Consider the following 57,671-nt stretch of genomic DNA (forward strand, 5'->3'; position numbering starts at 1 on the left):
CCACCGACATCCCCGCCGACGACGCCGCCCGGGCGGAGGACGACCTGGCCGCGTTCGCCCGCGAGTACGACCCGGCCACGCTGCAGCGCCTGGCCGATCACCTGCTGCACGTGCTCACCAGCGACAGTCTGGAAGACCGCGACGAACGCGCCCAGCGCAAACGGTCGCTGCGCATCTGTGACCGGGGAGACGGCACCGTGCGCATCACCGGGCTGCTGGGCACCGAGGCCGCGGCGATCGTGCGCAGCGCACTGGACCCGCTCGCCGTGCCCGAACCGGGCGAGGACGGCGAGAAAGACCAGCGCGCCGCGGAGCAGCGCCTGGCCGATGCGTTGACCGAACTCGCCCGCCGTGCCCTGGCCACCGACACCCTGCCCACCCGCCACGGCCACCCCACCCAACTCCTCCTGCTCGCCAACCTGAACACCCTGCTCGACCACACCAGCGACACCGACGGCTGCCCCGACAGCGCCCATGTGGACGGCGCCCACGGCGACGGCAGTGACAACGGCGCTGTCGGGGAGGGTGGGGTGTTCACCGCGGGTGGCTGTACGCACCAGGACACACCCCCGCGGTGGCTCCAGGACACCTGGGCCCGACGCTTCGGTGTCGCCCCGGCCGAGCTCACCCACGGCGGACCGATCTCGTCGGAGGCGCTACGCCGTCTGGCCTGCGACGCCGACATCACCACCGTCCTGGTGGATCAGCACGGCGTCCCCCTGCGCGTCGGACGCGCCGAACGTCTGGTCACTCCCGGCATCTACACCGCCCTCATCGCCCGCGACCGCGGCTGCGCCTTCCCCGGCTGCACCCGACCCCCGGCCTGGACCCAAGCGCATCACATCGTCCATTGGGCCGACGGTGGTCCGACGGACCTGGAGAATCTCGTCCTGGTCTGTACGTACCACCACCGTGTGGTCCACCACGGCGGCTGGGAGGTCCGCCTCGGCACCGACGGGCACCCGGAATTCATCCCGCCCCCGTGGGTGGACCCGGATCGCACCCCCAGACGCAACACCCGACCCCGACACGACCACCAACCCCCACCCCACACCGAAGGTGGCCATCGCAGGTCGTGAGCTCTTCGACAGATGCGCCGTGCAACACAGTCCAACAACCTCAGACGTCGAGCCGGCACCCGGTCCAGGTGAACCCACCTGCACCGGGTACCGGCCGTGCGTCGTTCCCGACCACCGGACTGCACCGCGACACCCGGCGGGACGTACACCTCGGCCCGCCAGTGCCTGCGGGCTTCTGTGGGCAGATGTCCGCCGCAGGCGGTGGTCGGCGGTGAAGTACGGGCTGTGGCGACAACTCGCGTCGTTGATGCACGCTGGGCAGTATGAACGCCTCGATGATCCGCAGACGCGTGGTGGTCCACGGCGCCGTTCAGGGCGTGTTCTTCCGCGATAACTGCCGCCGGGAAGCTCACCGCAACGGAGTCAATGGATGGGTCCGCAACCGGCCGGACGGGGCGGTGGAGGCGGTTTTCGAAGGCACGGTGGACAGCGTCGACACGATGATCTCCTGGGCGCGTCACGGTCCACCGGCGGCGCAAGTGCAACGGGTGGAGGCGCACGAAGAGCCAGTAGAAGGCTTGGCTGAATTCAGCGTCCGGCACGGCTGACACTCTCGTCGCAGGCCCACGGTGACGTGACTCACGTTGACCTTGACACCCATGTGAAGCCCTACCGTGCTGACCATGGCACAGGACATACGAGATCCGGCGCAGGGACGCAGCAGCACCGATTCCAGGCAACCGGAGGAGAGAGCTGCAGCGCACCCACCCCGTCTGCACGCCGTGCTGCCGAACGAGTCCGTCGACATCGGCCCGGAACGTATCGTCGAGCTTGCCCGGCACGCGGAGGATCTGGGGTATGAGGCCGTGTGGCTTCCCGACCACCTTCTGCCACCCGGACCCTACGGCCGCACCTACGGGGGTGTGTACGAGCCACTGGTGATGCTGGCAGCCGTCGCCGCTTCGACCCGTCGCGTCCGATTCGGTACGTCGGTGCTTATCCTGCCGTTGCGGGATCCGTTCCTGTTGGCCAAACAGGTCTCCACGGTCGAGCGGCTGGCTCCAGGACGGATGATCCTCGGCGTGGGCACCGGCTGGGATGCGGCCGAGTTCGCTGCTCTGGGCGCCGAGTTCCGGGGCCGTGGCGCGCGTGCCGACGAGGCGCTGCGACTGATCCGGCACCTGCACGCCGTCGGCAAGGGGCCGTTCGATGGCCCGACGTATGGCTTCGAGATCGGCGTGTTCGCACCTCAGCCGACTGCGCCGGTGCCGATCATGGTGGGCGGCACGTCAGACGTCGCGCTGCGGCGGGCCGCCGCATACGCGGACGTCTGGCAGGGTGTCGGTCTGGACGTGGCCGGGTTCCGCGCTCGTGTCGCCGCGCTGCGTACGCGAACGGATCGGCCGATCGACGTGGGTACGCGGATCAGCATGGATGGCCGGACACGTCCGGAAGACGCGGCGTCGGAGATCGCTGAACTCGGTGAGGCGGGCGCCGGCCATGTGGCGGTGTCGTTCGGTCCGGCCGAAGGGTGCGCCGAACGCATGACCGCGTTGAAACGTCAATGGCGATGAGTGCGCGCCCGCCCGTGGTCACTCCTCGAGCAGGTGTGAAGGCACCTCGGAACCCTCGCGCAACGCCGTCCACAGCTCGCCGGCAGCGGCCTCGTCCCATGCCACCGTGTTGCCCGCGCTCCCGATCGGAACCGTCAGAGTATCGCCCGAGTCGCCGGTGACCTTGGTCATCGACCTGATGAAGGTCAACATGTCCAGCGGCCCTGTGCCCTCGTCCAGCACGAGGGCATTGCCGCCGGACAGCGCGGCGCGGGAGAACTCGATCGGGTTGAGCAGCGTGCCCGGGGACATCGCCTCGTCCGCGATCGCGGACATCAGCTCCCGTTGACGTTCCACCCGGCCCAGGTCGGCGCGCGGGTCGAAGTACCGGGCGCGTGCATAACCCAGGGCGTCGGTGCCGCCGAGTTCCTGACAACCGGCCGGAAGGTCGATGTGCGCCTTCTCGTCCTCGATCGCCTCATCCAGGCACATCTCGACGCCGCCGAGTGCGTCGACGATATCGGCGAAGCCGCCGAAGCCGATCTCGACGTAGTCGTCGACGGCCACGCCCGTGTTGGCTTCCACCGTTTCGACCAGGAGCGCCGGGCCGCCGAACGCATAGGCGGCGTTGATCCGCTGGGAACCTTCACCCGGAATGTCGACGACCGAGTCTCGCGGGATGCTGATGAGCGCGGGCCGGCCGCCGGACGGCACATGCAGCAGCATGATGGTGTCCGCGCGCTGACCCTCTGCGGTGCCGGTACCCAGCTCGCTGCGCTCCTCGTCGCTGAGATCGCTTCGGCTGTCGGACCCGACGACGAGGAAGACACGTCCGTCGGAGACGGCGGAACCGTGGTCATCCGGCACGGCATCCACCTTGTCGATGCGCGACCACGCGTACCAGGCGAGACCGACCAGTGCGATGACGATGATCAGGACCACGGCGAGGAACCACCGCAGGAACCGCCCGAATCCGGACCGGCGCTTCTTCGGGCGTCCACCGCCGCCCCGCGGCGGCCGTGGCTGGGCGGGCGGTGGAGAGCCGCCGGGGCGCTCAGCAGGCATCACGCGAGTTCCGCCGGCCGGCTGCGCGCGCTGGCGGGGGGCAGCGGCCGCGGGTGCCGGTTGCTCCTCGTCCTCGCGCGGACTGTGTGCGTAGCCACCGCGGTAAGACACGCCTGGGACGTTGCCATGCGAGTACGTGCTGACCTTGACCGGCCCCGACTTCGGGTTCCCGCCGGCCTGCGGGTCCTGCTGGTACTGGTCGCTCACAACAGGAACGGTACCTGCTTCCCGCCCAGATGTGGCCCCTTGTGCGTATGTGTCCGCCTTCCACGTTGAACCACGACACGCGGTCACGTTAAGCGTCGCCGCGAAACTGTGACGATATAGTTCTCTGCAAGTCACGGCAACGGTAAGGGTCGTGACGAGTCCGCCGGCTGGCATAAGGTCGTGTGACTGATGTGACAGCAGGTACGCCAGTGCACTCGGCGAGTCGTCCGCATGTGGGCCGTTCGCTGTGGTGATACTGGCCACGTCGGCGCTACGGGGGCGTCGAAGTGACATGGTCATGGGGGACGCGGAATGGCGCCTACGGCACGAGGGAGAGGTCAGTCCCGCCGTCCGCGCCGTCCATCCGCTTCGTCCCGTCCCGCAAGGCCCCAGCGGCGAGTACAGAGTGCCCGTGCGCGTCGCCAGGAGCGAGCCGAGGCCACGCGTTTCCGGCGCTCGCTCACCCTGGTTGGCATCTCCGTGCTGGCTCCCGGCAGCGCACAGCTGATCTGCGGTAACCGTCGTCTCGGCAAGATCGCCCTGTCGACCTGGGGCGTGGTGCTCGTGATCGCCCTGTTGGTGGCGACCACGATGTCGACCAATGACATCGCGAAACTGGCCGTCCAGCCGTGGATCCTCAGCACGGTGCGCATGCTCGCCTTTGCGTTGGCGCTGGCCTGGGTGGTGATCCTCATCGACGCTTGGCGGCTTGGTCACCCACCCGGGCTGAACCGCAGGCACCGCCTGATCATGGTGGGTGCCACCGTGGCACTCGGCGCGATGGTCTCGACCCCGTTCGTCGTCGCCGCGCGCTACGCCGAGGCCGCACACGACCTGGTGGTCCGGATGTTCCCGTCCGGTGAGGTCGCCGCGGCCAGTGACGGCCGGCTCAACATCGCGCTGCTCGGAGCCGATTCCGGTGACGGACGCGACGGCGTACGACCGGACAGCATCCACGTCGTCTCTATCGACGTGCTGACCGGCGAGCCGGCGCTGATCAGCCTGCCGCGCAATCTGGAGAACGCGCGTTTTCCGAGCGGTACGCCGGCGGCCGACCAGTTCCCGCAGGGGTTCAGCGGTGAAGGCGACCGCTCCGACTACCTGCTCAACGCGACCTGGACCTACGGGGAGGAGAACCCGGAGCTGTTCGAGGGTCCCTCGGGTCCGGGGCCCACCGCGGTCAAACAGGCGATCGAAGGCACGCTGGGCATCAAGATCCACTACTACGTGGCGGTCGATCTGATGGGCTTCCGCGACCTCATCGACGCTCTCGGTGGTATCACGGTCGAGGTCAACGAGGAGTTGCCGATCGGGGAGAAGGGCCGGGTGCTGGAGCCGGGTGTGCAGGAGCTCGACGGTTACCATGCGCTCTGGTACGCACGCTCCAGGGAGTCCACATCCGACTATGACCGGATGGAGCGCCAGATGTGTGTCATCGGCGCGCTGTTCAATGAGGCGGACCCGTCGTCGGTGCTGATGAACTTCCTCGATCTCGCCGAGGCGTCGTCGAACATGGTGCAAACGGACATCCCGCGGCAGGATCTCACCAAGCTGGTCGATCTGGCATTCGACGCCAAGGGCCAGGAGCTCATGTCGCTGCAGTTGGTGCCGCCCCTGATCGTCCCGGCCGACCCGGACTTCTCCCGGATCGCCGACGAGACCGCAGCCCTGCTCTCCGGCGCCGGGCGGGACGAGAGCACGCCGCAGACGATGGGTGACGGTACGACTCAGAGCGCCGAGCAGCCGGCGGAGGCGGACGCGGACGCGGATAACGGTGATGGTGGCGCCCCGGCGGACGGTGAAGGGCAGGGCGACGCGGCGGATTCCACCCCCGACGACGGCGGGAACGGCGGAACGGACGACGACGCCGGTGATGGCGGAGGCGATGACACGGACGGCGACCCGGTCGGTGTGTCGTCGGCGTGCTCCTACGGATAGTCGGCCGCACGGGTCCGGCTGCGACATGGTGCGGCCGGCGAGGTAGTGTGCTCGCCGACATGGACACTGCATCTCCGAATCCGTCGACTGAGCCCTCGAGCGCAGCGGGCAGCGCGGACCTGCACCGACCGGACCGAGGCGACCGCGATGTCGCGGACCGATCCGCGGAAGCCGGTACCGCGGAACAGGCGTGGCCGGGCGTGTCGGTGATCATGCCGGTGCGTGACGAGGAGCGGCACCTGGCCGACGCGGTGGCCGGGGTGCTGGCGCAGCGTTACCCGGGTGAGCTGGAAGTGATCCTCGCGGTCGGGCCGTCCGTGGACCGCACTGCCGAGGTCGCCGCGGAACTGGCCGGCGCGGACCCCAGGATCCGGCTGGTCGACAACCCGGCCGGAAAGACTCCAGCCGGGTTGAACGCCGGTCTGGATGCGGCACGCCACGGCATCGTCGTGCGGGTCGACGGGCACGGCATCCTCAGTCCGGGGTACATCCACCGGGCGGTGGAAGTCCTGCGCGAGACGGGTGCCGCCAACGTCGGCGGCATCATGCATGCCGAGGGCACCACGGACTTCGAGCGGGCGGTGGCGCGCGCCTACTGCTCAAAGCTGGGACTCGGCGGCGGGCGGTTCCATGTCGGCGGGCCTGCCGGCCCGGCGGACACCGTCTACCTGGGCGTCTTCCGCAAGGAGGTGCTCGACCGGCTCGGCGGCTTCGATGAGCATTTCGTCCGTGCCCAGGATTGGGAGCTCAATTACCGGATCCGAGGTGCCGGGGAGCGGGTGTGGTTCACTCCAGACCTGAAGGTGACCTATCGGCCGCGCCCGAATCTCAAAACGCTGGCCCGGCAGTTTCTGCGCACCGGACAGTGGCGCCGCGAGGTGGTCCGTACCTACCCGGAGACGGCTAGCCTGCGGTACCTCGCCGCTCCGGCTGTGGTCGTGGCGGTGGTCCTGGGCAGCGCGGCCGGTGTCGCCGCTGCGGCGGGCGCACCGGGCTGGTTGGCGCTGGGGTGGCTGGCGCCCGCTGGATACGGGGCCGGCGTCGTCCTCGGTGGGCTGGCGGTCGGGCGTGGTCTGCCGGCGCGCGCTCAGGCCTGGCTACCGACGGTGCTCGCCACGATCCACATGAGCTGGGGCGTGGGGTTCCTCACGGGCGCTCGCCGGCAGGGGCGCTCGACCTCGCGGTCTGGGCCGGGTTCCGGCCGTTGAGAGTCCGGGCGGCGCGAGGCACGTCGGCGGTGACGGCCGCAGTCGTCTACCCTTGATCCGATGCGCGATTCGGTGGCTCTGCGCTGTGCAGGAGATGGACGTAGTGGAAAGGCAAGTCTGAGATGAATGCCACTCGGCTCGATGAGGAGTTCACCTCGTCGGTGCACATCTATGAGCCGCACCGCAACGGGCTGCCTCGGCTGAGGCCGTACTTCAAGGCGCTCTGGCAGCGCAAGCCGTTCGCCACCGAGATGTCGCGCGCAAGCATCCGAGCCGACAACGTCAACACCTTCTTCGGTCAGATCTGGCAGGTCCTCAACCCGCTCTTCCTGGCGTGTGTCTACTTCCTGCTGGTGATGATCATCCGAGGACGGGGCAACTCGTTCGACGCGAACGTGGAACGGTTCGTCCATCTGTGTGCTGGGCTGTTCGTCTACCACATCTTCTTCGCCGGATGTGTGCGGCAAGGGGCGTCCAGCGTGGTAGGCGGCGGCAAACTGCTGCTGAACATGTCCTTCCCGCGGTTGTTGCTGCCGTTGGCCGAGGTGCGGACGGCCTTCGTCAAGTTCCTGCCCACGCTGGTCGTCTTCTTCGTCATCCTGTTGGGCTTCGGACGGCCGCTGCATTGGGAAGTGATCATCGCCCCGGCCTTCTTCCTCATGCTGGGGATGTTCGCCGCCGGCATGGCGATGATCTTCGCGACCATGCAGGTCTACTTCCGTGATATCGGAAGCTTCCTCCCGTACATGGTGCGGATCTGGCTCTACATGTCGCCGATCCTGTGGTATCCGGATGATCCGATCAATACGCTGAACGATGCTGGGATCCCGGAGTGGGTGCTGCACGCGAACCCGTTGTATTCCATGGTGGGTGGATGGAGCGAGCTGCTCGTCCAGGGCCACATCCCGGAGGCATCATGGTGGATCGCCGCCTCCAGCTGGTCCGTCGTTGCGCTCGTCACGGGGGCGTTGTTCTTCATGTCGAGGGAGCGCGAATTTGCCGTCCGTCTCTGAGGCCAAGACTGTGACCGACACCGACACCGATACCACCACCTCGGACCCGGCGGTCCGGGTCGAGAACCTTTCGGTGATGTACCGGACCACGTTCGAGAAGGTTCCGACGTTCAAGTCCGCGCTGCGCCGCGTCGGCCGGGGGAAACGTGAGGTGCACGAGGTCAAGGCGCTGACCGACGTCTCGTTCGAGGTCGATCACGGCACCAGCATCGGGATCATCGGCTCGAACGGCGCCGGCAAGTCCAGCCTGATGCGTGCGATCGCGGGTATCCTGCCGCCCAGCGAGGGGCGGATCGAAGTGCACGGCCGGGTCAGTACTCTGCTGGCACTGGGTGTCGGCTTCAACCGGAAGCTCTCCGGGCGAGAGAACGTCATCCTGGGCGGGCTGGCGGCGGGGATGACCCACGCCGAGCTGAACGAACGCTATGACGAGATCGCCGAGTTCGCGGAGCTCGGCGAGTTCATCGATATGCCGATGCGGACCTATTCGTCCGGCATGTACAGCCGCCTGGCGTTCTCCGTCGCCGTCCATCTCAACCCCGACATCCTGCTGATCGACGAGGCCCTGTCGACCGGGGACGCGAAGTTCAAGCAGAAGGCCGCCCGCAAGATGCGCGAGGTCGCCGACAACGCGGGCACGATGTTCCTGGTCAGTCACTCCATGCGGAGCATCAAGCGGTTGTGCTCGCAGTGCCTGTGGCTGCACAAGGGTCAGGTCATGATGCAGGGTGAGCCGGAAGAGGTCATCGCCGCATACAGCAAGTTCCTCGAGGTGGGCGAGGACGCGTTCACACTGGACGACATGTAGCGCGATGCCGGCTCGGATGCGGCTGCGCATGCGGTTGCCCGCGGCCTCGGGTTGTCAACCCGCGTGTGACCGAGCCAGCGACGATGTCAACGCTGTGACCTGGGGCTGTCTCAGAGTGTGACCAAAGTGTTCACAATCTGTGATGGTCTTGCGTATTGTCTCGCCCGTGCGCCAAGGTGAGATTGACTACGGCATCGAGATGAGCCCGGAGACCACACGCGTGTACCGTCCGAGGCGGGAATCGAGCAGTCGGTTGGACACTCCGCCGCCGGCGCCGTTGCCTCGGCAGAACGCACGTCGTACGGACGCAAGTGCGAGCGAGGTGAACCGCATGCGCGCTGAGATCGATGAGTTACACACACGTCTGGCGGCGTCGGAGGCCCGGCTGGCTCACGTGGAGGGCCGGCTGCAACGCATACTCGGCAGCCGCTCGTATCGGTTTGCCCGGCGGCTCGCGTCGGCGCGGCGCCGCGTCGCCCGGGTGGTGGGGGTCGGCAGCTCTTCGTGACGGCCCGGGTCGCGGCACCCGACGCGTCGGCGGCAAGATGCCGCGTGCAGCACCTCAAGCGGGTGTGTCGCCGCGACCGGCCAGGCGGAGGAACGGCCCCAACGAGTCCGGGTTGCGGAGTGCCTCGCGGCTGACCGCCTTCTCCGGTGCAGTGCCGGCGAGGATCCGTTTCACCGGGACTTCACACTTCTTGCCGTTGAGCGTGCGAGGGATATCGTCGACGACGACGAAGCGGTCCGGCACGTGCCGCGGCGACAGCTCCTCCCGTAGTGTCCGGCGGAGTTCCGCCGTCACCTCGTCGGCTTCCGCGGACGCGCCCAGCACCAGGAAACACAGCAGTTCGCCGTTGCCGTCGGCGGCATCTCCAGACGTATCGATCACGAGCGAGTCGAGCACGGCGGGATGCCCTTCGACCACGCGGTAGAACTCCGCGGTCCCCATCCGGACCCCGCCGCGGTTCAGGGTGGAGTCACTGCGGCCATGGATGATCGCGGAGCCGCGGTGCGTGATGGTGATCCAGTCCCCATGCCGCCACACACCCGGGTACTGCTCGAAGTACGCCTCGCGTAGCCGGGAGCCGTCGTCGTCGTTCCAGAACGAGACCGGCATCGAAGGCATCGGCTCGGTCAGGACGAGTTCGCCGACCTCGTCGACGACGGGCCGGCCGGACTCGTCGTAGGCGGCGACGGCTGCACCGAGCGACGGACGTGAGAGTTCGCCCAGCCACACCGGGACATCGGGAGCCGGCCCGACGAACCCCGTACACAGGTCGGTGCCGCCGGAGAAGCTGGCGATCTGGACATCCGTGCCGAGGTTGTCCGACAGCCAGCGGAATCCGTCCACGGAGAGCGGGGCACCGGTGGAACCGACGGTGCGCAGCGCTGACAACTCGTACCGGCCGAGCGTCAACCCGTCCTTCATGCAGGCCTGGACGAACGGTGCCGACGTCCCGAACACGGTGACCCGTTCCTCGGCGGCGTACTCCCACAGGCTGTGCATGCCCGGGTAGGCGGGGCTGCCGTCGTAGAGCATCACAGTGGCACCCACAAGCAGTCCGGAGATGACGAAGTTCCACATCATCCAGCCGGTGGTGGTGAACCAGAAGAAGCGGTCGTCCGGGCCGGCGTCGAAATGGAGCGCCATCGCCTTGAGGTGCTCCAGCGTGATGCCGCCGTGGCCGTGCACGATGCCCTTCGGCAGACCCGTCGTCCCGGAGGAGTACAGCACCCAGAGCGGGTGGTCGAACGGCACCGGCTCGTACTCCAGGTGGGCGCCGTCACCCAGAGCGAGAAATCGAGTCCAGCTGAGCCGCCGCAGGTCGGCTGCACCGGGGTCTCGCCCGGATCGCTCGGCGGGCCCGGTCACATCACGGCCGGTCACGTCCGGGCTGGGTACATCCGGGCTGGTCACGTCTGAGCCGGTCACGTCAGAGCTGGTCACGTCAGAGCTGGCCGCATGCGGGCCGGCCGTCTCCGGCTCCGCGTCCGTCAGGTATGACAGGACCACCGTCGCTCGCAGGGTCGGCAGCGCGTCTTCCAGTTGCGCCACCGTGCTGTCGATGCGGTGTTCCCGGCCGTTGTAGAGGTAGCCGTCGATGGTGACCAGCACGACCGGGTCGAGCTGGCGGAAGCGGTCGGCGATGGCACGGAACCCGAAATCCGGCGAGCAGGACGACCAGATCGCGCCTAGGCTCGCCGTGGCGAGGAAGGCGACGAGCGTCTCGGGAGAGTTCGGAACCAGGCCGACGACGCGGTCGCCGCGCCGCACACCGAGCCGGTGCAGTGCCGCCCGCGCGGCGGCCACCTGACGACGGAGCTCACCGTAGGTGAGCGTGCGTCGGCCGTCCTCCCGGCGGAAGACCACGGCCACGTCCGTGTCGGCCTTTCCGGTGCCTGGGCGGAGCGCATGCTCGGCGTAGTTGAGCGTGGCTTCCGGGAACCACCGGGTGCCCGGCATGGTCCGCCGGGGCAGTGTGTCCGTCGGCGGAGTGTGGAAGTCGACGTCGAAGTAGCGGGCCAGCGCGGCCCAGAAGGCGGCCGGTTCGGTGACCGACCATCGCCAGAGACTGTCGTAATCGTCCACGTCGACGACGTGTTCCGAGCGGAGCCATGCACGGAAGCGAGCGATCCGACTCGCCGCGATCTTCTCAGGGGTTGGCGTCCACACGACCTCGGGTTCGGCCATGTCCCAAATCTAGCGTCCGAGCAGCCCGGCGTGGACCCGTCCAGCCCCACATATGCCGTACGTGTGATGTGGCACCGGCACACCACACGCGTCTCCACCGGTGCTCAGCGGCGGGCGGCGGCGCGCTCCAGCGTCTCCACGAACAGACCGGCGTCCGCCTCCCAGCTGTAGTGCTCCGTCACGGCCTTGCGGCCGGCGGCGGCGAGCCGGTCCCGCTCGGCGCGGTCGCTGCTCAGTCTGAGCACGGCGGCCTCCACCGCGTCGACGTCGCCGAACGGCACCACGACCCCGCAGTCATGACCGGACACGAGCTCCGTCGAGGCCGGGTTCGGCGTGGTCACCACCGGCAGACCGTAGGCCATGTACTCCAGGATCTTGGTGGGCCGCGAGTGCGCATAGTTGGGTTGGTCGTGCAGCAGGCTCAGGCCGGCCAAGGCGCCCGGCAGCCGGCCCAGTGCCTGGTCGTTCGGGACGAAGCCGTGCCAGTGCACGTGCCCGGCGTCGTGCGCCTCGCGAACGTGGTCGGCGCAGTCGTCGTCGGCGTTGCCGATCAGGTGAACCTCGATCTCCGGCGCCAGCCGCCGCCCCAGTTCGAGCATTTCCCGTGCTCCGCGTGGCAGCGTGATCCGGCCGAGGTAGACGACGCGGTTGTCCACCGGCACGTCGAGTTCCTCCGGCTCGGCGGCGCTGTTCCGGATGACGGGATGGTCGCCGCGGAACCGGCGCGCGTATCCCTCCTCGGCGAGCAGCAGCGTCGTCCTGCGCTCCGCCCGGCGCTCCAGGTAGCGGATCAGCCCGGTGGCCAGCGGACGTGCCGGCCTGGGCAACCACGGCTTCATCCCGATCGCCGCGGCGGTGTCCTCGTGCACGTCCCAGACCAGGCCCGGGTGGTCCAAGCCGGACGCGGCGAGCAGGAGTTCGGGATCGTGCATGAGCACGACGTCGTAGTCCGCGGCGCGGCGGCGCAGCAGATTCCGCGCGGCGCGGAGCGCTCCGAGGCGGTTCAGCCCGTGCGCCCGCGGAACGTCGATGGAGCGGAAATCGCTCGGCAACGGCCGCGCGTATCCGCTGAACGGCGCCGCCAGGGTGACCGCGTGACCTGCGTCGCGGAGCGCGGCGATCTGCTTGTGCCGGATCCGGGTGTCCTCGGGATCGTGCACCACCGTCAGTACAAGGACGTCCACCCGGCAGACTCTATCTCGCTCCCGCCCCTCACCCCCGCACGCACCCACCTAAATGATCATGTGAAGTGGGTTTCCTCGTGCCGTACCAGGTCTGCAGACATGGTAGTGCTGGAGAAAACCCACTTCACATGATCATTTAGGCCGTGGCGGCGGTTGGGGTTGGGGTTGTGGGTCAGAGGTGTTCGACGGTGTCGGATGCCGGGGTGAAGCCGCGGGTGTCCAGGACGCGCAGCGCGTTCTTGGCGATCATCTCGCCGTCGTACTCCCGGTGGTTCTGCAGTACGACGACGACGTCGGCCGTGGCGAGCGCGGACTCGAGATCCGGCACCCGGTCCAACTCGGCGTCGTCGACCCGCCACCGCGGCACGTAGGGGTCGTGGAACGTGACCTCGGCACCCAGGGCGACGAGCCGTCGCGCGACCGGGACAGCCGGCGACTCTCGCTGGTCGGCGATGTCGCGCTTGTACGTGACGCCCAGCAGCAGCACCGTCGAGCCGTTGACCGCCTTGCGGTCCCGGTTCAGGATGTTCTGCACGCGCTGAGCGACGTACGTGGGCATCGTCGCGTTGATCTCCTGGGCCAGCTCCACGAAGCGGAATGGATAACCCAGGCGGGCCCGGACGTTGTGGCTGAGGTAATTCGGGTCGATCGGGATGCAGTGCCCGCCGACGCCGGGCCCCGGATAGAAGGGCTGGAATCCGAATGGTTTGCTCGACGCCAGCCGGATCACGTCCCACAGGTCGATGTCGAGCTCGTGACAGAACATCGCCATCTCGTTGACCAGCGCGATGTTGACATGGCGGTAGGTGTTCTCCAGCAGCTTCGCCGTCTCCGCCTCGCGCGTGCTCTTCGCCTCTACCACGGTGTCGACGAAACGACGGTAGAACGCGGCTGCCGCGGCGGTGCAGGCCTCCGTGTGCCCGCCGACCACCTTCGGCGTGTTCCGCATGCCGAACGTGGTGTTGCCCGGGTCGATGCGCTCCGGCGAGAAGGCCAGGTGGAAGTCGGTGCCGGCGGTGAGGCCGGTCTGCTCCAGCAGCGGCCGGACGACCTCGTCCGTGGTACCCGGATATGTGGTGGACTCCAGGATCACCAGCATGCCGGGGCGGAGCCGACCGGCGACGGCCTCGCTGGCGGAGATCACCGCGCGCAGGTCCGGGCCGCCTTCGTCGGAGAGCGGCGTGGGCACGCATACGACGATGGCCGCGGCGGAGGTGAGCTCGTCCGGGTCGGTCGTGGCGCGGAACCCGGCGGCGAGCATCTCGGCGATGTCGGCGTCGTCGAGATCGTCCACGTGCGATCGGCCGCTGTTCAACGCATCGACGACGGCGCCGTCGATGTCGAGGCCGAGCACGGTCAACCCCGACCGGGCCGCCTCCTGGGCGAGGGGTAGGCCGACGTAGCCGAGCCCGATCACCGCGAGATCCGCCACCATGTTGCTGCCTCCTTGGAGTCTGTGAGCGCGCGCAGCGCTCGCTCGGTGCCGCCACTATGCACGACGGTTCTGCGCCGGAGGCGACCAGTCTGCCGCACGGCGGTGCCGGCACCACCCTACGTCGGCTGTGCTGTACCGGCGTCAGCCTGGCGGCGGGCAGCGTATCGCGGCCACCCCTTTCAACGACGACGCTCAGCGTGGCAGCGTGTAGTGCTGGCCTGCGAGGAGCTCATCGGCGACCGTCGAATAGATCGGGCCCGTCTCACCCGCCCAGGGGAACGCGAACAGGGCCAGGACGGGGTCGGGGTCGACCCGGTGCACCACCCATGCTGCATCGTCGCCGTTACCGTCTCGGACGCAGGTGACGCTGGCCACCGAACGGTGTCCGATCAACCGGAGCGCTTGGTCGGCCAGCTCGGCCGGCTCGGGATAGGGACAGCCGGAGAAGCCGAAGGTGTCCGGACCCACCTCGGTGAGCGGTGAGCGCGCCAGCCAGACGGCCCTTCCCGCTGCCGGGATGTGGTCGCGATGCAGCTTCTTGCGCTCCAGGTTCTTGTCGGTGAGGACCGATGGCTTGACCGGGAGGTGGCGCAGGTACGGATGCTCCGCCCGGGCGGCCAGCTTCTCCTCGATCAGTGCGCCCAGGGTCTGCCGGCCATCCCCGGTGACACCGAACGGTGTGAGCAGTACGGACGCGCGCACTTGCCCGCCCACCACCAAGACGGTGCAGGCCAGGCCCCGTGGAACCTGCTCCAGGAACACCTCGCGCGTGGTGGACTGTAGCCGTCCCCACACCTCGGCGAGCCGCTCGGCGTCCCGCACGCGGAACCGCCGCCGGATGTGGGATTCGCGAAGCGCGGGTTGCACCTTCCACGGGCCCTGTCCGGTTGCGACGAAGGTCTGCGCGTCGGTGAGATTCTCCCGCGGGAACCGGGCCCACGGGAGAACCGGGAGTCCAGCCGCCGACGCCAGCGCGTACATCGCCGGCACGTTCTCGCCGAGCGCCGCGGCGAACATGGTCATCCCGCTCCGCTCCAGAACGATGTCGTGGCCGTCCCGGACGCCGTGGATCAGCCGTCCCTGAAAGCGGACCTCGTCCAGCCCGGCATCCTGCAGCGCCGGACCGAGATGATGCTGGTCGAGTCGGCGTGGCGTGCGTTCCCCGCCGTCCGTTCTGGGGGTGCCATCGGTTCCAGCGTGGTGGTCGGTTCCGGGCGTCCCGTGGGTTCCGGGCGTCCCGTCGGCGCCGGGGGTGCTGTCGGTTCCGGGCGTGCCTACCGTGGAAGCCGCGGCCGCGGGCGCGGCCAGCGGCATGCCGGCAAGCACCGGGGCGACGCCGCTGAGCGTGCTGCTGAGTGCGGTTCCGTCGGAACGTGTGTCGTCGGAGCGTGTGCCGCCCGGTCCACCGGCGGTAGGAGCGGTGAGATCCAGCCGGTGGGCACCCGCCGCGATGCTCTCCCTGGCCCGGAGGAAGTAGCCCTCGATGGTCTCGTCGCCGGTGTCGACCGGTTCTCCGTACAGCGGGAAGATGTGGATCGGCATCTCATTGTTGAGATTGATCTCGCACAGGATGCAACGCTGCTGGTCAGGCGGCGCGTCGAACCGCTCCAGCAGCACGTCGATCCCGGCGTGGTACGCGCTGGGGATACACGCCGCCGCGCGCTCGGCCAGCCGGAGGATCTCCGGATGCACCACGTCGATCAGCTCGTAACTGTCCCCTCCGGACGAGAGATTCGCCTTGTAATGCAGGAAGACGCGCCGGCCGTCCGCAGGCACGCTGTCCGGCGTCATGCCTCGCAGCGAAAGGTGATGCTCGGTGAACGAGTTGATGAGGATGGGACAGTGGCGCAGGTAGGCGTTGCTGGAGCGCAGCTCGTTCTTCTGATCGATCAGCTCGCGGATGGTGGAGGTGCCGTCGCCGATCACGTTGGCCGGGACTCGCAGCATGGCGGCCACCGCCTTGCCGGCTACGGTCATCACACGCAGGTCGATACCGGCGACCATCTCCTCCACCAGGATCCGGCGGGCGCGGGACAACGCGTCCTCGGCCGCCGCGCGCAACTCGTCGGCGTCCCGGATGTCGACCGTCACCCCCTTGCCGCCGCTGCCGACGATCGGCTTGACCACCACCGGGGGACCGATCTGCTCCATGGCCGCCAGCGCGTCCGCGTACGTGCCGACCACTGCGCCGCGGGCTACCGGCAGCCCGCGGTGGGCAAGGGCACGTTTGGTGAGCAGCTTGTCATTGGTCAGCTGTCGGTCGAGCGCCGTGAGAGGGGAACTCATGTTCTGGTAGAAACCTACGGCGAACCCGCCGTCGCTGATGATCTCGGTCTGCCGGTTGAGTCGCAACACGTCGAGCCCGCGACGTTCGGCCGCCTCGGCGATCATGGCGGCGTCCAGCGCCCGCTTCGCCACCTTGTGCTGGAGTTCATACGAGCGTGGCGGGAGGTGTTTCAGTTGGTTCAGCGCGGCATCGATCAGCGACTCGACGGGCGAGGAGAACGAAGCGGTGTCTGATGCCGGGTGCGCGTCCGGCGTCGCGGACGGGTCGGGCGTGTGCAGCATGTGTACCTGGTGGACTCGGAGGGAACGGCGTCGGCCTGTTTCTTGAATGTGACATTACATTGCCGGAATTGAGATCTGCATGCGGTAGGGGAGGATGGGAGGCATGCAGGCGGAGCGATCGAGACGCACGTTTGGAATGTGCGGACGAGTGGGGCCGGGTGACCGGTCCCGGGTGGATGCCATGTCAGATCAGCTGGGCGGCGTGCGTTCATTGCTGGACACACCCGACGGCGCATTACGCGCGGACGCGGGCGCGGTGCGGTGGTCCCGGCAGCAGGGCGCGGCGATCTCCTGGTCGCCGGTGCCGTTGCCGGAGACGGTCGGCGAGACCGCCGACGAAGCGGCGCTCCGGCACGACGCGTTTACCCTGGTCATCGACGACGGCTCCGGCCACCTGCACAGCGGTGTCTCAGGCGCGGTGCCGATCTACGTGGACGGGGCCGGACCGGCCACCGGCGCCGGCTCCGGCGCGGATACCGCGGTCCATTTCTGCTCCCGCGTGGAACCGCTTGCCCGGACCCGCGCCGGTGGGCTCCGGCCGGACTGGGACGCGTGGGCCCATATCCTCGCCGCCGGCGCCCCGCTGGAAGGACGGACGACGTTCGAAGGCATCCGCCGGCTGCAGCCGTGGAGCCGGGTGACGGCCGACCGTTCGGGTCGTGCCGAGCTCACCGCAGCAGGCTGGCCGTGGCTGGAGGGGCACGAGGTCGGTGCCGCCGGAGCGGGCGGTTCCGGGCTGGAAGCCGTCCGTGCGGCGCTGCTGGCGTCGGTGACCGAGCTCGGTGGCCGGGTCGCCTTGAACCCCCTGCTCAGCGGCGGTTGGGACTCACGCATACTGGCCACGCTCGCGGCGCGGGCGTCGGCGCGGCCGGTCACCGCGTGGACCACGTCCTCGGACACCGGAACCGTCATGGAGGAGTTGGTCGCCGCCAAGGTGGCCGCACAGCTCGGGGCGCGACACGAGCTGGTGCCGCCGCGATGGGACGGATTCGCCGATGACCTGGCGATGTTCGCCCGATCCGTGGACTACCAGACGTCCTTCCACGTCTGGCTGGTCCCGTTGGCCCGCGCGCTGGTGGGCACGTCCGGCGCGGTTCTGGACGGCCTCGGTGGGGGTCTCTTCGTCGGCGGGGCGTTTCCCGACGACGACACGGACCGCCCCGTCCTGGACAAGCGGTTCGACCTGCTGGCGCGGTACCTGAACGGGGCCGAGGCGGTGCTGGATCCGCGGGTGGTCGCGCAGCTCACCGAACGTACCCGAGCCAGTTTCGAGAGCGTGGCGAAGCCGTTGGTGGATCACCCGTTCGGCAGCACCTTCACGGCCTATCTCACCCGCACCCTGCCGGGGATCAGCCTCGCGCCGTACGGGTTGATGGCGTCCTCCGCGCCCGTGGCCACGCCGTTCCTGGACAACGACGTGGTACGGGCGGCCTTGGCGATCCCGCCGGCCGAGCATGCCGACGGACGGCTCTATCCGGAGCTGCTACGCGGTATCGACGCCGAACTGGCACAGTCGCCGACGGCGCTGGACCTCACGCCCCGCCCACGCCGTCACCCCCGGCGGGTGGCGTCGGTGGAGGCCGCCTCGCACGTCCGCGGCCTGCTCACCCGGGAGCCGGTCCGCCGGCTGCTGGCTCCGGGCCTGGCCGAGGCGGATCTCGACGTCTGGCAGGGCCTGTTGAACCAGACCCGGGCCCAGCACCTGATCCGCGGTCTGGCCACGCTCGCGCTCTGGCTGGAGGAGTACGACGACGTCTTGGGTGGCGTCGGCGTGGACGAGCTGCTGGAAGGGACGCGGTGAACATGCGGTACGAGCGAATCGGTGCGCTGCGACCGGGGCACGCGCTGCGGCCCGACCGGCCGGTCGTCGTGCCGGGCAAGAGCGCCGGCGGGCCGGAGCACCTGCAGGGCGACGTCGTCGACGTGCTGATCGAATGCGAGCGCGCCGGCGCCGCCACCGTGCTGCTGGCGAGTGACGTGGACGATCTTCAGACGCCGGTGGCGGCGGTATGCCGGTACGCCGCGGCCGCCCGGCCCGAGGTGGTCGAGGAGGCGGTGCGCCGCTTCGGTGCCGAGCGGGTCTACCCGGTCGAGTCCGTGGAGGCGGCCGATGCAGGTGACTGGCTCGGCCGATTGCCGCAGCCGGATCCGGGCACGTCCCGCTGGCGACGCGGTGTCCGGACCATTCTCGGCCGGATAGCGCCGAACCGGACATGATGTGGAAAGATTCGCTGTCGGACTTGAGGAAGCCCTGAATACCGACAGAAGGTTCGATGACGAGTAGAACGACGACGTTCGACGTTCTGATGGCCACCGACGGGCGTTTCCCCGGTGGGACCACGGCCAGCGTGGTGGAGGAGATCGAGGCGCAGTACCGCGCCGGTTACCGGACGGGCCTGTTGCACCTGCCGTCGCCCGTACTGGGGAGACCACGCCGGTTCGCGCCCAAGCTGCAGCGCATCCTGGAAGAGGGCAAAGCGGAGCTGGTACTGGGCGTGGACCGGGTAGAGGCCGGGTTGCTGCTCGCCCGGCATCCGACCGTCTTCATCGACCTGCCGCATGATCTGCCGCGGCTGGAGGTGGAGCACGTCGTCCTCGCGGTCAACCAGGTCGCCGCCGACGAACGCGGCGTGCTGCCGTATTACGACGTGGCGCACGTCCACCGCCAGATCGAACGGCTGGTGGGGCAGGAGGCGACCTGGGCGCCGATCGGTCCGCGGGTACGCCAGTCGCTGGAGCAACATGCGGGTTCGGTCCCGTTGCTCCCGTGGGACTGGGAGAACGTCATCGATGTGACCAGCTGGGAGGTGCGGCGCGACGGCTTCGTGGCCGACCGGCCGGTGATCGGCCGGCACAGCCGCGGGCATTGGAGCAAGTGGCCGGACACCAAGCGCGACCTGCTGGCCGCGTATCCGGCCGATCCGCGATACCGGGTGCGCATTCTCGGTGGGACGGACGCTCCGCGGGACATCCTGGACGAGATCCCGCCCAACTGGGTGGATCTACCGTTCAACTCGGTGCCGGCGCGAGAGTTCCTCGCCACCATCGACTTCTTCGTCTATTTCCACCACCCGGGCCTGATCGAGGCGTTCGGCCGGGTGGTGCTTGAGGCGTTGTCCGCCGGCGCGGTGGCCATCGGGCCGGACTACCTGAAGCCGCTGTTCGGCGAGGCATGCCTGTACGGAACCCCGGCGGACGTGCGGCGCTACGTGGACCAGCTGTACGGCGACTGGGACGCGTACGCGGAGCGTTCCCGGGCCGGGGTGGAGCTGGCGCGCAAGAGGTTCAGCTACGAGACGCACATCGAACGGATCGCCAAGCTCATCGGCGACCCGTCAGCCAGTGCCGATAGTGGTTCGGTCGGCCGGCGGCCGACCGCGGGCGCGGTGGGAGCGGACGGTCGGGCGGGACAGTCGCGACGGGCCTCGGACGGCGCCTCGGAAGCCGCCCCGATCCGAGCGACCGGTGCGCGCACCCTCGTGGTCGACCTGCGCCGGGACACCGGTGGCGCCGACCTGTTGCCCAGCGTGGTCCAGTCGGCCGGCGCGGCGGCGGCACCGTGCGTGGCCGTGGTCCCGGCCTGGCGCACCTCGGAGGTTCCGGAGCGGGTCACCACGGAGGATCGGCGTCGGGGCCGGAGCAGGAGCTCCCGGACGGCGGACACCGGTGCCGAGGTTCTGGTCGAGACGTTGCCGTGGGTGCTGGCGGAGACCTCCGCGGCGGAACGCCACCGGTACATCCGGTACCGGCTGGATGGTCTGCTCGCCGCGCACCGGCCGGAGCGGATCATCGTGCTCGATAGCGGTGGGCGCGATGCCCGCGTGGTGCCGGACGCGCTGGGCGACGCCGCGGCACGGGTGCTGTTGGTGCACCGGAGCACCCTGTCGCCGCCGGATCCTTCCGGCGGCCGTCCGTCGCGCGTGGTGCAGCCGGCACGCGCGGACGACCCGGAGGCGGAGCATCTGCTGCAGGCGCTGCAGGCGGGCGTGCCGGACGAATGGACGGTCTCCGAATTCGGTGCGCGTCCCCGCGGGAGAGGTCCGCGTCGAGGGCGGGCCGCACGGCTGCGGCGGAAGGCGCCGACCTGGGCCCGGATGTGGGCCCGGCGCACGATGAGTACCGTGCGCCGCGGCCGGGTGCGGCTGCTGGAGAAGGTCGCGCCGACGTCCGGACTGATGCTGTTCGAAGTGGACGAGGCCGAGCTGGGATTGCCGGTGCGTGCCCCGGTCACCCACCCCGCGCCGGACCGGTTGCCGATCGCGCTGCTGGTGGTGGTCGGAGCGGACGTGGACGCCAAGCAGACGCTGCGAGCGCTGACCGAGCGGGCGCAGATGACCACGGCGTTCCGGCCGGTGGTGCTGGCCCCGCCGTCGTGGGTCGACGAGGCGGCGGGCTACGGCGTCACGCTGGAGACGGTGATACCGGCGCCGAGCTGGCGATCGGCTTATGGTGGGGAGTGGAACGAGTACCTGCGTCGGCGGGTAGCCGAGACGTGCCGGGTCATTCAGCCGGACACCGTGGTCTTCACCGAGCACACCGTCCACCCGACGGGCGTGGCTGACCGGGCGGAGGCGGCCCCGGTCCAGGCAGTACTGGACGTCATGGAGACGGCTCAGACCCGACGCCGCGCGTGAGGCTGCCGCGCCGGTCCGACCGGCGTAGCACGGTACTCGCGGCAGAGATGAAAAGGAACACCGAATGGGTAGAGTTTCGACGACGGCGACCTGGGCCCGTGGCCGCGCACGTGTCGCCGCCCGGCGGGTGCAGAAGCTTCCGAAGCGGACCCGTCAGCGGTACCGGGCGGGCCGGCTGCGGATCACCGCCATCCGCAAGCTCATCAAGAAGGAGCGGGAGTGGGACGCGCCGCTGCGGATGCGGCGTCCTCGCTGGTGGCTGAAGGGCTTCTTGTCTCGCAGCGCGATCCTCTACGACCTGGACCACAACGAGCCGGCGCAGTACGTCTCCGATCTGCAGCGCGTCTACCGCACCAAGCGCATGGTGCACGAGCGGCTGCAGGACGTGATCAACAACAAGCTCACCACCCACCTGCTGCTCGGCACGATGGACATCCGCTCGGCCAAGCTGCTCGGGGTGTACTGGCGGCAGGCGGTGCACCGCTTCCCGGAGGAGGAGCGGGTACCGCTGCCGGAGTACCTCGAACGGATCGAGCCGGGCCGGCAGGTCTTCTTCAAGGTGCTCTCCGGCGCCGAGGGAAAGAACATCTTCGCGGTCAAGCGGCTCGACTCCGCCACCTGGGCGGTCAACGGCGAGCCGATGGACGCCGAGCGCACCGCCGATGTGTTCCTGGTCCAGAAACGTCCGCTCATCGTGGAGGAGGGCCTCGAACAGCACCCGAAGCAGAGCGCGCTCTACCCGGACACGGTCAACACCATCCGGGCGTTGACGATGATCGATGTCAACAACGGTCATCGGCCGTTCATCGCGATGGCCGTGCAGCGGATCGGGACGCGTCGCTCGGAGCCGGCCGACAACTGGAGCCGCGGCGGCCTCAGCGCCCGGGTCGACCTGGACACCGGACAGCTGGGCCGGGCCACCCGGTTGCCGGTACGGGACGAGGTGGAATGGTTCGACGCTCATCCGGACACCGGAGCCCCGATCGCCGGTGTCGAGGTGCCGTACTGGCCGCAGATCCGGGACCTGGTCCTGCACTCGGCCCGGGTGCTGTCGTTCATGGAGTACATCGGCTGGGACATCGTCGTGACCCCGGACGGACCGGTGGTGCTGGAGGCCAACATCAACACCGGTATGAATGTGCTGCAGGCCCATCAGCCGTTGTTCACCGATCCGCGGGCGCGTGCCTACTACGCCGAGCGCGGCGTCACCACAGAGCTGCCGTTCGACGAGCCGGCGGTCGCTATCGACGAGCCGATCTAACGCCCGGTCTCCCGGTCGTCCGCGCCAGGAGCCGGGATGACCGGACACTGGTGCCCCGGAAATCACTGCAAACGGTGCAAGCACGACATCACGTCCATGATCAGCGGGTCGATCGTGCGGTAACGTTGACGACCATGATGTCGCCGTTGCTCGGGGTGCTCGGAGGGATGGGCCCCGCCGCCACCGCGGACTTCCTCGCGAAGCTTGCCGCGCATACTCCTGCCGACCGTGATCAGGAGCACATCGCGACCATCGTGTACTCGGATCCGACCACACCGGACCGCTCGGACGCGATCCTGGCCGGCGGTGAAAGTCCGCTACCGGCGATGTTCCGCGGCGTCGCGTTTCTGGACGAGGCCGGTGCCGACCTGATCGCGATCCCGTGCAATACGGCACACGCCTGGTACGACGACCTGGCCGCGGCCACCATGGTGCCCGTCGTGCATATCGTGGATGCCGTCGGGGCGCAGGTGGAGCGGGACGCGCCAGGCGTCACCACGCTGGGGCTGATGGCGACCGACGGCACGGTGCGCTCCGGCATCTACGAGAAGGTGCTGTCCCAATCGGGGCGTCAGGTGATCGACCTGACCGACCTGGGGCCGGACAATCCGGTGATGGCCGGCATCCGGGCGGTCAAGGCCGGGGCCCTGGACGGCGCGCGGGACATCCTGACCAACGCGCTGCGCGAGTTGGTGGGACGCGGAGCGCAAGGCATCATCTACGGGTGCACCGACGTGTCGGCCGTGCTGGACATCCCGCCGGAAGGGAGCGATGTGCCGGCATGGGATGCCAACGACGCACTGGCGATCGCCTGTGTCAACCGGCTACGCGGGTGAGTGCGGGATCGTCCGTCCGGGCACAGACGCCCTGCTCGGTAGCGCACATATAGGGCGGCGCTGTGAACTAGTGGCGGCTTCGCTCTACAATCGCCGCTGGCGCCACGTGTGCGGCCGATGGCTCGCGTCGGCGGCGTCGCGGAGGAACACCACGAGAGGCAGGGCATGGACCACTCAGCGGGAGCGCTCACCGTCACGCGCGCGCACGGGATCGCTTACCGGACGCCCGGCGGCGGCAACGGCAAGTCGAAGCACTCGCCCCGAGGTAATTACCTGGTCAAGCTGGAGGCGACCACGCCGGACGGACGGCCGCTGACCGGAATCGGCGAGTGTCAGCCGCGTGGCGGCGAGACCGGAGACCGGGGCGCAGCATCGTGGGAGTTTCTCCTGGAGTGCCTCTCCGCTCTGGAACGCCGAGAGCTGTCCGCGGCCAACCGGGATGAGGCGCTGGCCGCTGTGCGCGCGCTGATGGACGAGCTCCACGACGCGGCGCTGGCCACGGTCCCGGAGCGCAGCGGGGCGTCGTCGTTGCGGAACACCATGCGCGGATGGGCGCGCCAGCTGGCCGGGAAATCCGGCCGGCGAGACCATCCACGGCCCTTCCGGGGCACCCTGTATGGGATCGAGACGGCTCTGCTCGACCTGGTCGCCAGCGGCTTGGACATCTCCGTGGCCGAACTGCTCGGCGTCCACACCGAGAAGGTCGCGGTGGCCGCTCCGCTGTCCGGCCGGTCGGGGACGGAGAACAACCTGGCGATCTTGCACGAGGCGGCGGAGGGTGACACCGGCAGCATCGACGAACCGCTCTGGATCGACGTGCGTGGCTCGCTCAGTCCGCCGGACGCCGCCGAGCTGGTCAGGACCGTCGTCCGCGACGTTTCGCTGCGAAAGCTTCCCCGTCAGGTGATCATCGAAGAGCCGGTGCGTCCGCGGCATCGGCACCACCTCACCGCTCTGCAGCGCAAGGCCGCTGCCGCCGCGGCCGAGTCGGGGCGTCCGGGGGTGGATGTCCGCATCATGGCCGGCGAATCGGTGTGGAGCCGGCAGGGCCTGGAACGGCTGATCGCCAAGGGCGGAGTGGGAGCGCTCAACATCCGTCCGGCTGCCGTCGGCGGTTTGCTGGCCAGCATCGAGCTGGCCCAGGCGGCGCTCACGGCGGACCCGGATGTCCGCATCCACCTCAGCCAGACCGAGGGTGCCAGTGATGTCGCCGCTGCGGCACTGAACAACCTCGCCGTGGCCTTGCCGCAGGTGCACACGGTGTTCACCGGCGATGACGAGCATCAGGTGACGGTGCCGGCGGGGCCGGGTCTGGGCGTCGGAATGCCGTACGCGTGGATGATCGATCGGATCAACGAGTACGTCACGGTGCCGGCGCAGCCGGAGGTCGCGGAGGCGGGACCGACCCCGAACGTGTACGACGAGGTGCCGTATCTGCAACCACTGGGTCCGAACGGGACCAAGGGACACCTGCTGGAACGTGAGGCACTGGCACTGGGGCTGAGCACGACGCGGTTCTCCAAGGGTGCGTTCGTCGCCACCGACAACGTGCATCCCCCCTTGATGTTCAAGTGGAGCCGGTCGCCGCTGTCCACGGCGGTGTCGCTGGCGCTGTGCACGCACAAGGAGGCCACCCGGATGCGGCTGCGCCGCTCCGGCGTCCCGGTGCCACGCGGACGGACCTTCGCCAACGGCGACTACGGGTCCGCGCGCGCGTTCGCCGAGCGCGTGGGTTATCCGGTTGTGGTGAAGCCCGCGATGGGCGTGCGCGGTATCGGTGTCGTCGCGAACATCCAGAACGAGCAGGAGCTCGACCTGGCGTTCCGGCAGCTGGAGGACAGCAAACTCGGCAACCAGGACTTCATCGTCGAGCAACACGTCACCGGGCGGGACTACCGGATCGTCGTCGTCGGCGACGAGGTGATCGCAGCCATCCTGCGCGAGCCCGCGTCGGTCGTCGGCGACGGTCAGCATTCCATCGCCGAGCTCATGGTCCGCAAGAACCTGGTCCGGCGGTTGAATCCGCACCTATGGGGGCGGCCGATCAAGTACGACGATGCCGCCAAGTACCAGCTGCAGCGGGTCGAGATGACCCTCGAGTCCGTGCCGGAGGCGGGGCAGCGTGTGCTGCTGTCGAACTCGTGCAGCCTCTCCCAGGGCGGCGACTCGATCGACGTGCTGGACGAGATGCATCCGTCCATCAAGGACGCCTGCGTGCGCGCGGTGAAGGCGGTTCCGGGCCTGGCGTTCTGCGGCGTCGACTTCTTGCTGGAAGACCACACCAAGCCGATCGACGAACAGCAGGCGGGCATCTGCGAGCTGAACGCGCACGCGGCGATCGGCAACTGTGAGTATCCGCTGTACGGCACGCCCCGCGAGGTGGCACGGACGTTCATCGACGAGTGCGTCGAACGGTTCCAGCTGGTGACGAACGCCGAGCGGGCGGAGACGCTGGCGCTCAAGCTGACCATCCGGGGCAAGGTGACCCGGGTCGGCTACCGGTTGTGGATGAAGCGCCGGGCGCGGTCGTTCGGTGTCAACGGCTGGGTCCGCAATGTCAACGACCGCACCGTCGAGGCGGTCCTGGTCGGGCCGACGGCACCGACCAGCGCGCTCGCCGCCGCCGCGGTGCTGGGTTCCAAGGATGCCCTGCCGACCTCGGTGACCACGGTGCATGTGGTCCCACCGCAGGTGGAGGATTTCTCGATTGTCGATCGCGCGCCGCAGGAGCTGGTCCATGTCGGTTGAATCTGCCCAGACGTCCGCCGGCTCCGGCACGGCCGCTCTCCCGCCCGAGGTCCGCGACGGGTACGAGGTGCACGCGGCGGCGCTCCGCCGCGGCCTCGACGTCGCGCTCTACCCGCGACAGGTGATGATGGCCGGAGGCGGGGAGAACGACGAGATGGCGTTCATCCATGGCGTGCCCGAGTCCTCCAGCCTCGGGTCCGTCACCTACGCCCAGGACAAGCGGATGCGCCGGGCGCTGCTCGAGCGGGCTGAGCTGCCGCTGCCGAAGGGCGCGACATTCTCGGTCGGCCGGGGCATCAAGGATGCGAAGAACTTCGTGGAACGGCTCGGGTACCCGGTGGTGGTCAAGCCGGCCATGGGTGACAACGCCATCGAGACCTTCCCGGGCATCCGGAACGAGGAGCAACTCGACGCGGCGATCGATTATCTGATGACGCCGCCGACGGAACGGGACACGTTCGTCCGAGCGGCGTACGCCCTGACTGAGCTGCGCGAGCCCGGTGAGGAGGACGGCCGCGTCGTCGTGCCTCCGGGCTATCGATTCCTGATCGAGGAACATGTGCACGGCGAGTACGTGCGTCTCCTCGTCGTCGACGGGTTGGTCCGTTCCGTCGTGCACTGCCCCGGACCACCGTCGGTGGCGGCCGCCGAACACGGCCGGGACATCCTCGGCGAGGTCCATCCGACGCTGCAGCAGCTGGCGATCGACGCTGTCCAGGCGATGCCCGGCCTCGGGGTGGCCGCCGTCGACATCGTGGTCGGCGACTATCAGCGTCCCGCGGCGGGGCAGGGCGTCTGGATCGTAGAGCTGTCCGAGCGGCCGGGGCTGGCCGTGCAGGCCGATGTCGCGGAGGAACTCAGCCAGTTCCTCGGTGACGTGATCCTGACCCACGGTGCGGCGGTCGGCGACCTGTCGCTCGAGGAGGCACGGGATGACGTGGCCGTCGAGTTCCACGCCGAAGCCATCCCGGATCTGGACGGTGCGGTCGCCGCGCTGGCCGACGCGGCCCGTGACTTCGGCATCACCGGCCATGTCGGCGTCACGGACCGGGTCGAGGGCGTCGCGGACGGGCTGCTGCAGGGCTCCGCGCGCCACATCGCCTGGCTGTCGGAGATGCTGCTGGACGGGCGGCTGAACGGCCACCGCGCCATGCTGGTCGAGGAGCGCCAGGTCGAGCCCGGCTCCTTCGACGGCCTCAGCGTGCGACCTGCCTGAAACCGGGGTGGGACACCGGTGCGGGCCGCCGCCCGCACCGGTCAGGTGTCACGGGAGGGCGGCGGCGACGTAATCGATGGTCATGCCGGCGACGTCGCGGGGTGTGCCTTCGTTCGGCGCGTGATGTCCGCGCATGCCCGGCGTCGTGTTGAGCTCGATGAAGTAGTGATTGCCCGGCGCGGCGGGGGCGGTGTAGTCGCCGATCATCAGGTCGGCGCCGCAGACGGCGATGTCCGGTATGCAGCGGGTGGCATTCTCCACGATCGTCCGGTAGCTGGGGTCCACGTCGTCGGTGCAATCGATGATCTCGGCCGCAGCGTGCCGGTTCGACAGCGAGCTGAGGAAGACCCGCTCGCCTCGGCCCGGTACGGAGTCGGCGGCCATGCTCCGGCGCCGGAGGAAGTCGAGTTCGTCGGTGCCCAGCCGCAGCCGAGTGTGCCGGTCGGCGCCGCGGCTGCGCAGGTCGGCGTTCTTCGCTTCGACCAGTTGCTCGATCGTGCTACGGCCGTCGCCGATGACGTTGGCCGGGATCGCGCGTCGCACCGCGACGACGTCGCCACCGATGTAGAGGAACCGGAGCACCTCGCCCGAGACGGCTTCCTCCACCAGCACGGTGTCGTACTCCTCGGCGACAGAGCCGAACGCGGCGTCGAAGTCTTTCCGGTTGTCGATGCCGAGGAAGATCTTCTTGCCCTTGTTTCCGTTCGCCGGCTTCACGCACATTCCGGCGTGGGCGTCGTTCACCATCGCCTCGAAGTAGAGCTGGGCACCACGCAGGTCCGAGGACGCGAACGACATGCCCCGCGGGACGCTGTAGCCGTGCTGCCGCAGTACGGCACCGGCGATGTCTTTCCGCTTGCAGATCCGGATGGCTCGCCCGTCGATACCGGTACCGGGCGTGCCGTCCGGCCGTGCCCCGACGATCGTCCCGTTGCGGACGAAGTAGGTCCGGTCCTTGACCGTGAACCGCAGCACCAGCCGTGGCCGTTCGGTTCCGCGCACGCTCTCGTGTACGCGCTGTACCTCATGCGGGAAGTCCCGGTCGACGACGGCCTGAGCCAGGAGCTTGGTGGTGCTTCCGGCTGAGAACACGCTGATGTCGCGCGGCAACGTCTCGACGCGCACGACGCGCGGGCTCGCGGACGTGCCGCTGCGCGCCGGTGCGTCGCGCCGAGTCGACCGGGGCACCGAGGAATCGAAGGCGGCGTCGGTCTCGTCCCACTTGGGGTCCGTGGTGAAGGAGTAGGCGATGTGGTAACCGCGCTCGTCGCGCGCGGCCTGAGCGCGCTGCTCGAACGAACCGTCCAGGTCGTGCTCGCACAGGCTCGTCCAGAGCGAGAGGAACTCGTCCTCGGTGACCGGTCGTGGCTGGAAGTCGGTCTTCGTGTTGTCGCTGGCGATGGGGTACAGACGCAACGCCACGTTCCACCCGTCGCCGGCCGCGTCGAGTCCGAGCCGCGCGACGAGCCCGTAGGGTGGCATCTCGTACGCGTCGAACCGTCCCGCCCAGTTGAAGACGAAGTTGCCCAGCGAGTAGACGGTGGCATGTCCGTCGGCGAACGAGCACTGCTGCAACGCGTGCGCGCCGTGCCCCAGCACCAGGTCGACACCGGCCTTGATGAGTTCGGCGTTGGCCTTCTGGCTGCGTTCCTTGACCCACTGGTAATTCCCGCCCCAGTGCGGGAAGGCGATGATCAGCGAATCGGGCTCGGCCTGGCGTAGAGCGCGGATATCGGCGCCCAGCGCGGAAACGGACAGCGGGTTGACGCCCGCCTTCCGTTCGTCGGCGTAGAACTGATACTCGTCGCGCAGTTTCCGCTGGATCTCGCAGGCGACGAAGATGTGTACCCGGCGTTCCGATCCGCCCATGTCGAGCCGGAGGGTCAATGGCGTGGCGGCGTCCGCCGCGGTTCGGCCGGCGCCGGCGACGGCGATACCGGCGGCTTCGAGGTGTTCCCGGGTCTCGATGAGCCGGCGCTCGCCGAAGTCCATCGTGTGATTGTTCGCCAGCCCGACGGCGCTCACCCCGAGCTCGGACAGACACCGCACCGCTCGCTCGGGGGCGTCCCATCCGAGAAACCTCTTGTTGCCTTCGAACGGACTGGTGGGGGAGGTCGCCAAGACGGTCTCGAGATTGAGGACGAGGCCGTCGTGGTCGGTGATGAGCGGTTGCAGCCCGCGGAAGAACGACATCGGGTCGCCCTCCAGGCGTTCGAGCAGCGGGCCGCCTTTGCCGTTGATGTGGACGTCACCGAGGCTGGTGTCGCCGCCGAAGACGAGGGTCTTGGTAGCGGAGGACGGTTCCGCGGTCGTGATCTGATCGGGGACCAGCACGCTCCGGCTTCCGGCCTCGCCACCCGCGGTGTCGAAGCTCGCTTCGATGTACGGCCTGACCTTCTCCAGGACCAGACCGGTACCGAGGCCCGGAGCGGTCTGATCCGCGATGACGTTGCCATCCGGGTCGGCGTACCGGGCGAGCGGGTCCGCGATGCGCTGTTCGACGTTGGTGGGCGGCACGGCGGTGAGATAATCGAGCCGCGGCAGCGCGCGAGCCAGGTTGTGCAGCGTCCACGCGGTGATGTCGCTGGTCCCCAACATGCCGCCGATGCAGACGTGAATGTCCGGGTCGGCCGCGACCGCGGCCTCCGCCAGATCCAGGCTCGGCAGGAGGCCACCGGCCTTGGGAGCCTTGATGTTCAGAGCCCGGCAGCCACCGCGATCGTTGACCGTGGCGAGGTCGGTGACGTCCCACATGCCCTCGTCCGGCATGATCCGCAGGTCGAGGCTGCCGTCCTGCGCGGCGGCCCGGCATGCCTCATCCGCATGGCGCTGCAGTGCCGGCAGCTCGGTGACGTCCGCCTTCGGCAGCATTCCCTCGACCACGATCGCGCGGGGCAGCCGCTGATCGGCCATCCGCTCCACCACACCGTCGAGAAACGTCCGGGACACGGGGACGTCGTACGCCTCGTTGATGTCGATCCAGATCGGCTTGTCGCGTCCCACCGACGTGTTGGCGTTGTACACGTTCTCCAGCAGCTGCCAGTTGTACTCGACGTCTCCGACGCCCTTCACCCGGGTCATCGGGAACCGCTGCTGCTTGACCACCTTGCGGTGCACGTCGTTGATGTCCGTGCTGGAGGAGATGGTCGAGACACTGATCGAGATCGTGTCCCGCTTCTTGCCCAGCAGCTCGGAGATCTGCAGGTCGAGGCCTTTCGCCGCCACGTCGAGAAGCGCGACCTCGATGCCGAGCAGTGTTCCGCGGAAGGCGCGATCGCGGTTGCTCTCGTCGGCGTATTCCCGGCTGAGCGTGTTCAGCTCCGCCATCAGCGCGCGGACGTCGGACGTGGCCGCATCGGGGTCCGCCAGCGAGATCGTGCGTCCGTGCACGTGCTGCACCGCGGCGATGAGAAATCCCCACGCGGCGCGTCCGTCCCGGCGGCCGTCGCCGGTGAGGACATGCCGGGGCTGGCACTCGCCGATGCCGGTATGGCGGCGCCCGGCCTGCTCAGCGGTGACGGCGACGAGGAAGTTCGTCGCCGAGCGAGTGAGTCCTCGCGCCGTGCCGTAGGGCCGTTTGAGTGGCATCCGATAGCGGTACGTCTGGATGCGGTCGAGGCGCAGCTCCGTCGCGACGCTCATGGGGTCGTCGATCCTCCCAGCCGGGGTGATGTTGCCGTCGCGGCGATGGCCGCGCACTCCGGTCAACGATACTGGCACAGACCGTCGGCAGGCATGCCCCGGCCACGGGCAGGTGCTGGCCCGATCGGACGACGCCCGCGGCGGCCGGTCGGTGATGTCAGCGGTGCACGTGTAGATCGACGATCGCGGCCGCCACGTCGCGCGCGCGGCCCTGTGCGGGCCTGTGGTACCGCACCAGATCCGGCCGGGTGTCGACCGTCACGACCGCGTGGTTGCCGGGCGCTGCGGGCGCGCTGATGTCGTGGGCGGCGATGACCACCTCGGCCACGTCCAGCCCGGGGAACGCCGCGACCGCACGGACCGCGGTCCGGGCGAAGCCGGCGTCGGCCCGGTCGGTCAGGTCGACGGCGCCGCGTGCCTCGTCGTCCCCGCTCACCGCGACACACTCGTCGCCCACCACCAGGAAACGGGTCCCGTCGCCGTCGGCTTCCTCCGGTGCTGTCTCGAGCCCAGCCTCGGCGAGCAGCCGTCGGGACAGGTGCGGCCTGGAGGCGGCCTTGAGGGCGGCCCGGCCGGTCCGATGGGAGAGCGTGCCGGAGAACGCGACACGTTCCCCGTCCCGGTCGGCGACGAGCAGGTCGGGGGTCAGCCGGGTGACGGCGAAGCCGCGGCGGACCAGCTCCGTCTCGAGCAGGTGGCTGACCGGACGTGCGGGCACGGCTGAACCGGCACCGGCTGTGGGGCCGGTGCCGTCGACGGGCGGCGCGGCCGGCTGAGGCCGCGGTGGGCGGTCGGCCGTCTGCGCCGTGGCCGGCTGAGCCGTGGCCGGCTGAGCCGTGACCGTCTGTACTGTGGCCGGCGCCGTGTGATCCCGCCGGGCGGTGTTGATATGCAGGTCGACGATGGCGGCGGCGACATCGCGCGGTTCTCCGTGCACCGGGAAGTGGTGGGAGCCGATGCCGGGCCGGTTGTTCATCTCGCAGACGATGTAGTTACCGTCGGTCGCAGGCTGGCTGAAGTCGTGCGCGATCAGGTCCACGCCGGCCACGTCGAGCCCTGGGAACGCCGCCGCTGCCCGGCCGGCGACGTCCAGGAACGACGGGTGAACGTCGTCGGTGATGTCGACGCTCTCCGCTCCAGTGGAGATGTTGCCCTTCAGGTCGAGCGCGACCCGAACCCCGGCGGCCGGGATCGCGGCGAGGTCGTAGCCCTGCTCGCGCAGGACGCCCATCCGGTGGTCGTCGACCTGGATCAGCCGCTTGTGCAGGTTCGGGTTCTGGGCGCGTTCGGCGTTCTTCTGCCGGATCAGCTCCTCGATGCTGTCTTGGCCGTTGCCGACCACGTACGGGGCGACGCGCTTGATGGCGGCGATGCAGCGCCCGCCGACCACAAGGAACCGTCCCTCCGTGCCGTCGACATGTTCCTCCACCAGAACCCCGCGCCGCGTGATGGCAGCGGCTTCGCGCCAGGCTTGCCCGAACTCCGAGGCGGCACTGCCGTGCACACCGACCGTCACCCCGCGGCCCATGTTGCCGTCGACCGGCTTGACGACCACTCTGCCGAGTTCTCGTGCGAGCCGGGCCGCGTCGGCCTGCCCGTGCTCCGGGTCGAACACCGCGCCACGGGCGATGGCGAGGCCGGCGTCGGCGACCAGCCGGCGGGTGACGTCCTTTCGCCGGGCGGCGCGGACCCCGGCGGCCCCGGTCAGGTGGGAATCGGTGGCGATGTAGCCGAATCGGGTGCCGTTGCCGTCGTCGGACACGATGTAGTTGCGGGTGAGCCAGGTGACCGCATGGCCGCGTCGCTGGAGTTCCCGGGCGATCAGCTGGGTGCTGACGTCGCGCCGCCGGTCGAGCCCGGCGCCGTCGCCGAAAGCCGCGCCGGCGTCGTCCCGGTCGGTGGCACCTGGCCGGTGCCGGCCCTCGGTGCGTCGCCGATTGATCGGGACGGTACCGGAGCGGTGACCGTCTTCGCGTCCGTCCGCGGGCTCGATGCGGACCTCCAGGTACCGGCCACGGTCGTCCTCGGCTGCCCGGAATTCGCGGCGGAAGTCGTCCGGTGCGTTCGTGCGGTCCGCCAGCAGCGTGTGTACCTCGGTGAACTCCGCTGCCGTGACGGGACGCGACTGGTATCCGGTGCGCCGGTTGTCGGTGACGATGGGGTACAGCCGTAGCGTGCGCTCGCCGTGGCTGAGCGTGAGCCGGGCCACCAGGCTGTACGGCGGCGCGCCGAGTTTGCCGTACCGGCCCCGGCTGTTGAAGACGAAGTTGCCGATGCCGTGTACCACCCACGTCCCGGACACCTTCTCGATCTCCTGCAGCATGTGACTGCCGTGGCCGAGCACGAGGTCCGCTCCGGCCTCCACCAGCTGAGCGGCGGTGCGCGCCTGGCGGTCGGAGCGCCATTGGTAGTCGCGCCGCCAGTGCGGGCAGACGACGACGAACTCGTCCGGGCGGCGTTGCTTGACCCGTTGGATCCGGGCGGCCAGCGACGACACCACGAGTTGCGCCGAGCCTGGTTGTTCTGGGGTTGCGTACGCCTTCAGCTCGTCTCGGAACTGCCGTCCACCGTGGAAGACGCTGTAGACACGTAACCGTTGTCGTTCGACCGGCGAGCCGTCCGCGCCGGTGAGCCGGACCCGGGCGCGGAACGGCGCGCCGGCTTCCTGCGCGTCCCGGCCGGCGCCGATGGCCACGATGCCGTGGTCGTCCAGCGCCCGCAGCGTGTCGAGGAGGCCCTGCTCGCCGTAGTCGGCCGTGTGGTTGTTGGCGAGCGACACCACCCCGATGTTCTGACTGAGCAGTGTCTGCGGGCCTCGGATCGGATCCGAGCGGTGCAACCAGGGACGGATACCTTCGAAGGGCGAATGCGTCAACCGTGTCAGCGGGGTCTCGAGGTTGGCCACGACGACGTCGGCCCCGGCGAGCAGCGGCGCCACCCGCTCGAAGCTGTAGGCGTACCCGTGTTCCTTCAACACGTTCCCGCGACCGCGGCGTTCCTCCTCTTCCTGGTAGTTCTCGCCGAATCCGGTGTCGCCGGCGAACACGACGTCGAATCGGGACCGGGGCTGCTCGACCCGCCAGTCTTTGGTCGGCTTCGATGTGATCGGGGCGGCGTCGACGTTCGGCCGCGCCTGAGGTGCGGTGCCCTTCCCGGTGATGGCGAGCCGGCGGCGCAGCCGGGCCAGCGTCCGGCGCGCCAGACGGTTCTGGAGCAGCTTCCGGGAGAATCCGGTGCGCGAACGTCGCACGATGCGGAAGCCGGTGCCCTCGAAGGCAGGGACGTGTGTGGTCGTCACCGACGTGGGTCCGGACTTGCGGGGCCCCAGGATGGCGAGGTACACGAGAGCGGCTACCGCATCCGCCGGCCCGTCGAGGTGAACGGTGACCTCCTTGCGGGCGGTGTTCTGGATCTGCCCGGCCACGCCGAACCGGACGGCCCGGCGCCGGAACCAGCGCCGGAAGCTGACCTTGGTGACCTTTCCCTTGACGACGACCTGCACCGACAGCCGGTCGGACCGCACTGCCGGGAGGGTGATGCCATGCTCGCGGGCACATTCTTCGAAGAACAGTTTGGCCACCGGGGTGGGCGTTCCCCACATCGGATACTGAGCGCTTCCGATGGCCGCGTGCGCGTTGAGTTCGATCACCGTGGCGGATTGCTGGTCGATGGGCTTGCGGTGGTCTTCGAGAAGCATGTCCAGGCCGCAGAACCCCAGCCCGGGGATGGCGCGGACGGCGCGGAGCGCGACCTCGCGGATCGACGGATGCAGTTCGTGGACGACCTCGAAGCTGTCACCGCCCTGAGAGAGATTCGCCGAGTTCGCCAGGACGACCTTCTGGCCTGCGGCCGGGACCGAACCCAGGCTGAGGTTCGCTTGGGCGAGCTGATAGCGCATGGCATCGGAGAACTGGATGCGCCGGGAGCGCAGATGTGGGTTGAGCGCACGGACCCGGTTCTTGTATTCGACCAGGTCGGCGATGGTGTGCGCGCCATCGCCGACCACGGCCGCGGGCTCCCGCAGAACGGCGGCGACCACGTCGTCGCCGATCACCACGATGCGGTAGTCGGAGCCGCGCACATACTGCTCGATGACGAAGTCGTCGTTGCCGAGCTGGCTCCGGGTGTAGAGCTCGAGTGCGGCCTGGAGCTCGTCACGGCTGCGGATGTTGGTGACGACACCGATGCCGCGCAGTCCGGCCACCGGCTTACACACCACCGGGTAGCCGATCCGGTCGGCGTAGTCGAGTGCCTTCTCGACGTCGTCGATGGAGAAGACGCCTCCGCGTGGCACCGGAACGTCGAGCTTGGCGAGTAGCCGACGCGTGGCTTCCTTGTAGCTGCAGATGGAGAGCGAGACGCCGCTCGCGATCGGCGAACGGCCCCATTTGAAGTTGAGCTGATGGCCCTGGTCGTCGCTGACCAGGAAGGTGCCATTGGGGAACCGGAGACTGTCCAGCCCATACCGCAGTGCCTCACGCTCCAGCAGATGTCCCTTGGTGCCGTCCTTGGGAAGCAATCCGATGACGTCGACATCCTCGAAGGTGTTCGCCGCCTTTCCGTCCATCGACGGCGGTGCCGGGGCGGGCACACAGATGTACCGGTTCACGCGCGCGATGTGCTGCTCGTAGAAGTCTGCGAGGTCACCGGTGAACCAGCCGCCTGCGCCGGAGCGGCCATGCGTCTCGCCGGATGCCGCGCGCAGCATCCCGGTGAGGGCGGTCTGGACGGCCTCGGCGCCGAGCAGGCGAGCCACGCGTCGTTCGGGTTGAATCGCTCCCGGGCGGCGCCGGGCCAGATTGAGGAGGTAGCGGGCGGACCTACGCGCCCGCGTACGCAGCGCACGCCGGGGAAGCCTGGCGGCGACCCGCTCCGCTTCCGCCTCCGCCTTCACCACGGCGTTCAGATCGGCCAGCACCGGCCGCATGAGGTGCCCCACGGTGTCGGCGTCGTCGAGCGACAGCATGCCACCGACGAGCCGTTCCGCGAGTGATTCCGTCACCGCCCAGGCGTTGGCGGTGAAGTGGCCGTCGTCGCGTGGCGATTGCCATTCGACCCGGCCGAAGACGGAGACCGGTGCACCGTCACCGATCGTGCCCTGCACGTGGGCGACCACCTCGGCGGGTGCGGTCGTCTCGTCGTCCGCCCGCAGACGCATGATTCGTATGCCGGTGACGAGAAGCGCGGCTGCTGACGCGGACCGTGTCGGTTGATCACTGCCGGCGGCGAGTTTTCCGGTTTCCATGTGTCATGCACCCACTCGACATTCGATGCACGAGGCGCGGTCGTCGGACGCGGCGCCGCTCATCATCGCCTCATGAAGTGCCGCGATTGCGGCCGGGGTTCCCGAGCATTCGCCATCGAGAATTCCCTCCAAACGATTCACGACGGCCGCATCGCCGTCGACGCCATAGGCATGTGCGACCGCGCGGTATCCGTGTGCTGACGCCTCGGGATTCTGAAGCCCTTCGATACGAAAGGTCGCGGAGATCGACTCGTTCGGATCTGCGAGGGTCACATTCGCACAGGCGGCTTGATATTCGAGCAAGTAGTCGCCGATCCGGTCACCGTGGGCGGGAGAGACCGTCGCGAAGCTGTCGGCCCGCGGCCGTTCCGCCACCTCGACGATGTGGGCCGATTGTTCGTCAGCGGGTTTGCGGTGATCGTCGACGATGAGATCGACCGTTCCCGCGGCGAGACCGGGAATGCACCTGACCGCGCGGACCGCGAGCCGGCGCAGCGACGGATCGATGGATCCGGTCACGTCGTCCACACCGGTCGCGGTGGACCGCACCAGCGTGATAGAGATCGGGGCGGCGTCGCCGCAGGTGAAAACCCGGAGATACTCGCCCGTCAGTTGTTTTTCGACCAGGAAACGCGTTCGTGGCGGCGCGACCTGGTTGCCGTCCTCGTCGATGTCGAAGCCGAGCCGGGTAGCGGCGTACCCGGCGAGCTCCGGATTCCGGCCGGGGGCGCGGTCCTCCGGCCTGCGGATCCGCAAGGTACGGAACGCCTCCCGCAGTGCTTCGCCGGTGGAGATCCCGGCGATCATGGTGGCCGGGTTCTCTCCCATCGCGTCCTTCGCCACGACCGGCCAGCCCAGCGCCGCCGCCCACCGGATGGCGCTGTCGACGCTGCCGTAGGTGAAGGTGGCGCCTTTGGGCACGGGTAACCCGTTGCGTTCCAGCAGAGCCCGCCGGAGCCTGCGGTCTTGGGCGTGCGTGACCGCGGACACCGTGGACGCCTCGGGCACACCGTGGGTGAAGGAGACCGCCGCGGGTACGGCGGCGCCGGGTCCGGCCAGCAGGACCTGCCGCGGCAGCGCCAGCACGGTCAGTCCGCGCGCGAGTGCCGCGCGATGTACCTGGTAGCTGTCGTAGCTGAATCGCGGCACCGATGGTGGAACTTCCCCCCACGCCATTCGCTACCGCCCGGTTGCCGAAGGCCTGCGGAAAGGACTCCCCCGGCCCAGTGAGCGTGATGCCATTGTCATCATGTTTCCCCTCTACGTCCCCATCGACGTTGGTCGCGCACTATACCGGTGACAGCGCGGTCTGGCCATGGAACTACGCAATTGCGCACAACCGCGGTGGCGCATTCTCATTCAGCTAGACGCGTGGACCGCGGAAGAGGTTGCATATCGACTCGATTGCGGCGGGTTTATCGACGCTGACTCGGCGACGCGCGGTTCGCGGACTCATCCGCGAAATCCGTGTGAGTGCAATTACTGTGCCAACGACAATCTGAGAGGATTCGCGTTCTGCCCTGACAAATCCGGTCCGGCCCGATCCGGAAGGGCCGTCCGCACCGTCTGGTGCATGATGGTCACGGCGGTGCAGACGCCGCATGTGAGGCGAGTCGATCCACTAGGCTGGCCTGGCGCGTCATGAGCTGGGGCGCGATGCGACCGTGGACGGGATGGGACGGGGATGTGGCTCACTGAAGTCCTGGTCACTGAGGTCCCGGGCGTGGGTGACCCGGGTCCTCGTTCGACCAAGCCGCGCCGGCTCGGCATCGTCGCGCGCCTCAGCGGAACGGACGCCGGACGACCGTACGTGGGGGGAGCCGTGGCGGCGCTGCCGCCCGGGGTGCAGTCGCCCTGGAACGTGCCGGCCATGGGGGAGTCTCTGGACGGCGCCGTCCAGAGACTGGTGGGGGCCAGGTTCCCGGACGAGTCCGATGGCGCGCGCGATGTGGTGGAGCAGGTCGCGGCGCGGTTCGCGGAGGCGGTCCGCGCTCACACCGGGCCGGAATCATGCCATGCCGCGCTGGAGCGCATGGACCGCGTCCTGAGGGCCGCGACACTCGATCTGCTGGCGCGGGCGGGGCGCATCGGCGTCACCGCGGCGATGGATGCGCGGGCGGGCCTCAACCCGGACGGCGCCGACGCCGCGGCGAGCCCGTCGGCTCCGCCGTACGTGTTCGATCCCCCCGACGGAGCCCGGATCGAACTGGCCCGGGACGAGACGGATGACATCGACCGTGGGTGGGAGCCCGAACCGGTGTCCGCACCGTTGGGCCCGCCGCTGAGCCTTCCGCGACTGGTCTGCTGGATGGGGCGGACCGCGTGGGCGCGGTCGGCTCCTCACCCGGACCCGTGGAACTCGACGACGGACGCGGATCGGCAGGAGTACGGTGCGCTGGGCCTGGAGCCTCTGGGGAAGAACTCACTCGACAGCTATCTGCTGGAGCGCGAGGCACACCGGCTGGGGCTGCGGACCGTGCGTTTCCATGGCGTCGACGTCCATGCCGAAGACGCCGCGGGTCGTGCCATCGGCTTTCACTGCACGACCGGCCCGTCGACCAGCCGGCACGCCACCAAGATCTGCGGTGACAAGCAGGTCACCCGCCGGCTGCTGGCACGGGCCGGGGTTGCGGTGCCGGAGGGGCGGCTGCTGGCGGTGGACGACATCCGCGGGGCGCACGCGTTCGCGGGTTCGGTGGGATGGCCGGTGGTGGTCAAGCCGGCCGACGGCAAGGGCGGGCAAGGCGTCACCGCCGGCATCAGCGGCGAGCCGGCGCTGGAGCGTGCACTCGGCCGGCTCGCCGACGCAGGCCACGCACGGGCCATCGTCGAGCGGCATATTCCGGGCGCAGACTACCGGTTCCTGGTGGTCGGCGACCGCGTCGTCTCGGTGGTGCACCGCAGGCCGGCCCGCGTGACCGGCGACGGCCGGTCGACCGTGGCGGAACTGGTGCTGGCGAAGAATCTGTTCCGGCTGCGTAACCCGCATCTGCGCAGCAGGTTGATCCGGCTGGACCGGCATGCCCTGGCACTCCTGGACGAGCAGGGTTTGTCTCCCGACTCGGTGCCGCCGGCCGGGCGGGAGGTCCCGCTGACCACCGCGGCCAACCTGACCAGGGGCGGCGACAGCGCCGAGGTGCTCGCGGAGACGGACCCGTCGCTGCTGGACCTGGCGGTCAGGGCGGTGCGCGCGGTCCCCGGGCTGGACCATGCCGGCGTGGACGTGCTGGTGGGAGACCACCGGTTGTCCCTGCAGCGGCAGCCGGCCGCGGTCTGTGAACTCAACTCGCTACCGGGGACGACGTCGCACCATTTTCCCGTGTTCGGCCCGTCCCGGAACGTCTCCGCGGCTCTGGTGGAGCACTATGCCGAGCGGTACGGACTGCGTACCGAGCGGCAGCCGTCGACCGTCTCGGCGGAGATCACCGTCACCGGGGAGCTCGCACGAGATGACTACCGGCGGTGGTGGCTCGAGCTGATGACCGAGCTCGGCCTGACCGGACGAGTCTCCGACGGTTCCGGCGATGATCGCGATCGTCCGATGCAGGCGCGGGTGCATGGCCCCCTCGAACTGGTGTCCGCGCTGTCGATGCGGGCGATCTTCGGGCCGCCGTCATCCCGGCCGGAGCTGGTGGAGACGCGACCCCGGTGACGCCTGACGCCGTGCGAACCTGCGTCGAGCCGGATGCGCGTCCTCGAACGGCGCTCAGGCTGCCGGAGCACAGCTGGAGAGGATCATCCGGTTGGCCTCGTCCAGGCCTTCCGGGCCGACGACCACGGTCGCGGAACTCCGGTACGTGGTGATGATCCGGCCCAGCCGCTGCTGCGCGTACTCGGTCCAGCTCTGATACTCGTCCGCCCAGTGGTCCCGGGAGATGAGCAGCTCGCTCGGATAGGCATATCGCCGCACCGCCGACAGCTGCGGCCGGTCCAGCACCAGCACCGGCCGGAAACCGGCGGTGAGCAGCTGTAGCCGTGCGATCTCATCCACGATCGGACCGATCCGCTCCGCCGGCACATCGAGCATCAGCACGACGACGACGGGTAACCGCTCGGTCCCGACACCCCCCAGGACGTTGCCCGGCGCCACGTCGAGCGGGGCGGTCTGCGCCGCGTCCACATCGAAGACCCGTTTGACCAGAGACCGGGCGCTCGAACTCTGCCGGATGCGGGGCAGCAGTGCTCGACGCGCGTAACGGTATCCGGGGAGCCGCCGCACGTACCGGCCGGCTTTGCGGACTCTGGGGTTGCTCGCCACGTGGACCACCTTAGTGACAGCCTGCTCAGCGGATCAGGTCAGTGATGCGCATCGCCGCATCGGCGGCGCCGTTGCCCGGATCGAACTGCGCCACCTGGGACACCATCTCGGTGCCACGGGCGAGAAGGTCGGCCAGCAATGGCTCGGCCGACTCCACGGTGACCGTCGTGACCTGATGGGCCAGGCCCTTCTCGGCGGCGAATCCGGCGCGGGCCCGCTGGTCGTCGAGGGCGGTCTGAAGATTGGGTACGAACAGCGTCGGCACGCCGAACCGCAACAACTCGTGGAAGGAGTTGTACCCGGACGCACTCACCGCGACGTCGAAGGCCCGGTAGTAGCGGGACAGCGGGTAGGCGCGCACCACATGGACGCCGGAGTGCACGCCGCCGCCCGCGGCGATCTCGGGTTTGGTGATGCAGACCTGGACGCCGAGGTTGCGCAGCGCGGCGATCGAGGCGCCCACGTCGTCGCTGGTGTCGTTGATGTTGCCGGCACCGAGTGAGACCAGGGCGAGCGGTGCGTCCGGCTCGACGCCGAGCGCGGCGCGGGCCTTGTCCCGAACATCGAGCTCGTCGGTGTCCAGCAGCGTGATCGGGCCGACACGCTCCGCCGCCGCCTTGCCGGTGACGCCCCGGTCCGCCGGAGAGGCCAGATCCCCGGGCTCGAGCACCAGGTCGAACCAGGCTGCCTTCTCCAACCGGTCCGCGCCCTGGCCTGGCTTCCACATTCCACGCCGCGACCACACCCAGCGCACCTCGGGGAAGGTCTCCTGTACTGCGGGGATTCCTTCGTACGGCCAGGTTCCGTCGAAGACGACGACGGCAGGCCGGATCCGATCCATCACCTGTGCCATGCATTCGGCGAAATACGCGTGCCAACGGCCCGGAGCCAGCCCGGTGGCCGTCATCGACGGCAGGTACTCGCACGGGTAGCCGAAGGTGCTCACCACCGGTGCCGCCTGGGACAGCGAGACGAAGTACGGGGCGACGTCCGCTCCGGTGCGCAGCGCGTAGGCCAGCAGCCGGGTCAGGTGGCCCATGCCGGAGCCGTTGCTGGAGACGAACAGGACGGACGCCTGCGCCGTCTCGGCGGGCGGCACGGGCGGGCGGGCCGCCGGGTGGTCGCCGCGGTCCTGGCCTGTGCCGTCCTGGCCTGCGCCGCTCGACGTCTCCGGTACCGGCGATGACGACGTCTGCACCGGGGATGATGCCGGAGCCGGAGCCGGAGCCGGCGACGCTGCCGGAGGGCCGGAGGGTGCACCGATCAGGTCCGTCAGCCGCGCGACGTGTGCCTCGTATCCGAACCGGCCCCGCACCACCTCGGTGGCGCGGGCGACCTGTGCGTCGTAGGCCGCCTGATCCGCGTACAGCCGGTCGATGACGCGCCGGACGTCTTTCGGCTCCGCATAGACCGCCGCCTCGCCGAAGAGGGGCTTGAACACCGTGGGTAGCACGGCCGGGACCCCGCTGGCGATCGCCTCCAGGATGGTCCGTCCGAACGCCTCCACCCAGCGTGGGTCATGGAAGTACACGAAGAAGTCGAGGCCGCCGAGGAACTCCTTGGGTGACATGGCGCCGAACTCGTACACCTCCCACGAATCCGGCAGCGTGCCCAGCAACGCCTCGGCCGGCTCCGCACCGCCGAGGACGCGGATCGTCCACGAGCCGTCGACCGGGTAGACCGCTCGGAGCGTCTCGGCGTCCCGCGGCCACTTCTGCGCCGACGACCGGCTGTGCCGGCCCACAATCGGGCGGGCTCCGCGAGGACCGCGCCGTTCGTGACGCCAGGCGTCCACGTCGATGATGTTGACCCAATCGGAGTCCAGCAACGACGCCGGCGGGACCCGGCCGGTGATCGACTCCCGCACCTGCGGACCGATCGGCGCCCATAACGGCTCGTGGCCGAAACGCTCCCGTGCAATTCGGTGCACGTGCTCCGGGCGGTAGTGCTCGTGCCCGTCGATGTCGTGCGGCGCGGCATTGGCGACGATGACGACGTGGTCCGCCTGGACCGGGGGCAGCTGACCGGCGGCCTTCTCCAGCACGGCTGGGTGCCGGACTACGGCCACCCGGGCGCGGACGTGCTCGGGGCGTAACAGGAGCTCCGCATGGCCCTGTTCGACCTCCGCCCTGATCTGGGCGTTGACCGGTGAGACCTTGGCCACGAGCGGTCCGTTGAGGTGCAGGAGAGCGGTGCTGAAACCGGCCGCGTGCTGTGCTTTGACCTCTTCGGCGATGCTGTGCGCGGTTCCGCCCGCGAAGCGCAGGTCGGACACGTCGAGCACATCCACGGCTCGGGCATCGGTTTCAGACACGGGAGACGATAATGCCATGTCATAAACTCCAGCGCCCCATCCGGACCGCACACTGCGGCCGGACGACGCTGGGCGGACGATCTCAGTCAGGGCCGGCGTCCTCACTCTTGGCGCCGGCGTCCTCGCTCTCGGCGCCGGCCGGTGCGACAACCGTCACACGCTCGGCGGCGATGCGCGAGTCGCGGGTTCCGTCGGCCTCGTTGCGGACGAGTACCGCCGAGCCCCCGACGACCATCGGTACCAGCAACGCATCGAGCAACGCGGTGCGCAGATCTGCCGTGCTGACCAGCAACCGCGCCCCGGGGTCGGCGCCGAGCCGGTCTCCGCGTTCGCGCGCCTGATCCACCAGGCCGCTGAGGGTGTGACTGATTCCGCGGTGTTCCAGGGCTGGTTCGGTGGCTGCGGGCGGTACGTAGCCGGCCAGCCGGTCCGGATGCCCGGGAACCTCGACCGCGTAGTCGAGCACGCCGATCGGCAGCGGATCGGCGAACCGGCCGCCGAGCGGACGCAACGAGAGCGCGACCACCTCCTCCGCCTCGGTGGTCGCCGCCTGGTCCAGCGTGTCGGGGCCCACCACGAGCACGTCGGCTCCATCCGCGCTGTCCACGACGCAGGCGCCGAGCGCCCAGCAGGCGGCCGCCCACACCAACGCCTGCCAATGCGGTGGCAGCAGGACGGCGATCCGGGCGCCGGAGTCGGTGGCCAGGTCGTCGCGGAGCAGGCCCGCCGTCTTGGCGACCCAGTTGTCGAAGGTCGCCACGGACAGCTCGACCCGCTCGCCGGTCGCGTCGTCGTAGAAGGTCACCAGCGGGCGCGCGCTGTCGCGCTGCAGTTCGGCGCGGAGCAGATCGTACGGTGTCGTCGTGGCCATGACCCGAGGTTACGTCGCGCTCACCGGGTGCTGAGGAAGCCGTCCAGCGGGCGCGGCGGGTGGACCTGAGGTGGTGCGGCCGGATGCCCGATCACGATGGCGCCGTGGGGTGCCCATTCCGCGGGCAGGTCGAGGTCCGCGGCGAGTTTCGCGGGCGACGTGCCCGCCGCCGGGAACAGCCAGGACGCGCCGAGCCCGTCCGCGGCGAGGGTGACGAGCAGGTTCTCCACCGCGGCGCCGACGGCGAGCGTGACGCTGTGGTCGCCGGCATCGGCGCCGTTGCCGGCGGCCGTGGAGCCGCCGTTGCCGGCGACGGCACACGGCACGAGCACGGCGCCGGCCGCGAGCAGGACCTCCGCCGGATCCCGGCCCGGTGCGCGCACGGCGTCCGCCAGGACCGATCTGGCCCGGGCCGACTCGGCGGCGACGAACCGCACCGGCGGGTCGGATTCGGTGCCGGGCCTGGCCGGGTACGGTGCGGTCAGCGCGGCGGCGACGGCGCGGCGGATCGTCGCGTGGTCGACCGTCTCCGGGGTGAACGCGGTGACGTCGTGCCGCATCAGCACCGCCTCGCGCATCGCTTCCGGGGTGCCGAGCCGGAACCGGTCCTCGGCCGAGGGACGGATCAGCACGGACGCTCCCGGATCGGGGGTGCCGTCGTCGACTCTCACCAGGTGTGCCAGCCCGCGCACCACGGCGATCGGCACGCCGGAGAGCTTGCCACGGACCAGTTCGGTGGCGGCGGCGAGCTCATCCGCGACGGCGACGATCGTGACGCCCAGATCGTTCCCGTACGGGTCGCTGCGCCCTCGCAGGTCATCGACGGCGTGGATGCCCGCCGCGCCGATCGCCACGTCCACCACGCCGTTGCGCCACACCCGGCCGGCGGTGTCCGTGACGACCACGCCGACGCGCGCGCCGAGCCGGTCGCGGATCCCGTCCCGGATGCGGCGTGCGGAGGCATCCGGATCCTCGGGCAGGAGCACGACGTCGCCGGCGGTGACGTTCGACGCGTCCACGCCCGCGGCCGCCATGACGAAGCCGTGCCGGGTCTCCACGATCCGGGTCCGGCCCCGCGGCGTGGTCCATTCGGAGACCGTCCGCACCGCCTCGGCGTCGATCGCTTCGTCGCGGTCGACACCGCGGAGCAACCGCCCCTCGGACTTGCTGACGATCTTGCTGGTCACGACGACGATGTCGCCGTCGCTCAGGGGTCCGGCCGCGTCGCCGGCGTGGAGGGCGTCGATCAGGAGCCCTACGAGGTCATCGTGCGGGTGCACCTCCGGAATGCCGGGTACGCCCCACACCTCGAATCTCGGGTACGTGCTCATGATCACGCCCCGTACCCGTGCGGATGGGATACGACTTTGGTGGGCGATAGCGCCCTGAACTCGCATCCGATCGCGATTCTCGGCCCGCGCAACGGCCCCTCGGCCCGGCCCGTTGCGTCGTGCGTCACGTTCTGGCTCCGCGGACAGCCGCGGCGAGGTCCAGGGCGGCGGCGGCCATCGCGGCCGCGGCCTCGACATCCCGCATCCACAGCGGCACCGCGCGACAACGCACGCCCGCCTCCTCGACGGCAGCGACGTAGGCCTCGTCCGTGCTGTCGACCAGCCATCCGTCGAGCAGATCCGCGAAGAGCCCGGCGACGCCGGCCGGGCTGACCTCCACACCGATCGTTCGCAGCACCGCATCGGCCATCCCGCGCACCGGCGCGTCGCCGATGATCGGGGACAGGCCCACCACCGGTGCCCGGGCAGCGGCCACGGCATCTCGCACACCGGCGACGGCGAGGATCGGGCCGATGCTGACGACCGGGTTGGAGGGCGGCAGCAGCACGACGTCCGCGTCTGCCACGGCGTCGAGCACGCCCGGCGCCGGTGTCGCGGCGTCGATGCCCGCCAGGACGATCCGCTCCGCCGGCACCGCCGCGCGCATCCGTACCCACCACTCCTGGAAGTGCACCGCCCGGGTCTGCCCGTCGTCGTCGGGTATGACCACATGCGTCTCCACCCGGTCGTCGGACATCGGCAGCAGCCGGACGCCGGGCTGCCAGCGGTCGCAGAGCGCTTCCGTCACCGCGGAGAGCGGGTAGCCGGCGGCCAGCATCTGAGTGCGCACCAGATGGGTGGCGATGTCCCGGTCACCGAGCGTGAACCAGAGCGGATGGGCGCCGTAGGCGGCGAGCTCTTCCGCGACCGAATGGGTCTCGTCGGCGCGTCCCCAGCCCTGCTGCTCGTCGATGCCGCCGCCCAACGTGTACATCACGGTATCCAGGTCAGGGCTGACATGCAGGCCGTGCAGGGTGATGTCGTCGGCGGTGTTGCCGATCACGGTGATGTCGGCGTCGGGCGCGGCCCGGCGCAGCCCGCGCAGGAAACGCGCTGCGCCGACGCCACCGGCCAGCGCGGTGATTCTCAGCACCCCTCGACGCTACGCTGAGGCACGTCGAAGATCATCAACGGGTGGCGGCATCATGGTGTCGTCGACCCGATGGTGATCGGCGATAGATGGGAACGGGCGATCAACCGAACGGTCAGACGATCTTGAACTTAGAACATTTACCATGGTTCCGCTTGACGGGCACGTATTGCAGGCATGTAATTTCGTACGTGTCGTTCGGTGTTCCGCGGCCTCGACCACCGCGGAACGCCACGGGGGCCGGTTCTCCTCGGAGGACACGGATATGGTCGAAGGAGGCGAGCCATGTGAGTGAGTGGGAAGAGTTAGAGATCCTGCTCGGAGGCGACGCCGAGGAGGCGAGTTGGCAAGAGCGTGCGCTCTGTGCCCAGACTGACCCGGAGGCGTTCTTCCCAGAGAAGGGCGGCTCAACCCGTGAGGCCAAGCGGGTCTGCCTGTCATGTGACGTCCGTGCGGAGTGTCTCGAGTACGCGCTGGCCAACGATGAGAGATTCGGGATCTGGGGCGGACTGTCCGAGCGTGAGCGGCGCAAGCTGAAGAAACGCGCGGGCTAGCGGCTGCGGTCGCCTCGTCGCCGCACGCGGTAGCCGGGCGTCGAGCGAGCCGCTGGTACGGCTGCATGCTGCTCGAGGCCGGAAGTCGGCGTATGGTTGGCGGTCGGCGTATCCAGTGCGCACCACTGGAGGAAACGGACCGACCAACACCGACGACGAGGCATGGCAACCGACCAGAACTACTCCGCCGCCGGCGGAAGTCCCCTGAGTGCCGGGGGTCCTCCGGGTGCTCCGAACCCGCTGGACCTCCCTGGCGGATCAAGCATCTACGAAGACCAGGGCTACGGCAGTGACGCCGCTCTCGACGCCTTCACCGGGCAGTTCACCGAGATCGCACCGGTCAACCCGGGCGCGCTGCACGCGCACGATGTCACCGCCGTCCTGGTCGCGCACAACGGCAGCCGATGGCTCCCGCGAGTCCTCGAAGGATTGGCAGGGCTGACGCATACGCCGGACCGGCTCATCGCCGTCGACACGGGCAGCCGGGACGACACCGGGCAGCTGCTCACCGCGGCGCTCGGTGCGCCGGCCGTGGTCTCCGCGCCTCGATCGCTGGGCTACGGCGCGGCGGTGGCGCAGGGCGTGCAGGCCGCCGACGAGATGGGTGTGGCCTCCCGGCGAGGACGAGTGCTGGCCGCCGAACGGACCGAATGGATCTGGCTGTTGCACGATGACAGCACTCCGGCTCCGGACGCACTGCAGCGTCTGCTGGAGACGGCGGTGCGCCGTCCGGACGCGGGCGTCATCGGTCCGAAGGTGCTCAGCTGGCGCGGCGACCGCCAGCTGCTGGAGGTCGGGGTCACGGTCTCCGGGAGCGGTCGCCGGCACACCGGGCTCGACCGACGGGAATACGACCAGGGTCAGCACGACGAAACCAAAGAGGTCCTGGCGGTCGGCAGCGCCGGCATGCTGATCCGTCGCGACGTCTGGGAAGAGCTGGGCGGGTTCGACCCGGTGCTGTCGGTCTTCCGGGACGACATCGACTTCTGCTGGCGTGCCAACCGGGCGGGTCACCCGGTGGTCGTCTCGCCGGAAGCAGTGGTCTATCACGCGGAGGCCGCCGCACACGGACGTCGCCGGCTGGGAGCGACCCGCCTGCGGCCGCACCTGGCGGACCGGCGCAACGCGCTCTACGTCGTGCTGGTCAACTCTCGCCTGGCCTGGTTGCCGTTCCTGCTGTTGCGAGTGATCATCGGTGGGCTCGGCCGATCGGTCGGCTTCCTGTTCGGCAAGCAGCCGGCGCTGGCGGTCGAGGAGCTCGGGGCGGTCTTCGCCGTGCTCGGCCGGCCGGACCGGCTGGTCCGCGGTCGATCCCGCCGTCGTCGGCTGAGCCGTCCGCACACCCAGCTCCGTCCGCTGTTCCCTCCACGCGGGCAACAGCTGCGCAACGCCGGCGAGAACCTGCTGTCCTTCCTGAGCGGATCGGGTTCCGGGCACGACGTGTCCGGAGCATCGCGGCGGGCCTCAGCGAGCAGCGAGGACGAGGTGCCGACCACCGACGACGCCTTCCTGCTGCGGTTTCTGCTGCACCCACTGATGCTCGCGGGTGTGGGCCTGGTGCTGTTGACGCTGCTCGCGGCGCGGGACCTGATCGGCGGCGGGCACCTGATGGGTGGCGCGCTGCTGCCCACCGTGTCCGATCCGGCGGACCTGTGGCGCAGCTACACCGAGTCGTGGCATGGCGTCGGGCTCGGCAGCGGCACGGCCGCGCCCCCCTACCTCGCCGTGGTGGCCGTGGTCGCCACCCTGGTGCGCAGCGCCGCGTTCGCGGTCGACCTGCTGCTGCTCGGATCGGTGCTGCTCGCCGGGGTCAGCGCCTACTTCCTGTTGCGCCGGCTGGTCTCCGGGCGCTGGCTGAGAGTATGGGGTTCGGTCACCTACGGCCTGCTTCCCGCGGTCACCGGGGCGGTCGCGGCCGGCCGGCTGGGCACGGTGGTGGCCACGATCCTGACTCCGCCGCTGGTGCTGGCGCTGTACCGGACCGTCGGCCGCCCGGGCTCTCCGGGGCCGTTCCGCGCCGCCTGGAGCGCGGGGCTGATCCTCGCCGTGATGGCGGCGTTCGTCCCGCTCGCCTGGATCTTGATGATCATCATCGGCGGAGTCGGTGTGGCGACGGTCTACCGTGACCGGGCGACGGCGCTGCGGTTCGCGGTGATCGTGGCGATCGTTCCGGTGGTGCTGATCCCGTGGAGCGGAAATGTCCTGAGTGACCCGGTGTTGCTGGTCACCGAGGCGGGCATGCCGGGACCGGGGCTCTCCGATGACGAGCTGGCGCCTTGGTCGGTGCTGCTGCAGCAGCCGGGCGGCCCCGGCGGTGCGCCGATCTGGCTCGGCGCCGGGCTGGTGCTGGCCGGCTGGGCCGCCCTGTTGCGGTCCGAGCGGCGGCTGCTGGTCTCTACGGCCTGGGCCGTCGTGGGCGCCGGGCTGGTCGTCGGGATCGTGGTCTCCCGCCTGGCCGTTACCGGGCCCACCTTGGAGACCCCGGTCGCGGGGTGGCCGGGATACCCGGCGGTGCTGATCGGCGGTGCGCTGATCGTCGCGGCGGTGGTGGCCGGCGAGGGCGCCCGGAGCTGGCTGGCACGGACCAGTTTCGGCTGGTTGCAGCCGCTGGTGGCGCTCGCGGCCGCGGCGGCGCTGCTGGTGCCGCTGGTGTCCGCCGTCTGGTGGGTGGTGGACGGTGCTGACGACCCGCTGGAGCGGCGCGATCCCGCCGTCCTGCCCGCGTACATCTCGGCCGAGGCCGAACAGCCGGAACGCATCCGTACCCTGGTGATCAGCCGGGCCGACGACGGACGGGTGACGTACTCGCTGCTGCGCTCGTCCGGGCCCCGGATGGGCGACGCCGAATCCGGGCCCGAACCGGACAAGTACACCGCCCTCGACGAGACCGTTGCGGACATCGTCTCCGGCCGCGGCGCGGCCGACGGCGCGAGCCTCGCGGTCTTCGCGGTGAAGTACGTCTACCTCGAGGCGCCGTTCGACCCGGACCTGGCCGACATCCTCGACACGATCCCCGGGCTGGCCCGGGCGAGCGCGCCCGAGGGCGCCGCGATGTGGCGCGTCGACCAGCCGGTGGGCCGGGCCACGCTGATCCAGCCGCCGCCGGAGGGGGAGGAGTCCGCGGACGCGCCGTCCGAGCCGGTGATCGTGCCGACCGACGAGATCGAAGCGAGCACCGACGTGCCCGCCGGCGATGAGGGGCGGCTGCTGGTCTTGGCCGAGTTGGCGGACAGCGGATGGTCGGCGACGTTGAACGGATCCGACCTGACACCCGTGGTCTACGACGGATGGGCACAGGCGTTCGAGATCGGCGCCGAAGGCGGTGAGCTGGAACTGTCGCACCGAGGCACTCAGCGCGCTGGGGTGCTCCTGATCCAGCTAGGCCTGGTGATCATCGTGACCGTGCTGGCTCTGCCCGGAATGCGCCGGCAGAAGGGCGCCGTCGACGACGCCTCGGACATCGATCCGGACGAGCCGACGTCGCCGGATCTGCCGGTGGTGGCCGGTGCGGCGAGCACGACGTCACCCACGGTGCCGGCCGGGGCCGCGCGTGTGCTGGCGGCGGCGACCAGGCCGGCGGGAACCGCCGGCGCAGTTCCGCCCGAGCCGGCGCAGACGCCGCCGGAGACAGCCGACCGGATGGCCTACCCGCCGGCTCAGATGCCGCCTGGTCAGATGCCGCCCGATCGGGCGCCGGCCGGGTCGGCGCAGATGCCCACGCCGCCGGTGGCTTCCAGCTGGCCGGAAGCTCCCGCTCAGCCGCCCGCCCCGCCGCAGGCGTCGACGGGGGAGCCGGCATCCGGTGGTGCTGCGGCCGAGCCGGGGCGTACCTCGGAATCGACGTCTCCGGGGTATCGCGGCCGGCGTGCCCGCCGGAGCGACGAACCGTCGACGGAGGACAGCGGCGGTTATCGGGGTCGCCGAGCGGCCGGCCGCAGATCCGGCGGTCACCGCGGTCGGCGCGACGGTGAGAAAGGTGAGTCCTGATGCGCGGCGGAATGAGTGCACTCGCGGTTGCGGCCGGCGTCGCCGGAGTGTTGACGCTGGCGTCGTTCACCGGGCCGCCGGAGTCGGTCGTCGAGGAGTACCCGACGGTCCAGGAACCGGTGGTGCGGACGTCGGTGGTCTGCCCGTATGCCGGTGGTGAGGAGTCGGGCCGGTCGCACGTGGGCGTGTTCGCCCTGCCGGACGTGCCCACGGTCTCCGATGACGCCGGGCCGATCACGGCGCGGTTGCTCGACATCGTCGAGGAACCTGGGGAGGAGGCCGACGACGCCGATGACGACGACGCTGATTCGCCCGATGAGACGGACTCCCCCGATGAGACGGACTCCTCCGATGAGCAGCAGGAACCGCTGGCGACGGTGGAGGACCGCGGCGTTCTCGATATCACTCGGGTGGAGACCGCGGAGCCGAGGTCGGTGGTGGTCCAGGGCGACGGCACGCTGGCTCCCGGCATGGCCGTGGAACAGTCGTTGCGCATCGACGAGACCGATCTGCGCGGGCTGAGCACGACCACGTGCGGGCCGGCCAGCCGCGAGCACTGGTTCGTCGGGGGCTCCGGCGAAGTGGGCCGGCGTGGCCGGCTCGTGCTGTCCAACCCGACGTCGGTGGGCGCCGTCGTCGACGTCGAGCTCTGGGACGGCGCCGGCTCGATCGACGCTCCGGCCAGCCAGGGGATCGCGGTACCGGCGAACAGTCAGCGGGTGCTGCTCCTGGACGCGTACGCTCCGGACTCGCAACGGGTGGGCGTGCACGTCTCCACCACGCAGGGGCGGGTGTCCGCGGCGCTGGAGGTGCGGGAAGCGGACGGGACGACACCGCTCGGCATGAGTTTCATCCCGGCCGCCGTTCAGCCGCGCGAAGAAGTGGTGATCCCCGGCATCTCGGACCGGCGCGGCGGCACGCTGCGGATCTTGAACCCGGGAGATATCGACGCGATCGTGTCACTGCGGCTACTCGGTGCCAACGGACCGTACGCGCCGGTCGACAACGAGGTGGTGACCGTCCCGTCGGGCAGCGTGTTCGAGCTGTCCCTGGACGACATCAGCAGGGATCCCTCGTCGATCGAGCTGAGCAGCGACCAACCGATCACCGCGTCGGTGCGAACCGTCGCCGACCCGGACGACGGCGGACCGGATCTCGCTTTCACGTCGGCGACCCTCCCGTTGGACGGGGCGGCCCCGGCGCTGTTCGGCCGAGGTGGCGACGCGTTCACGACCCGGCTGTATCTGAGTTCCGTCGCGGAAGGACCGACCCGCGTCACGGTACGGACGTTGACCGAGAACGGTGAGGTGGCCGACGAGCAGGAGCACGACATCCCGGCCCGGGCGACGGTGCCGGTCGAGGTGGAGCGCCCGGAGGACGCCACGTTCGCCACGGTGGTGGTCGAACCCAGCCAGCCCGGAACCATCGTGGCCGCGCGGGAGATCGTCGGGTCCGACGACGGCGGGGCGTACCTGGATCTGATGCCACTGGTGGCACCCGTGGTGGAGGTCGGGGTGCCGCGCGTCGTCAACGAGCTCCCCGGGGTTTTCGACTCGTCCGAGGAGTAAGCGACGAGCCGGCATTCCGTGCGTCTTCAGCCGTGGCTGCCGTAGCTGGGGTCCACGTCCTGCGGGTCTACCCCGAACATCTCCGCGACCTGCTCGGCGACGACGTCGCTGACCAGATCCGGTAGCCGGAACCCGCCCTTGGCGCGGGTCTCGATGGGCCGCCGGAAGATCACGATGCGGGCGGGGAGCACGCCGGTGCTCGCGAACGCGCGCGCCAACGGAACCCAGTCATGCGGCCAGTCGTCCAGCGTGGGCACGTCCTCGACGGCGAACTCGACCTTGGCCAGCTGCTCCTTCCAGCGCCGGTCCAGACGTTCGACGCAGTCGAGCACGATGTCGTCGAACCGCTGGGCGGGCGAGCGGCGGAGCGGAGAGTCCTCCGGCGCCAACGGCGCCCGCAGACCGTGGCCACGCCTGTCCCGGCGCAACGGTGGCAGCGTGACCTGACGTGTGCCCTTCGGGACCCGTGCTCGCCTCACGTCGGCAGATTAGCAGTGCGTCCGCTGCCTCGCGCGTGCCGAGCGGCCAACACACCTGCCTGGGCGTTAACCTTGGCCATTGTGAGCCCTACACGTCGCTGCTCCCGGTCGGCCTGTTCCCGCACGGCCGTGGCGACGCTCACGTATGACTATGCCAACTCGACGGCGGTGCTGGGGCCGTTGGCGACGTACGCGGAGCCGCACGCCTACGACCTCTGCTCGGAGCATTCGGAGCGGCTCGTCGCGCCGCGCGGCTGGGAAGTGATCAGACTCGCGCCGGATCCGGCCGCGCTCGGCCCGTCCAGCGACGACCTGTTGGCACTCGCCGATGCCGTGCGCGAGGCGGCGAAGCCGCCGGAAGAGCCGGAAGAACCGATGGGTGAGGGTACGCGCCGCGGACACCTGCGCATCCTCCGCAACCCCGACATGTGACGTTCTGCGCGACCCGCATCTCGCGCGTCGGCTCGGTCTCGACGAAAGCGACGCTCACAGCACGGCGCTCCACTGGCCGGTGGCGACGGCCAGTACGACCGCGGTCGCGGTCAGCACGCCGGATCCGAGCAGCAGGGTGGTGTCCGCGCGGGTGAAGTGGGTGCTCCGGGCGCAGGTGCGCGGTCCACGGCTGTCGAATCCCCGGGCGTCCATCGCCGCCGCCAGCTGGCTGCCGCGCCGCACCGCGCCGACCAGCAGCGCGAACAGCCGCCCGCCGAACAGCCGGACGGCCGCCACCGGGTTGCCGCCGGCCTGCAGCCCGCGTGCTCGCCGGGCCCTTCCCAGGATCTCCCACTCTGTGGCCAGCAGCGGCGCGAGCCGCAAGGCGGCGAGCGAACCATAGGCGAACCGCGGTGACACGCGCAGGTGCGCGGCCAGCGAGTCGGCGAGATCGACCGGATCGATGGTGAGTACCGCGAGCACGCCCGGCACGGCGATGGCTGCCAGCCGCATGCCCGCGGTGCCGCCGGCGACGACGCTCTCCGACGTCAGCAGCAGCGGTCCGGCGTCGACCAGCACGGTGCCGCCCTTGCGTCCGGTGAACACCGCATTGCCGATGGCGATGGTGCCGACCGCCAGCGCGAGCGGCCATCCACGCCGCGCTACGTCGCGCCAGCGCAGCCCCCAGGCCGGGACACTGAGGACGGCGGTCGCCAGGATGAGGCCGGATGACACCGGGTCGACGCTGGCCAGCAGGACGACGGCGGGAAGGAAGGCGGCGCCCAGCTTGGCCACCGGGTTCCGTCCTGCCAACGGGCCGCGGGTGCGCACCCCTACGGCGTTCGCAGCCAGCATCACGTCGTTCTCCCGGGGATTTCGGCATGTGCTGCGGTGGGCGCCGTGATCGTCCCGTCGTGCATGGCCACCCGACGGTCGGCCAGCGCAGCGGCGAACTCGAGGTCGTGGGTGACGGCGAACAGTGCGGTGCCGTCGTCGCGGAGCCGAGCGCATAGCCGTAGCAGCTCCGCCCAGGTCTGGGCGTCCTGACCGAACGTCGGTTCGTCCAGAATCAGCACGTCCGGTGCGGTGGCCAGCGCGGTGGCGACCGACAGCCGCCGTTTCTCGCCCCCGGAGAGGGTGTACGGATTGGCACCCGCCAGGTGCTGCAACCGGAGCCGCTCCAGGAGCTCGGTGCGTCGTCGTTCGGCTTGCGCCGGGTCCATTCCGGCGCGGCGCGGGCCGATCATCAGCTCGTCGGCGACGCTCGCGGCGACGAACTGGTGCTCGGGGTCCTGAAAGACGGTGCCGATCCGGCGGCACAGCCGGCGTGCGCGCCAGCGGTGCAGCGGCCGCCGCGCGTCGTCGGTGAGGAATGCGCCGCCGGTGTCCGGTCGCGTCAAGCCGGCCAAGATCATGGCCAGCGTCGATTTGCCGCTTCCGTTGGCGCCGGTGACGCAGACGGCTTCACCGGCGTGCAGGGTGAGGTCCGCCGGCTGCAGGGCCGCCGCCGGCGCCCCGGGGTACGTCCGGCTGACACCCGAGGCGCGCAGCCGGGGCTGGTTCGGCGTCGGCTCCGCGACGGAACCGGTGGGCGGGGCGTCGGCGCTGTGGTGGTGCAGCGTCGTGATCGGGCGAGCCGACCCGTCGGCGGTGTTCCCAGTCCACCGGGACGGCACCCACACGCCGGCGGCTGTCAGTGCGTCCGCCTGGCGGCCGAACACCTTCGACGGCGGTCCGTCCTCGACGACGCCGCCACCCGGTTCCACCACGACCACCCGATCCACCAGGTCGATCGCTCGGTCCACCCGGTGCTCGACCATGACCAGGGTGGTGCCGGAGGTCTCGACGCCCCGACGGACGGCGTCCAACACCAGCGTCGTCCCGTCAGGATCGAGATTCGCGGTGGGCTCATCGAGCAGCAGCACGGACGGCCGCCGTGCGAGCGCCCCGGCCAGCGCCAGCCGTTGCTGCTCCCCGCCGGACAGCGCGGACGTCGGCCGGTCCAGACCATGCCGGAAGCCGACGGCGCGCAGCGCGGCGTCCACCCGTGGCCAGATCTGCTCACGCGGTACACCCGCGTTCTCCAGCCCGAACGCCACGTCGTCGCCGGTCCGGGACATCACCAGCGACGCTTCCGGGTCCTGGAAGAGCATGCCGATCCGGTCCCGGGCGATCGCGGCCGGACGGCCGTCGACGAGGACGTCCCCCTCATGCTCCGCCGCCGCCTCGGGATCGAGCAGGCCGGCTATCGCGTGCAGCACGGTGGACTTCCCGGCCCCGGACGCCCCGACCAGCAACACTCGCTCTCCCGGAGCGACGTCGAGATCGAGTCCCCGGCAGGCCCATCGCCTCCGGCCGGCGTACCGCCAGCCCCATCCACGTATCCGTACATGTCCACCGGGCGGACGGGCGTCGGCGGCGGGCAGTTGCGTGCTCGGCACTGTCACGGCCGCTCAGATCTCGCGTTGGACGCGGCCCGAAGGGAACGGCGCCAGCACGCCCGTCCGTGCCAAGGCGCGCACCAGCAGCCAGCTCAGGACGCCCGCGGCGACTCCGGCTGCCACGGCCGAGAGGATGTACGCGATCTTCCAGCCCGTGTCGTACCAGGGCACGCTCACGATGCTCTGGTTGACGCCCATGGCGAGGCCTGCCCCGGCCCCGGCCAGCAACGCGCCGGGGATCCCCCAGCGACGGTAGGCGAACGCGGCGAAGACGAGTTCGGCGCCCAACCCTTGCCAGAGGCCGGACATGAACACCGAGAGCCCCCATACCGAGCCGAAGAGCATCGAGGTGGTTGCCGCGACCACCTCGGTGTACAGCGCCGCACCGGCCCGGCGGATCACGAGTCCGCCGATGACGGCGGGCATCAGCCAGATCGAGCCGAGGATCGGGCTGAACGGCGTCGTATCCGAGGGCAGGCTGATGGCGGGGTAGATGAAGTTGTTCCAGGCGGCGAAGAGCAGACCGAACGCCACGCCGAGGACGGAGGCGACCACGATGTCGACCGTGCGCCACCGAGGCCGGAGGGGCCGGCGGCGCGGATCCCGGACGGCGGTGCCCGTGGCAGGTCCGGTCGTGCCGGTGGAAGGTCCCGTGGTGTCCGTGGCTCGTACCGCGTCGGCGCGGGCCTCACCGCCCGCCCGACCGTCGGCGGGCGCGGTGGCGGATTGGCCGGCGGGTTCGGCGGCGGATTCATCGGCGGGTTGCGGAGTCGGTGCGTTGTCCGCGTGGCTCATCGGCTCTCCTGACATCGTCGGACCGCAAGACAGAGCGCGCCGCTCGCCGATGTCTGAGCCCTGCACGTGAAACGGCGCTCCGGTGGGACGGTCGGTCTGTCCCACTGGTGCGCCGCTGGCGTGTCGAGAATTGACTCCCTGCGCCGGCATGACCCGGATCAGGTTCTGAGGGTCTGCGGGTGTGCCCGCACTCTCAGCGCTCTGCTGCGCTCCCCTGTCTTGCGTGTTCAGTTGTGGTCCGGACGCTAGCGCTTTTCGGGCGTTTCGGTCAAACGTCGCCCGGCTCGGCGCGGCTTCTCCCGCGCGTGGGCCACCCTTTTTCCCGGGTGGTATCGGGTGAGCGGCTGATTGCGTTCGTGTGAACGTAGGGCGGACGATGCCTCCAGCGCGAGGTAGACTCCCTGACGGTACTCTGCGGGCGAGTCTCCGCGGAGGCGATGTTCCCTATGTGAGAAGAGCGAGGTTCTGCGCTGATGCAGCTGGCAACCCGGCGTCTGCTCGGTGTCAAGCTGGCCGTCGCGGTGACCGTCGCGTTGACCGCCTGTTCGCAGGCGGAGCAAACGACCGAGTCGGCGCCGTTGGCCCAGATAGCCTCGGGCGATGAGACGGCGCCCGCCGAGAACGGCATCGATCAGCTACCGGCTGAAGAGGTTCTGGAGAAGGTCGTCGCCAACCTAGAACGGGCCGGATCGTTCCGAGTCAGCGGCACCACGCTGAAGGACAGCACCATCGACATCACGTTCAAGGTCGGTGAGGGCTCGGTCGGCACCGTCACCACCGGAAGCGAAGTCGAGCTCATCGCTTCCGACGATGTGGTGTATATCACCAGCGATCGGGAGACCCTGGCCGAGGTGATCGACGCCGATATCGACGACACGATCGCCGGCAAGTGGATCCGCCTGTCGCCCGACGAGTCGGAGGATTCCGACTACCGCATCTTCGCGGACGCGTCCAGCTTCGTCGACGCGGTGCTCGGGCTACCGGTCGAGGCCGGTCCGACGTCCGTGAAGGAGGTCGACGGCGTCCCCGCGGTCGGGCTGACGTTAGCGGACAGCGGCGGCATGCTCTGGGTGGCGGCAGAGGGCAAGCCGCTGCCGGTACGGTTCGAAGAGAAGGGCGCCTCCGGCAACGCGGGCGTGCTGACCTTCAATGACTTCGGTGCCGATGTCGAGATCAAGGCTCCGAAGGACAGCAACGTGATCGATCCGGCCGAGCTGCCGAAAGACGACGAGGACAGCGACGGCGGCGAGTGAGCGCTCGGCGGGCGGCTCCCGCCCGC

38 protein-coding genes and 1 riboswitch are annotated in these 57,671 nt (G+C 69.8%); of the genes, 21 read left to right on the forward strand and 17 right to left on the reverse strand.

Annotated features, from left to right (window positions below; translation table 11 throughout):
- From G1H10_RS28280 to G1H10_RS28290, 3 genes are all read left to right on the forward strand, one after another.
- On the forward strand, positions 1–1,079 hold a 1,079-nt coding region (locus G1H10_RS28280), incomplete at its 5' end, for an HNH endonuclease signature motif containing protein (protein ID WP_216853747.1).
- 263 nt (positions 1,080–1,342) lie between these two features.
- The gene (locus tag G1H10_RS28285) at positions 1,343–1,627 is read left to right on the forward strand and encodes an acylphosphatase (protein WP_216853748.1); all 285 of its coding nucleotides are present in this window, start codon (positions 1,343–1,345) and stop codon (positions 1,625–1,627) included.
- A 75-nt stretch (positions 1,628–1,702) separates the two neighbouring features.
- Positions 1,703–2,593, forward strand: coding sequence for a TIGR03619 family F420-dependent LLM class oxidoreductase (locus tag G1H10_RS28290; protein ID WP_163744305.1), 891 nt, complete (start codon positions 1,703–1,705; stop codon positions 2,591–2,593).
- An 18-nt stretch (positions 2,594–2,611) separates the two neighbouring features.
- On the opposite strand, the gene G1H10_RS33510 is transcribed toward G1H10_RS28290, so the two are convergent.
- Positions 2,612–3,844, reverse strand: a complete 1,233-nt coding sequence (locus G1H10_RS33510; RefSeq protein WP_216853749.1) for an LCP family protein — start codon at positions 3,842–3,844, stop codon at positions 2,612–2,614.
- A gap of 480 nt (positions 3,845–4,324) precedes the next feature.
- Between G1H10_RS33510 and G1H10_RS28300 the strand changes: the two genes are divergently transcribed.
- The 5 genes from G1H10_RS28300 to G1H10_RS28320 all read left to right on the forward strand — a co-directional run bounded on the left by G1H10_RS28300 (position 4,325) and on the right by G1H10_RS28320 (position 9,319).
- Positions 4,325–5,782: an LCP family protein gene (locus tag G1H10_RS28300; protein ID WP_163744307.1), complete on the forward strand. Its 1,458-nt coding sequence runs from the start codon at positions 4,325–4,327 to the stop codon at positions 5,780–5,782.
- 59 nt (positions 5,783–5,841) lie between these two features.
- On the forward strand, positions 5,842–6,990 hold the full coding sequence (locus G1H10_RS28305; RefSeq protein WP_163744309.1) for a glycosyltransferase family 2 protein: 1,149 nt from the start codon (positions 5,842–5,844) through the stop codon (positions 6,988–6,990).
- Between the two features lie 122 nt (positions 6,991–7,112).
- Positions 7,113–8,003 carry an ABC transporter permease gene (locus tag G1H10_RS28310; RefSeq protein WP_163744311.1) on the forward strand — a complete coding sequence of 297 codons (891 nt, stop codon included), beginning with the start codon at positions 7,113–7,115 and terminating at the stop codon, positions 8,001–8,003.
- A gap of 10 nt (positions 8,004–8,013) precedes the next feature.
- Positions 8,014–8,811, forward strand: coding sequence for an ABC transporter ATP-binding protein (locus G1H10_RS28315; protein WP_216853750.1), 798 nt, complete (start codon positions 8,014–8,016; stop codon positions 8,809–8,811).
- A 331-nt stretch (positions 8,812–9,142) separates the two neighbouring features.
- A complete protein-coding gene (locus G1H10_RS28320; RefSeq protein ID WP_163744313.1) occupies positions 9,143–9,319 on the forward strand; it encodes a hypothetical protein in 177 nt (58 codons plus the stop codon).
- A 54-nt stretch (positions 9,320–9,373) separates the two neighbouring features.
- Here the strand turns inward: G1H10_RS28320 and G1H10_RS28325 are convergent, their stop codons facing one another.
- The 4 genes from G1H10_RS28325 to G1H10_RS28340 all read right to left on the reverse strand — a co-directional run bounded on the left by G1H10_RS28325 (position 9,374) and on the right by G1H10_RS28340 (position 16,690).
- Positions 9,374–11,503, reverse strand: a complete 2,130-nt coding sequence (locus tag G1H10_RS28325) for an acetoacetate--CoA ligase (protein WP_163744315.1) — start codon at positions 11,501–11,503, stop codon at positions 9,374–9,376.
- Positions 11,504–11,607: 104 nt separating this feature from the next.
- Positions 11,608–12,687 (reverse strand): glycosyltransferase, encoded by a 1,080-nt coding sequence (locus G1H10_RS33515; RefSeq protein WP_163744317.1) that lies wholly within the window; start codon positions 12,685–12,687, stop codon positions 11,608–11,610.
- 172 nt (positions 12,688–12,859) lie between these two features.
- Entirely contained in the window at positions 12,860–14,122 is a 1,263-nt protein-coding gene (locus G1H10_RS28335) for a nucleotide sugar dehydrogenase (RefSeq protein ID WP_163744319.1), read from the reverse strand.
- 192 nt (positions 14,123–14,314) lie between these two features.
- Positions 14,315–16,690, reverse strand: a complete 2,376-nt coding sequence (locus G1H10_RS28340; RefSeq protein ID WP_163744321.1) for an ATP-binding protein — start codon at positions 16,688–16,690, stop codon at positions 14,315–14,317.
- A gap of 181 nt (positions 16,691–16,871) precedes the next feature.
- Here G1H10_RS28340 and G1H10_RS28345 point away from each other — a divergent pair, with 181 nt between their 5' ends.
- The 7 genes from G1H10_RS28345 (at position 16,872) to G1H10_RS28375 (ending at position 27,385) form a co-directional block, all read left to right on the forward strand.
- Positions 16,872–18,491 (forward strand): asparagine synthase-related protein, encoded by a 1,620-nt coding sequence (locus G1H10_RS28345; RefSeq protein ID WP_163744323.1) that lies wholly within the window; start codon positions 16,872–16,874, stop codon positions 18,489–18,491.
- 2 nt (positions 18,492–18,493) lie between these two features.
- Positions 18,494–18,907, forward strand: a complete 414-nt coding sequence (locus G1H10_RS28350) for a hypothetical protein (protein ID WP_163744325.1) — start codon at positions 18,494–18,496, stop codon at positions 18,905–18,907.
- Positions 18,908–18,963: 56 nt separating this feature from the next.
- On the forward strand, positions 18,964–21,324 hold the full coding sequence (locus G1H10_RS28355; RefSeq protein ID WP_163744326.1) for a glycosyltransferase family protein: 2,361 nt from the start codon (positions 18,964–18,966) through the stop codon (positions 21,322–21,324).
- Positions 21,325–21,388: 64 nt separating this feature from the next.
- Positions 21,389–22,585: a sugar-transfer associated ATP-grasp domain-containing protein gene (locus G1H10_RS28360; RefSeq protein WP_163744328.1), complete on the forward strand. Its 1,197-nt coding sequence runs from the start codon at positions 21,389–21,391 to the stop codon at positions 22,583–22,585.
- Positions 22,586–22,719: 134 nt separating this feature from the next.
- Complete coding sequence (gene cuyB, locus G1H10_RS28365; RefSeq protein ID WP_163744330.1) at positions 22,720–23,421, forward strand: cysteate racemase; 702 nt, start codon at positions 22,720–22,722, stop codon at positions 23,419–23,421.
- 117 nt (positions 23,422–23,538) lie between these two features.
- Positions 23,539–26,169: an enolase C-terminal domain-like protein gene (locus G1H10_RS28370; RefSeq protein WP_163744332.1), complete on the forward strand. Its 2,631-nt coding sequence runs from the start codon at positions 23,539–23,541 to the stop codon at positions 26,167–26,169.
- Entirely contained in the window at positions 26,159–27,385 is a 1,227-nt protein-coding gene (locus tag G1H10_RS28375) for a D-alanine--D-alanine ligase family protein (RefSeq protein WP_163744334.1), read from the forward strand. The genes G1H10_RS28370 and G1H10_RS28375 overlap by 11 nt, the downstream gene beginning before the upstream one ends.
- A gap of 48 nt (positions 27,386–27,433) precedes the next feature.
- Here G1H10_RS28375 and G1H10_RS28380 read toward each other — a convergent pair whose 3' ends face one another.
- The 3 genes from G1H10_RS28380 to G1H10_RS28390 form a co-directional block, all read right to left on the reverse strand.
- Positions 27,434–31,027, reverse strand: coding sequence for a CapA family protein (locus tag G1H10_RS28380; RefSeq protein WP_163744336.1), 3,594 nt, complete (start codon positions 31,025–31,027; stop codon positions 27,434–27,436).
- Positions 31,028–31,184: 157 nt separating this feature from the next.
- A complete protein-coding gene (locus G1H10_RS28385) occupies positions 31,185–36,185 on the reverse strand; it encodes a CapA family protein (RefSeq protein ID WP_163744338.1) in 5,001 nt (1,666 codons plus the stop codon).
- Between the two features lie 90 nt (positions 36,186–36,275).
- Positions 36,276–37,421: an ATP-grasp domain-containing protein gene (locus G1H10_RS28390; RefSeq protein ID WP_163744340.1), complete on the reverse strand. Its 1,146-nt coding sequence runs from the start codon at positions 37,419–37,421 to the stop codon at positions 36,276–36,278.
- Between the two features lie 535 nt (positions 37,422–37,956).
- Between G1H10_RS28390 and G1H10_RS28395 the strand changes: the two genes are divergently transcribed.
- Entirely contained in the window at positions 37,957–39,924 is a 1,968-nt protein-coding gene (locus G1H10_RS28395) for an ATP-binding protein (RefSeq protein ID WP_163744342.1), read from the forward strand.
- 54 nt (positions 39,925–39,978) lie between these two features.
- Here the strand turns inward: G1H10_RS28395 and G1H10_RS28400 are convergent, their stop codons facing one another.
- The 5 genes from G1H10_RS28400 to cofD form a co-directional block, all read right to left on the reverse strand.
- Positions 39,979–40,530: a hypothetical protein gene (locus tag G1H10_RS28400; protein ID WP_163744343.1), complete on the reverse strand. Its 552-nt coding sequence runs from the start codon at positions 40,528–40,530 to the stop codon at positions 39,979–39,981.
- A gap of 25 nt (positions 40,531–40,555) precedes the next feature.
- Positions 40,556–42,844 (reverse strand): glycosyltransferase, encoded by a 2,289-nt coding sequence (locus G1H10_RS34795; RefSeq protein ID WP_216853751.1) that lies wholly within the window; start codon positions 42,842–42,844, stop codon positions 40,556–40,558.
- A gap of 82 nt (positions 42,845–42,926) precedes the next feature.
- On the reverse strand, positions 42,927–43,715 hold the full coding sequence (locus tag G1H10_RS28410) for a TIGR03089 family protein (RefSeq protein ID WP_163744345.1): 789 nt from the start codon (positions 43,713–43,715) through the stop codon (positions 42,927–42,929).
- Between the two features lie 20 nt (positions 43,716–43,735).
- Entirely contained in the window at positions 43,736–45,046 is a 1,311-nt protein-coding gene (locus G1H10_RS28415) for a coenzyme F420-0:L-glutamate ligase (protein WP_163744347.1), read from the reverse strand.
- Between the two features lie 124 nt (positions 45,047–45,170).
- Positions 45,171–46,136 (reverse strand): 2-phospho-L-lactate transferase, encoded by a 966-nt coding sequence (gene cofD / locus G1H10_RS28420; protein ID WP_163744426.1) that lies wholly within the window; start codon positions 46,134–46,136, stop codon positions 45,171–45,173.
- Positions 46,137–46,423: 287 nt separating this feature from the next.
- Between cofD and G1H10_RS28425 the strand changes: the two genes are divergently transcribed.
- The 3 genes from G1H10_RS28425 (at position 46,424) to G1H10_RS28435 (ending at position 52,245) form a co-directional block, all read left to right on the forward strand.
- Positions 46,424–46,690, forward strand: a complete 267-nt coding sequence (locus G1H10_RS28425) for a WhiB family transcriptional regulator (RefSeq protein ID WP_163744349.1) — start codon at positions 46,424–46,426, stop codon at positions 46,688–46,690.
- Positions 46,691–46,852: 162 nt separating this feature from the next.
- Entirely contained in the window at positions 46,853–50,677 is a 3,825-nt protein-coding gene (locus tag G1H10_RS28430) for a glycosyltransferase family 2 protein (protein WP_163744351.1), read from the forward strand.
- Complete coding sequence (locus tag G1H10_RS28435; protein ID WP_163744353.1) at positions 50,677–52,245, forward strand: DUF5719 family protein; 1,569 nt, start codon at positions 50,677–50,679, stop codon at positions 52,243–52,245. Before G1H10_RS28430 ends, G1H10_RS28435 begins: the two co-directional genes overlap by 1 nt.
- 26 nt (positions 52,246–52,271) lie before the next feature.
- On the opposite strand, the gene G1H10_RS34800 is transcribed toward G1H10_RS28435, so the two are convergent.
- Positions 52,272–52,724 (reverse strand): metallopeptidase family protein, encoded by a 453-nt coding sequence (locus G1H10_RS34800; protein ID WP_312856658.1) that lies wholly within the window; start codon positions 52,722–52,724, stop codon positions 52,272–52,274.
- A gap of 81 nt (positions 52,725–52,805) precedes the next feature.
- On the opposite strand from G1H10_RS34800, the gene G1H10_RS34805 reads away from it, so the two are divergent.
- Positions 52,806–53,156 (forward strand): DUF3499 domain-containing protein, encoded by a 351-nt coding sequence (locus tag G1H10_RS34805; protein ID WP_163744355.1) that lies wholly within the window; start codon positions 52,806–52,808, stop codon positions 53,154–53,156.
- A gap of 54 nt (positions 53,157–53,210) precedes the next feature.
- On the opposite strand, the gene G1H10_RS28450 is transcribed toward G1H10_RS34805, so the two are convergent.
- Genes G1H10_RS28450 through G1H10_RS28460 form a run of 3 tightly spaced genes read right to left on the reverse strand, consistent with a single transcriptional unit; the run spans position 53,211 to position 56,392 of the window.
- A complete protein-coding gene (locus G1H10_RS28450) occupies positions 53,211–54,011 on the reverse strand; it encodes an energy-coupling factor transporter transmembrane component T family protein (protein ID WP_163744430.1) in 801 nt (266 codons plus the stop codon).
- Positions 54,011–55,603 carry an ABC transporter ATP-binding protein gene (locus G1H10_RS28455; RefSeq protein WP_216853754.1) on the reverse strand — a complete coding sequence of 531 codons (1,593 nt, stop codon included), beginning with the start codon at positions 55,601–55,603 and terminating at the stop codon, positions 54,011–54,013. Before G1H10_RS28455 ends, G1H10_RS28450 begins: the two co-directional genes overlap by 1 nt.
- Positions 55,604–55,609: 6 nt before the next feature.
- A complete protein-coding gene (locus G1H10_RS28460) occupies positions 55,610–56,392 on the reverse strand; it encodes an ECF transporter S component (protein ID WP_163744356.1) in 783 nt (260 codons plus the stop codon).
- Between the two features lie 118 nt (positions 56,393–56,510).
- Positions 56,511–56,618, reverse strand: a riboswitch (TPP riboswitch).
- A gap of 247 nt (positions 56,619–56,865) precedes the next feature.
- On the opposite strand from G1H10_RS28460, the gene G1H10_RS28465 reads away from it, so the two are divergent.
- The gene (locus G1H10_RS28465) at positions 56,866–57,645 is read left to right on the forward strand and encodes a hypothetical protein (protein ID WP_163744358.1); all 780 of its coding nucleotides are present in this window, start codon (positions 56,866–56,868) and stop codon (positions 57,643–57,645) included.
- Positions 57,646–57,671: the final 26 nt, after the last annotated feature.

Source organism: Phytoactinopolyspora halotolerans (assembly GCF_010550675.1).
In the GTDB taxonomy this organism is placed as follows: domain Bacteria; phylum Actinomycetota; class Actinomycetes; order Jiangellales; family Jiangellaceae; genus Phytoactinopolyspora; species Phytoactinopolyspora halotolerans.

What these genes read in the sequence shown, in the direction of transcription:
- G1H10_RS28320 (WP_163744313.1), top strand. Translation starts at nt 9,143, where the DNA reads ATGCGCGCTGAGATCGATGAGTTACACACACGTCTGGCGGCGTCGGAG.
- G1H10_RS28410 (WP_163744345.1), bottom strand. Translation starts at nt 43,715, where the DNA reads ATGGCCACGACGACACCGTACGATCTGCTCCGCGCCGAACTGCAGCGC.
- G1H10_RS28350 (WP_163744325.1), top strand. Translation starts at nt 18,494, where the DNA reads ATGCGGTACGAGCGAATCGGTGCGCTGCGACCGGGGCACGCGCTGCGG.
- G1H10_RS28395 (WP_163744342.1), top strand. Translation starts at nt 37,957, where the DNA reads ATGTGGCTCACTGAAGTCCTGGTCACTGAGGTCCCGGGCGTGGGTGAC.
- G1H10_RS28355 (WP_163744326.1), top strand. Translation starts at nt 18,964, where the DNA reads ATGACGAGTAGAACGACGACGTTCGACGTTCTGATGGCCACCGACGGG.
- G1H10_RS28385 (WP_163744338.1), bottom strand. Translation starts at nt 36,185, where the DNA reads ATGCGTCTGCGGGCGGACGACGAGACGACCGCACCCGCCGAGGTGGTC.
- G1H10_RS28370 (WP_163744332.1), top strand. Translation starts at nt 23,539, where the DNA reads ATGGCTCGCGTCGGCGGCGTCGCGGAGGAACACCACGAGAGGCAGGGC.
- G1H10_RS28435 (WP_163744353.1), top strand. Translation starts at nt 50,677, where the DNA reads ATGCGCGGCGGAATGAGTGCACTCGCGGTTGCGGCCGGCGTCGCCGGA.
- G1H10_RS28325 (WP_163744315.1), bottom strand. Translation starts at nt 11,503, where the DNA reads ATGGCCGAACCCGAGGTCGTGTGGACGCCAACCCCTGAGAAGATCGCG.
- G1H10_RS28460 (WP_163744356.1), bottom strand. Translation starts at nt 56,392, where the DNA reads ATGAGCCACGCGGACAACGCACCGACTCCGCAACCCGCCGATGAATCC.
- G1H10_RS28335 (WP_163744319.1), bottom strand. Translation starts at nt 14,122, where the DNA reads ATGGTGGCGGATCTCGCGGTGATCGGGCTCGGCTACGTCGGCCTACCC.
- G1H10_RS28345 (WP_163744323.1), top strand. Translation starts at nt 16,872, where the DNA reads ATGTCAGATCAGCTGGGCGGCGTGCGTTCATTGCTGGACACACCCGAC.
- G1H10_RS28285 (WP_216853748.1), top strand. Translation starts at nt 1,343, where the DNA reads ATGAACGCCTCGATGATCCGCAGACGCGTGGTGGTCCACGGCGCCGTT.
- G1H10_RS28375 (WP_163744334.1), top strand. Translation starts at nt 26,159, where the DNA reads ATGTCGGTTGAATCTGCCCAGACGTCCGCCGGCTCCGGCACGGCCGCT.
- G1H10_RS28380 (WP_163744336.1), bottom strand. Translation starts at nt 31,027, where the DNA reads ATGAGCGTCGCGACGGAGCTGCGCCTCGACCGCATCCAGACGTACCGC.
- G1H10_RS28360 (WP_163744328.1), top strand. Translation starts at nt 21,389, where the DNA reads ATGGGTAGAGTTTCGACGACGGCGACCTGGGCCCGTGGCCGCGCACGT.
- G1H10_RS28450 (WP_163744430.1), bottom strand. Translation starts at nt 54,011, where the DNA reads ATGCTGGCTGCGAACGCCGTAGGGGTGCGCACCCGCGGCCCGTTGGCA.
- cuyB (WP_163744330.1), top strand. Translation starts at nt 22,720, where the DNA reads ATGATGTCGCCGTTGCTCGGGGTGCTCGGAGGGATGGGCCCCGCCGCC.
- G1H10_RS28305 (WP_163744309.1), top strand. Translation starts at nt 5,842, where the DNA reads ATGGACACTGCATCTCCGAATCCGTCGACTGAGCCCTCGAGCGCAGCG.
- G1H10_RS28310 (WP_163744311.1), top strand. Translation starts at nt 7,113, where the DNA reads ATGAATGCCACTCGGCTCGATGAGGAGTTCACCTCGTCGGTGCACATC.
- G1H10_RS28340 (WP_163744321.1), bottom strand. Translation starts at nt 16,690, where the DNA reads ATGCTGCACACGCCCGACCCGTCCGCGACGCCGGACGCGCACCCGGCA.
- G1H10_RS28415 (WP_163744347.1), bottom strand. Translation starts at nt 45,046, where the DNA reads ATGAGCACGTACCCGAGATTCGAGGTGTGGGGCGTACCCGGCATTCCG.
- G1H10_RS28430 (WP_163744351.1), top strand. Translation starts at nt 46,853, where the DNA reads ATGGCAACCGACCAGAACTACTCCGCCGCCGGCGGAAGTCCCCTGAGT.
- G1H10_RS28465 (WP_163744358.1), top strand. Translation starts at nt 56,866, where the DNA reads ATGCAGCTGGCAACCCGGCGTCTGCTCGGTGTCAAGCTGGCCGTCGCG.
- G1H10_RS28290 (WP_163744305.1), top strand. Translation starts at nt 1,703, where the DNA reads ATGGCACAGGACATACGAGATCCGGCGCAGGGACGCAGCAGCACCGAT.